The sequence below is a fragment of the Mycolicibacter nonchromogenicus genome, assembly GCF_002101775.1.
Classification (GTDB): Bacteria; Actinomycetota; Actinomycetes; order Mycobacteriales; family Mycobacteriaceae; genus Mycobacterium; species Mycobacterium nonchromogenicum.
This window is the reverse complement of the sequence record NZ_LQPI01000060.1, coordinates 1-56,760: the sequence shown is the minus strand read 5'-3', so window position 1 is coordinate 56,760 and position 56,760 is coordinate 1. Positions and strand designations below refer to the sequence as shown.

Sequence of the window (56,760 nt, the reverse complement as noted above, 5' to 3'; positions counted from 1 at the left end):
CGTGGCGGACCAGCCAGCCGACCCCGGCCGGTGGAAGGTCGAAGATCATCCGGCCGCCCGGAAAGCGGCGGGCGCATTCGGCGATCAGGCCGAGCGACTGCTCGGGCTCCAGATACATCAGCAGGCCCTCTGCGCTGATGAACACGCCGTTGCCCGGATCGACCTGGTCCATCCAGCTGTAGTCCAACGCGGATTGGGCGCATACCGACACCCGCGCCTCAGCGGGGAGCAGCCGCTCGCGGATCTCGATGATCGGAGGCAGATCCACGGTGAGCCAACGGAATTGCGGGTCCTCGACGGCCTCGCTCAGGCGCCAGAAACTGGTCTGCAAACCCTCGGCCAAGGCGACCACGGTGCCCGTCGGGTGCCGCCGCAGAAAGCGCAGGGCCTCGGTGTCGAAGGCCAGGGCGCGTACGGCAATGTCCTGGCGGGTGGTGCCGAACTTCGCGAAGTCGAAGTCGATCGAGTCCGCCAGCGCCACCGCAGTCGGGTCGTCGATGATCCGGTCGGGCCGGCGGGCCTCGTTCGCCCGTGCGTTCAGCGTCAGTAGCGCGGTCTCGGAAACCCCGGTCAGGGCAACTTTTTCTGCCTTGCTCACGCCCGCGACCTTACCGGTGCGCGTCGGCTTGCAGCACCTTGCTCAGCGTGCGCAGGTTGCGGGTGGTGGTGGCGGACTTGTACCGCTTGTTGCCCATCGTCTTTCCCACCGCGCTCGTCAGGGTGTCGCCCTTGGGGAGCTGCCAGTAGATCACCCCTTCACCGACGGCGATCTTCTCGTCGGCATCGGCTGCGAGCTCGGCCAGTTCGGTCAGCGCCGCGTCGTCGGCCACGAACGTGACGTAGGACTGCAGACCTGGGACCTCGGGTTCGAAGGGATACGCCGCCACGATGTCGCGCAGCGTATCGATGTCGTAGACCAGCACCCAGGCCGGATATCCGAAGCGCTCCCGCAAGGCCGCCTCGGCGCTGGCACGCACCGCCGCGGCGTCGGCGGGTGAGTCCACCAGCACGTTGCCGGTGGCCAGCAGCGTACGGACCTCGCTGAATCCAGCGGCGGTCAACGTGGCGGCGACCTCGGCCATCTTGAGATTGACTCCGCCGACGTTCACGCCGCGCAGGAACAGTGCATAACGGGTCATGGAGAAGGCCCCTCCAATCGGTGAAAGAACGCTGGCAACAGCCGCTCACGTCGGTAGGCTTCGATCATGGGACGCCAGGTGTTCGACGACAAGTTGCTGGCTTTGATCAGCGGGAATTCGCTGGGCGTGTTGGCCACCATCAAGAAGGACGGGCGCCCCCAGCTGTCGAATGTGCAGTACTACTTCGACCCTCGATCTCTGGTGGTGCAGATATCGGTCACCGAACCGCGTGCCAAGACCCGCAACCTGCGCCGTGACCCCAGGGCGTCGCTGCTGGTGGATTCCGACGACGGCTGGGCCTACGCCGTCGCCGAGGGGGATGCCCAGCTGACGCCGCCGGCCGCCGCGCCCGACGACGACACTGTCGAGGCGCTGATTACCTTGTATCGCAACATTGCCGGGGAGCATCCGGACTGGGACGACTACCGCCAGGCCATGGTGACGGACCGCCGTGTGCTGCTGACGCTGCCGATTCATCACCTGTACGGCCTGCCGCCGGGCGTGCGCTGAGCATCTGCCCCCGGTACGTCCTGCGCTGAGCTAGGCTCCGGGTATGCCCGAACCAGAGTCCGCCGCAGACGAGAACAAGCGCAAGTTCCGGGAGGCGCTGGAGCGTAAGAACGCGAAGGCGGCGGGCGGGGCCGATCACAAAGACGGCGGAGCCAAGCAGTCACGGTCGCACGGGCCGGCGGAGAGCCGACGGGAATTCCGCCGCAAGAGCGGATAGCTACTGCACCGGGCAGGCGTACTTCCGGGCCACATCCATCAGCCGCTGGTCCGCGCCCGGGCCGACGACCCCCTGCGCCATCAGTTCCCAACCGATGAAGCCGGGAAGACCGCCTTCACACGCCTGATGGGCGACGCGCCAGGCGGTATCCGGATTCAAATTGAACCCATTGCGTTCCAGGCCCTGCATGTAGGTGTCGAACTCGGGGGTGCCCTGATCCGGTATCGCACCGGCCGGTGCGGCCAAGGCAACGGCGGAAGCCGCCGCCGCAATCAGCACTGCCGCTGCACGTCTCATGGTCCTTCTCCTGAATGCGTCCATTGGTGATGTGGCTACACGGTTGCACACTCCACCGACACAGACCACCGGAACGCTTTGGTCGGCGGAGGTGGACTCCTGGTGGTTCTGACGGATCGGGATCGCCGGCTCGGTTGGTGGTGTTTACTCTGCCGCGGCCTCGTACTTGCCGACTTGGGCCTTGAACAGGCCTATGACTTCGTCGGCATTGGCGTTCATCAACCCGCCACCTCCGGTATTGACCAGAACAGGTCCAACGAGTGCGAAGAACTGAAGCAGGTCCGGGCCGTCGTCGGACGAGATTTTGACCCCGACCGAGCCGGCGCCGAGCTTGGGCGCAGACATCAGCGCGTAACTGACATGTCTTCCGTCGTAGGTTTCGCCAGTGCAGGATGCGAGCGCATTGCTCAGAGCTTCGAACGTTGCCTTGGCCTGGCCCGCATCGGCGTATTGGCGAAATCCGACACCGAGGAATTCGGCGGAAAGCCCACCGCCCTTGGTGAACTCGCGCTTCACCCGGATCTTCTCTTGGAATGGCGGCGCATAGTCGCAAAACGTCTTCGAGGGGTCCGGCTCCGACGGCGGATCTTGGCTATAGCCCGGGGGAACGTCCTGCAGGCTCAGGAGCGCCGCACTGAGTTCCTTCTCGGACAAGAGGCGCTGACTAGGGGCGGCGATCGCTGATGTGGCGGTCGAAGGAGTCGTGGTTCCGCCTGACTCCGAGGCGCTGTTGTCGCTGCAACCCGCAACAGACAGCACTAGGCCCAGAGCCGCGAGAGTCCTTCGCACCAGTGCCCTCCTCGAGCGATCTAATCCACCTGGCGCAACCTACCGGAACCTGGACCTGGCCGATTGCGACATTGCGCAACACCCGGCCTGCCCCGCCACGCTGCAGTGACCGCCGGGAGTTGGACGGCTGTGGACGGCCAGCGTTCCATTGTGGTTACGCTCTCCTGAGTCGGTGTAACGCGGACGTTGGACCGTCCGCTTCAGTCGAGAGGTGGCCAGTGACTCCGAGACTCTGCCTCACTCAAGACGCTGAGGCTGACGACCTCCTCTCCAAAGACCCGTTTGCGCTGCTGGTCGGGATGCTGCTTGATCAGCAAATCCCGATGGAGGTCGCATTCGTCGGCCCGAAGAAGCTCACCGAGCGCATGGGCGGGTTGGATCCGCACGACATCGCGGCGCGCGATCCGGAAGAATTCGCCGCGTTGTTCGCGGAAAAGCCTGCGGTCCACCGGTTTCCGGGATCTATGGCGGGCCGGGTCCAGGCCCTGGCCAAAGCGGTGGTCGACCAGTACGGCGGTGACGTGACCGCGTTGTGGACGGTGGGTGATCCCGATGGCGCCGAGGTGTTGAAGCGCCTCAAGGCCCTGCCCGGCTACGGCGAGCAGAAGGCCCGGATCTTTCTGGCCCTGCTCGGAAAGCAGTACGGCGTAACCCCGTCGGGATGGCGGGAGGCTGCGGGGGCATACGGTGAACCCGGAACACATCTGTCGATCGCCGACGTGGTGGATGCGTCGTCGTTGCAGCAGGTGCGTTCCACGAAGAAGGCCCAGAAATTGGCTGCGAAGACCGGCCGGGAGAACAAGGGAAAGGCGGCGACGTGAAAACTCACCTGAACTGTCCGTGTGGCGAGGCCATTGTCGGCAAGGACGAAGACGATCTGGTCGAGCTGACCCAGAAGCACCTCGCAGATGCACATCCCGGCATGAACTACGACCGGGACGCCATCTTGTTCATGGCCTACTGACGCCGGCGTCGGGCCCTGCGCCGCAGGGCCACCCCGGCGCCCGCAATCACCAGGATCACCGGCAGCCAGGGCAACAGGAAGCCCACGACTGAGATCAGGCTCTGGGTGAACGACAGCAGGGTATGCCAGCCGTGGCGAACCGACGCGACGAATCCGGGGCTGGGCGACTCGAACTCGGCGGCCAGCGAAACGGCGAGCGTCGCGTAACTGATCTGATCGCCGAGCTGGGCGCGCTGCGCCCGCAGGCTGTCGAGGTCGGCCTGGCGTGACGTCAGCTCCCCCTCGGCTTCCAGCAGGTCGGAGGTGCTGGAGGCGGCCTTCATCAGCGTGGTCAAGCGATCCACCGATGCCTGCAACGCAACCACTCGCGCATCAAGGTCGACGCGCTGACCGGTGACGTCGTCGTGCCGCAACGCGATCGATGAGACGTCTCCCAGTTGCTTTGCGTCGTCAACGAATTCATCGACCTCTGCCGACGGGATGCGCACGGTCAGTTGGGCGATGCGGGAGCGATCCGGCGCCGTGCGCTCTGTACGGTCGTCGATGCGGCCGCCGAGCTCGGTGGTCAGGTCGATGAGTCGGTCGACCGCTGCGCCGACGTCGCTCACGGCGACAGTGAGGCTGCCGGTGGTCACAATGTCGCGTTGCTCGTCCCGCTGCACCGGCTGATTCGGCGGACCCATCGGCGCCGGCACGGAGTCAGCGACGGCACCGGACGGCGCCCGTTCCGCCGGCATTCGTTCCCCGGCGCAGCCGCTGATGGTCAGCAGCATCGCAACCACACCGATCAACCAAGCCGTCGACATGCGCGGGAGGGTCATAGCCACATCCTGACAGCCGCTCGGCCTGGTGGCCGCGAAATCGACTGGTCAGGGCACCACCGTCGAGCCGATGGTGGGCAAGAAGTTGCACTGGTGGTCCTTGGTGCTGACCTGACCGAAGATCGTCGACATGATGCTGCCCGAGCCGGTGTCGACGATCGCGGTGAGCGTCGTCGGCCCCTCGGGGTTGATGTCGGTGCGCGGCTGAAGGGTGGCGCTGCCGGACTTGCCGGTGGTCAGGTTCACCCACGTGACGTTCAGCGGCAGCTTCTGCGTCTCGGCCGGGCCGGGGGTCCCCATCGCGGTGAACACATAGGCGGTCTGACCGGCCTTGGGGCCCGGAGTCGGGATCGTGGCCGGGCCGGCCACCGACAGGGCCGTGGCGATCACGTTGCCGCCGTCGTCCTGGCAGTTCTGGCCGATAGAGGGGTACATGAAGTCCTGGGTGGGCGGGGCGTCCGGGCCGAAGCCGGGAGTGGCCGCCGACGCCGCGTCGGCCTCCGGGGCGATGAAGGCGGCTTCGGGCACTGCCTGGACCGCGTCGGGGAGGGCTTCGGCGGGTGCGGGCAGCGCTTCGGGCGCACTCGGCGCAGCCTGTGACACCGGACCCACCGACTTGGCGGGGTCGACGCCGCTGGGCAGGTGGGCCACCAGTCCGGGTTCCGAACCGGCGGTCGGCACATGGTTGCTCGGCAGTCCCTCGGGCGGAGACTGGATGAACTGTGCCACCGAATCGGCCACCTGCCGGGCATCAGCGGGCGCGTTGGAGTTTCCGGTGAATGCGGCGGCCGCGGCCATCAGCAGCGAGGTCGCCCCGGCGGGGTCGGCAGCCGCCTGCTGGATCACCGGGCTCAACTGCTCGATTGCGGGCAGGCCGGGAAATCCGGCGGTGGGCAGGGGCAGCGACGGCACGGCCGGGTCCGCCATGGCGACCCCGCCGACGGCGCCGAAGACCAGCACGGCCGACGATCCGGCTGCGATGGCCACCTTGGCGGCGGTGGCACGCTGCGCCGTGAAATGCGGCGTGGCGAACAGCGTCTTCAGGCGCGACATGACTTCCCCAATCGTCGGCGGTGTTCTACGAAATCCGAAGCTAGCCTGTTACTGGTGAGGCTCAAGTGACACGTGTGTGATTTATGGAACCGTTACGGACCCGAACCGCGACAGTGACCTGGCGGCCGTTCGCTAAAGTCGTGGCGGTAGACACCACCCTCCCCACCCCGCCCGCGCGTTCGCTGACGAATCGCCTGACTGCGTGGGCTCCATGGCTGCTGGCGATCAGCATCGCGGCGCGACTCGCCTGGACTTATCTCACTCCGCACGGCGCCAACTTCGTCGACCTGCACGTCTACATCAGCGGCGCCGCCGCGCTGGCTCAGCCCGGCGCGCTGTATGACTACGTCTACGCAGACCAGACCCCCGATTTCCCGCTGCCGTTCACCTATCCGCCATTTGCGGCGGTGGTGTTCTACCCGCTGCATTTCCTGCCGTTCGGGCTAGTCGCACTCGTGTGGCAGATCGGCACGATGGCCGCGGTGTATGGCGCGGTGCGGCTGTGCCAGCGACTCCTCGGCGCGGCACCTCTCCTTCGTCGAGCCTCGCTGAACCGCCGGTCCGCGATGTTGTGGACGGCGGCCGGGATCTGGACCGAGCCGTTGCGCAGCACCTTCGACTACGGCCAGATCAATGTGATCCTGGTGCTGGCGGTGCTCTATGCGGTCTACAGCCAAAGGTGGTGGGTGTCAGGGCTGTTGGTCGGCCTGGCCACCGGTCTGAAGCTGACCCCGGCGATCGCCGGCGTCTATCTGGCGGGGGCCCGGCGCTGGGCCGCCGCAGTGTTCTCGGCCGTCGTCTTCGCCGGGACCATCGCGGTGTCGGTGTGGGTCACCGGCGATCAGGCCCGCCGCTATTTCACCGAGCTGCTCGGCGACGCCCATCGGGTAGGTCCGATCGGAACGTCGTTCAACCAGTCTTGGCGGGGCGGAATCTCCCGCATCCTCGGACACGACGCCGGATACAGCCCGCCGGTGCTGATCGCGATCGGTGTCACCGCGGTGCTGGCCGTGCTCGCGTGGCGGGCGCTCAACGGTACGTCCGCAGGATTCGATCCGCTGGGGTCGCTGCTGGTGGTCGAGCTGTTCGGGCTGCTGGCGTCGCCGATCTCGTGGACCCATCACTGGGTGTGGCTGCTGCCGCTGATGATCTGGCTGTTCTACGGGCCCTGGTCGGATCGCCCGGGGGCCCGCATCCTGGGCTGGGGGTGGCTGGCACTCACCCTGATCGGGGTGCCGTGGCTGTTGAGCTTCTTCCAGCCGACGATCTGGCAGGACGGCCGGCCCTGGTATCTGGCATGGGCCGGCCTGGTCTACATCGTCGGCGCGCTGATCACCTTGGGCTGGATGGCGACCACACCGGTCACGTCGCGAGAATCCGGTTGATCTCGCCCGCCATCGCCACATCCTTGTCGGTGATGCCGCCTTCGGAGTGCGTCACCAGCACGAAGGTCACGGTTCTCCAGCGGATATCGATATCGGGGTGGTGATCGGCCGCTTCGGCGCTGTCGGCGACCCGGCGCACCGCGTCGATCCCGGCCAGAAATGAATCGAACTTGACCGAGCGCCGCAGCGCCCCGTCGGCGTGCTCCCAGCCGTCGAGGCCGGCCAGCGCCGTGTTCACCTCATCGTCAGTCAACAAAGCCATACCCGACGGTAGGACGGTATAGCGTCACACGCCATGTCACCCCAGATCGTCGTCGCCGGAGCCGTCCTCGCGCCATCTGCGGCCGGGCGCGCGGTGTTGATCGCGCAGCGGCGCCGCCCGCCGGAGCTGGCCGGCCTTTGGGAACTGCCCGGCGGCAAGGTCATGCCCGGTGAGAGCGAATCCGCCGCGTTGGTCCGAGAACTCGTCGAAGAGTTAGGTCTGGATGCCGGCGCCATCGCGGTGGGGGAGCGCCTGGGCGTCGATGTGGTGCTGAATCCGGCGATGACCCTGCGTGCGTACCTGGTCAGCCTGACGAGTGGCGAGCCCCGCGCCCATGACCATCAGGCCCTTCGCTGGGTGACTGCTGTGCAACTGGACGACGTTGACTGGGTGCCTGCGGATCGTGCCTGGTTGCCGGACCTGGCTCGGGCACTCGGCTGAAAAGGGTGTGTTAAATCTCGCTGTCCGATTGGCTCGTTTAACGATATATCCCGCTACGCTGGTATTTCGGGCCTGAAATGGTGTGCGGCGGCGGCTCCGGTCTGCACGAAAATCCGTCGGAGCGCGGCTACGCGAAGGAGACTCGGGAGATGACACGGGCAGCACGGCCCACCGCCGGCATCGGTGGACCTCTCGAGGAACTGCTGGAACGCAGCGGCCGGTTCTTCACCGCCGGTCAGGTGTCGGCAGACCTGCGCACCGTCACCCGCAGGGGCGGGCGTGATGCCGACGTCTTCTACCGCGACCGCTGGAGTCACGACAAGGTGGTGCGATCCACCCACGGGGTCAACTGCACCGGGTCGTGCTCCTGGAAGATCTTCGTCAAGGACGGCATCATCACCTGGGAGAACCAAGCCACCGACTATCCCTCGGTGGGGCCAGACCGGCCCGAATACGAGCCCCGCGGCTGCCCGCGCGGCGCCTCGTTCTCCTGGTACTCCTACTCGCCGACCCGCGTGCGATACCCCTACGCGCGCGGCGTGCTGGTCGAGATGTTCCGGGAGGCCAAGGCGCGCCTGGGCGACCCGGTGCTGGCCTGGGCGGACATCCAAGCCGATCCCGAGCGGCGCCGGCGGTATCAACAGGCCCGCGGCATGGGCGGGTTGGTCCGGGTGACCTGGGCCGAAGCCACCGAGATGATCGCCGCCGCCCACGTGCACACCATCAAGACCTACGGCCCCGACCGCGTCGCGGGGTTCTCCCCGATCCCGGCGATGTCGATGGTCTCGTTCGCCGCCGGTTCCCGCTTCATCCAGATGCTCGGCGGGGTGATGACCTCCTTCTACGACTGGTACGCCGACCTGCCGGTGGCCTCACCCCAGGTGTTCGGCGATCAGACCGACGTCCCGGAATCCGGCGACTGGTGGGATGCCGCCTACCTGATGATGTGGGGATCCAATGTGCCGATCACCCGCACGCCCGACGCGCACTGGATGGCCGAGGTCCGCTACCGCGGCACCAAGGTGGTCACCGTCAGCCCCGACTACGCCGACAACACCAAGTTCGCCGACGAGTGGATGCCGTGCGCGGCCGGCACCGACGGCGCCCTGGCGATGGCGATGGGCCACGTCATCCTCACCGAGTGCTACGTCAAGCAGGAGGTGCCGTTCTTCACCGACTACGTGCGCCGCTACACCGACCTGCCGTTCCTGATCAAGCTGGAGGAACGTGACGGCAGGCTGGTCCCCGGAAAGAACCTGACCGCCGCCGACCTGGGTCAGCAGGTCGAGAACGCCGCGTTCAAGCCGGCCCTGCTCGACGAGGCCACCGACAGTGTTGTGGTGCCACACGGCTCGCTGGGCTTCCGCTGGGGCGACGACGGCATGGGCAAGTGGAACCTGGACCTGGGCGACCTGCGCCCGGCGCTGACCGTCCGGGATCCGAAATTCCTCAACGGCGATCAGCCCGCCGCGCTGGTATCGCTGCCCGGCTTCGACACCGTGACCGGCCACGGCACCGTCGTGCAGCGCGGGGTGCCGGTGCGCCGAGTCGGCGAGCATCTGGTCTGCACGGTGTTCGACCTGATGCTGGCCAACTACTCGGTTCGCCGGCCCTGGCTGCCCGGCGATTGGCCGACCGGCTACGACGACGACACCGTCGTCAACACCCCGGCGTGGCAGGAGCCGATCACCGGGGTCTCGGCCTCGCAGGCCATCCGGATTGCGCGCGAATTCGCTCGCAACGCAGAAGAATCCGGCGGCCGGTCGATGATCATCATGGGCAGTGGTATCTGTCAGTGGTTCCACGGCGACGCCACCTATCGGGCGGTGCTGGCGCTGCTGATGCTCACCGGCTCGATGGGACGCAACGGCGGCGGCTGGGCGCACTACGTCGGCCAGGAGAAGGTGCGCCCGCTGACCGGATGGCAGACGATGGCCGCGGGCAGCGACTGGTCGCGCCCGCCACGCCAGGTGCCGGGCACCTCCTACTGGTACGCCCATACCGACCAGTGGCGCTATGACGCCTACGGCGCGGAGAAGCTGACCACTCCGCTGGGGCGCGGCCGATTCGACGGCCGGCACACCATGGACATTCTGGCCTCGGCCACCGCGATGGGCTGGAGCCCGTTTTACCCGCAGTTCGATCGGTCCAGCCTGGATGTGGCCGATGACGCCGACACCGCCGGCCGGGAAGCGGGGGAGTACGTCGCCGAGCAACTCGCCGCCGGCGACCTGAAGCTCTCGGTCACCGACCCGGACAACCCGGTGAACTGGCCGCGCGTGCTGACGGTGTGGCGGGCCAACCTCATCGGCGCCTCGGGCAAGGGCGGGGAGTACTTCCTCAAGCACCTGCTGGGCACCGACGCCAGCGTGATGGGCGCCCCACCCGCCGGCGGGGTGAAGCCGGCCGATGTGCGCTGGGACCGTGACATCCCCGAAGGCAAGCTCGATCTGCTCATGTCGATCGACTTCCGGATGACCTCGACCACGCTGATGTCCGACGTCGTGCTCCCGGCGGCCACCTGGTACGAGAAGGCCGATCTGTCCTCGACCGACATGCACCCCTACGTGCACTCCTTCAGCGCGGCGATCGACCCGCCCTGGGAGACGCGCAGCGACTTTGACGCCTTCGGCACGATCGCCCGGACGTTCAGTGCGCTGGCGGTGAAGCACCTCGGCGTGCGCAACGACGTCGTGCTGACCGCGATGCAGCACGACACCGCGGACGCGATGGCCTACCCCGACGGCATCGAGCGGGACTGGCTGCGGAACGGCGAGACTCCGATTCCCGGCCAGACCATGCCCAAAGTGACTGTGGTGCAACGTGACTACACCGCCATCGCCGACCAGTGGCAGTCACTGGGCCCGCTGGTGGACACCTTGGGGATGACGACCAAGGGCTACACCGTGTTTCCGCATGAAGAGGTCGAGGAGTTGGCCGCCAAGTTCGGGGTGATGAAATCCGGCGCCGGCGCCGGGCGTCCCGCGCTGACCACCGCGACCCGGATGGCCGACACCGTGCTGGCGCTGTCGGGTACCACCAACGGCCGGATCGCGACGGAGGGTTTCCGGGAACTGGAGAAACGCACCGGCCGGCGACTGGCGCACCTGTCGGAGGGCAGCGAGGAGAAGCGGATCACCTACGCCGACACCCAGGCTCGTCCGGTGCCGGTGGTGACCAGCCCGGAGTGGTCCGGCAGCGAAACCGGCGGACGGCGCTACGCCCCGTTCACGATCAACATCGAATGCCTCAAGCCGTTCCACACCTTGACCGGCCGGATGCACTTCTACGCCGCCCACGACTGGATCGAAGAGCTCGGCGAACATCTGCCCGTCTACCGCCCGCCGCTGGACATGGCTCGGCTGTTCGATGCCCCCGAACTCGGCGAGACCGGCGACGGGATCGGGATCACCGTGCGGTATCTGACCCCGCACTCGAAGTGGTCGTTTCACTCCACCTACCAGGACAACCTCTACATGCTGTCGCTGTCGCGGGGCGGTCCCACCATGTGGATGAGTCCAGGCGACGCCGCGAAAATCGGTGTCAAGGACAACGATTGGATCGAAGCGGTCAACGTCAACGGCGTGTTCGTCGGACGCGCCATCGTCAGCCAGCGGATGCCGGACGGCGTCGTCTTCGTCTACCACGTCCAGGAACGCACCGTTGACACCCCGCGCGCCGAGACCAACAACAAGCGCGGCGGCACCCACAACTCGTTGACCCGCATCCGGGTCAAGCCAAGCCACTTGGCCGGCGGCTACGGCCAGCATGCGTTCGCGTTCAACTACCTGGGACCGACCGGCAATCAGCGCGATGAGGTCACGGTGGTGCGGCGCCGCAGCAGCCAGGACGTGAGGTATTAGGGCGATGAAAGTAATGGCGCAGATGGCCATGGTGATGAACCTGGACAAATGTATTGGCTGCCATACCTGTTCGGTGACCTGCAAACAGGCCTGGACCAACCGCGAGGGAACCGAATACGTCTGGTTCAACAATGTCGAAACCCGCCCCGGCGGTGGCTATCCGCGGACCTACGAAGACCAGAGCCACTGGAAGGGCGGTTGGACGCTCGACAAGAAGGGCCGGCTGCGTCTGCTGGCCGGCGGCCGCTACCACAAGCTGCTGAACATCTTCGCCAACCCCAACCTGCCGGGGTTGAAGGACTACTACGAGCCGTGGACCTACGACTACGAGAACCTGACAGCCGCTCCGCTGGGCGACACCATTCCGGTTGCGGCGCCCAAGAGTTCGATCACCGGCGAACCGATGAAGATCCAGTGGGGACCCAACTGGGACGACAATCTCGCTGGGGCGCCCGAGACGCTGGCCAATGACCCGATCCTGGCGAAGGTCAGTGACCAGGTCAAAAGCGAGTTCGAAGAGACCTTCATGTTCTACCTACCGCGGATCTGTGAGCACTGCCTGAATCCGTCATGCGTGGCGTCGTGCCCGACCGGGGCCATCTACAAGCGCGAGGAAGACGGCATCGTGCTGGTCGACCAGGACCGCTGTCGTGGCTGGCGGCTGTGCGTTTCGGGATGTCCTTACAAGAAGGTGTACTTCAACCACAAGACCGGCAAGGCCGAGAAGTGCCATTTCTGTTATCCGCGTATCGAAGTCGGCCTGCCGACGGTGTGCTCGGAGACCTGCGTGGGCCGGCTGCGCTACATCGGACTGGTGCTGTACGACGCAGACAAGGTGCTCGAAGCGGCCTCGGTCGCCGACGACACCGACCTGTATGAGGCACAACGCGCAGTGTTCCTAGACCCGACCGACCCGCAGGTGATCGCGGGCGCGCGGGCCGGGGGCATCTCCGACGCCTGGATCCAGGCCGCGCAACGATCGCCGATCTACGCGCTGATCAACACCTTTCAGGTGGCGTTGCCTCTGCACCCGGAATACCGGACCATGCCGATGGTCTGGTACATCCCGCCGCTGTCTCCCGTCGTCGATGCCGTCAGCCGCGACGGGCACGACGGCGAAGACCTGGGCAACCTCTTCGGGGCGCTTTCAGCACTGCGAATCCCGATGGCCTACCTCGCAGAACTGTTCACCGCGGGTGACACAGGCGTAGTCGAGGGCGTGCTGCGACGGCTTGCCGCGATGCGCTCCTACATGCGTGACATCAGCCTGGGCCGCGAGACCCAACCGCACATACCAGCCTCGGTCGGCATGACCGAGGAAGAGATGTACAACATGTACCGCCTCCTCGCGATCGCGAAATACGAAGAGCGTTACGTGATTCCCACCGCCTACAGCCAACAGGCCCATGACCTCGAACACCTGGGTTGCTCGATCACCGGCGGTCCTCAGGGGTACGGCGAGGATCCCTTCGTCAGCGCCGATGACGTCGCGAAGTCCTCGTTCCATCTGGTCGAGAACGGGCCTGCGCAGCGGCCACGGGGCCGGACCAACCTGCTCAACTGGGGCGGGGGAGAGCGGGCCGTGCCGGAGATGTTCCCGGAGCACCAGTGAAGCGATTCATTCACTCCCTGCGACGCCCACCCGGCGGTCCTGCCGACCGGGCGGTGTGGCAGGCGGCCTCGCTGCTGCTGTCCTACCCGGACGAGCAGCTGCCCCAGCGGCTCGACACCGTCGAGGCGTTGCTCGCTCACGCCGAGGAGTCGGCGGCGAACCTGTTGCGGCGCACGGTGGCTGCGCTGCGCGCAGCAGACCCGATGACCGCCGCAGTCGACTACGTCGAGACCTTCGACATGCGGCGCCGCTCCACGATGTTTCTGACCTACTGGACCGGCGGTGACACCCGCAACCGCGGGATGCAGATGCTGGCTTTCGCCACCGCCTACCGCGAGGCCGGCGCCGAGCCGCCCGCGGGGGAGGCTCCAGATCACCTGCCGGTGGTGCTGGAGTTCGCCGCGACGGTGGATCCGCAGGCCGGCCGTCGGCTGCTGCTGGCGCACCGCGCGCCGATCGACGTGCTGCACCGTGCATTGAACCAAGCGGGGTCGCCGTACGCCTTCGCTGTGGGCGCAGTCTGCCGGACGCTGCCGGCGGCTACCGATCAGGAGGTGCAGGACGTGAGTCAGCTGATGGCGTCCGGGCCGCCGGCAGAAGCTGTTGGGCTGCAGCCCTTCACGGCGGCCGTATCGCTCGGGATGCCGAAGGTGCCGACCCGATGAGCGACGCGGTCAGCGCCGGGGAGCTGTGGTGGGACATCGTGCCGTACTTCGTGATGGCCGTGGCGGGTGTCGCCACCTGGTGGCGATACAAGTACGACAAGTTCGGGTGGACCACCCGCTCGTCGCAGCTGTACGAGTCCAAGCTGCTGCGGATCGGCAGCCCGATGTTCCACTTCGGCAGCTTCGTGGTGATCGCCGGGCACATCATCGGGCTCTTCGTCCCGGAGTCCTGGACCGAAGCGCTGGGCTTGAGCGATCGGCTCTATCACCTGCAGGCGCTGATCCTGGGCCTGCCCGCCGGCATCGCCACGCTGGTCGGGGTCGGGCTGCTGATCTACCGGCGCCGCACCGAGCGCTCGGTGTTCAAGGCCACCAGTGTCAACGACAAGCTGATGTACGCGGTGCTGGTGTGTGCGCTGGTAGCCGGAATGAGCTGCACCCTGATGGGCACCACCGCGTACGGCGAGGCGCACGACTACCGGCAGACGGTCTCGGTGTGGTTCCGGTCGATCTTCACGCTCGATCCACGCGGAGATCTGATGCTGCAGGCGCCGCTCTATTACCAAATTCACGTCGTGATTGCGTTGACATTGTTTGCGCTGTGGCCTTTCACTCGTCTGGTACACGCATTCAGTGCGCCGATCGGATATCTGTTTCGGCCGTACATCGTCTACCGCAGCCGCGACGTCGCAAGGAGGAATCAACCGATGGGCTCACGACCGCAAAGGAGGGGCTGGTGAAGATCCGCGCAGCGCTGTTCGGCGCGCTTGGCTGTGTCTGCCTCGCGGTGCCGGCTCATGCCGAACCCCCTGCACCCGCCGAGCTCACCGACACCGACAACACTTTCCTGGTGTCGCTGCAGGCGGCCGGTATCACCTACAAAAGCCCCGATCAGGCCATCAACGCGGCAAAAGTGGTGTGCGGGCTCATCGCCGACGGCAAGCCCAGCCCGAAAGTGCTTGAGGGTCTCAAGGCCAACAACCCCGGCCTGACGACCGAGCACGGTTCCCAGTTCGTGGGAATCGCCGCTCAGGTGTACTGCCCCGATCAGCTGGTGCAATCCGCCACTAAGGGGCTGGAGGAATCGGCCATCGAAGGGGCCGGCGGCTGAGATCTCGATCACGGCACAGCTGAGCTGGGCTGCGCGCGACGTCGGGCGGCAGCATAAAGTTACCTATGTGTCACTGCCTGACGAGGTCTATGCCCGGCTGCTCGCGTTCCGCACGCGGCTGCGGCGCTTTGAACGGTGGAGCGCCGATCAGGCGCAAGCAGCCGGACTCACCCCTGCGCAACACCAGTTGCTGCTGGCGATCCGCGGCCACAGCGACTCGCGCGGCCCGACAGTCGGCGACATCGCGGATTATCTGCTGCTGCGCCACCACAGCGCCGGAGAGCTGATCCAGCGGGCCGAAGCCGCAGGCTTGGTCACCCGGGTCCGCGACGCCGGCGACCAGCGGGTGATCAGGCTGCAGCTCACCGAAACGGCGGCGCAGTGCCTGCAATCGCTGACCGAACTGCACCTCAAGGAGCTCGAAAGGTTCTCCGCGGATTCCCCCCTGGGGCTGTGACGTGGCTTTCACGTTTTCGCGATTGACAGGGTGCGCTGGCAGAATCGCCCGGTGAACTTTCGTAACGTCGCCATCGTCGCGCACGTAGACCACGGCAAGACGACTCTGGTCGACGCCATGCTCCGCCAGTCCGGGGCCCTCCAACAGCGCGGCGATGACGCCAAAGAGCGCATCATGGACTCCGGTGACCTGGAGCGGGAAAAAGGCATCACGATCCTGGCCAAGAACACGGCCGTGCATCGCCACAATCCTGACGGGACCGTCACCATCATCAACGTGATCGACACCCCGGGCCACGCCGACTTCGGCGGCGAGGTGGAGCGCGGGCTGTCCATGGTCGACGGCGTAGTCCTGCTGGTCGACGCGTCCGAGGGGCCGCTGCCGCAGACCCGATTCGTGCTGCGCAAGGCGCTGGCCGCTCATCTGCCGGTGATCCTGGTGGTCAACAAGACCGACCGGCCCGACGCCCGCATCGCCGCGGTGGTCGACGCCAGCCATGACCTGCTGCTCGACGTGGCCAGCGACCTCGACGACGACGCGCAGGCCGCCGCCGAGCACGCCCTGGGCCTGCCGACGCTCTACGCCTCCGGCCGTGCCGGGGTGGCCAGCACCACCGCCCCCGCCGACGGCTCCATTCCGGACGGCGACAACCTCGACCCGCTGTTCGACGTGCTGCTCGAGCACGTCCCGCCGCCGTCGGGCGACCCGGAGGCGCCGCTGCAGGCGCTGGTCACCAACCTGGATGCCTCGCCATTCCTGGGCCGACTGGCGTTGATCCGGGTCTACAACGGCCGCATCCGCAAGGGCCAGCAGGTCGCCTGGATGCGTGAGGTCGACGGCGAACCGGTGACCACCACCGCGAAGATCACCGAGCTGCTGGTCACCGTGGGTGTCGAACGCACCCCGACCGAGGAGGCCGGCGCCGGGGACATCGTCGCCGTCGCCGGTATCAGCGACATCATGATCGGTGACACCCTGGCCGATCTGGCCGCACCGGTCGCATTGCCGCGCATCACCGTCGACGAGCCGGCGATCTCGGTGACCATCGGCACCAACTCCTCACCGCTGGCCGGCAAGGTCTCCGGGCACAAGCTGACCGCGCGGATGGTCAAGTCACGGCTGGACACCGAGCTGATCGGCAACGTGTCGATCCGGGTGGTCGACATCGGCCGTCCCGACGCCTGGGAGGTGCAGGGCCGTGGCGAGCTGGCGCTGGCCATCCTCGTCGAGCAGATGCGCCGCGAGGGTTTCGAGCTGACCGTCGGCAAGCCGCAGGTGGTGACCAAGAAGATCGACGGCAAGGTGCACGAGCCGTTCGAGCACCTGACCGTCGACTGTCCCGAGGAGTACGTCGGCGCCATCACTCAGCTGGCGGCAGCCCGCAAAGGCCGGATGACCGAGATGGCCAACCACACCACCGGGTGGGTGCGCATGGAGTTCATCATCCCCAGCCGTGGTCTGATCGGTTGGCGCACCGACTTTCTCACCGAGACTCGCGGCACCGGCATCGCCAATGCGGTGTTCGAGGGCTACCAGCCGTGGGCCGGCGAGATTCGCGCTCGGCACACCGGGTCGCTGGTCAGTGACCGGGCCGGGACCATCACCCCGTTCGCACTGATCCAGTTGGCCGACCGTGGGCAGTTCTTCGTCGAACCGGGCCAGGACACCTATCAGGGCATGGTGGTCGGGATCAACCCGCGCGCCGAGGACCTCGACATCAACGTCACCAAGGAGAAGAAGCTCACCAACATGCGGTCGTCGACGGCCGATGTGATGGAGACGCTGGCCCGTCCGATCGAGCTCGATCTGGAGCAGGCGATGGAGTTCTGCGCGGCCGACGAATGCGTCGAGGTCACCCCAGAGGTGGTCCGGGTCCGCAAGGTCGAATTGGATGCCACGCTGCGGGCGCGCAGCCGCTCGCGGGCCAAGAACCAGTAGTCGGGCGCGGTTTTGCGCGCTGCTCGACGGTCTTCGCGCCACGACCGCCGCCCAGATACCCTGGTGGCCGTGCCGAAATCTGTCCGCCGCGCCCGTATCACGGCCGGCGCACTGGTTTCGGTGACGATGCTGGTGCTGACGCAGGCGTGCACGGTCAATCCGCCGCCGGCGCCGCAGAGCACCGAAACTCCCAAGAGCGCGGTGCCGCCTCCGCAGCGGATCAGCCAGATCATCATGGGCATCGATTCGATCGGCGCCGGTTTCAATCCGCATCTGCGTTCAGACCTGTCGGCGGTCACCGCCGCGATCAGCGCGTTGGTGCTGCCCAGCGCGTTTCGGCCCATCCCGGACGCCAGCACCCCCACCGGCTCGCGGTGGGAGATGGACCCGACCCTGCTGGTGTCGGCCGCGGTGACGTCCGAGGAGCCGTTCACGGTGACCTACCGGATCCGGCCCGAGGCGTCCTGGACCGACAACGCGCCGATAGCCGCCGACGACTTCTGGTACCTGTGGCAGCAGATGGTCACCCAGCCCGGTGTCGTCGATCCGGCGGGCTATGACCTGATCACCGGTGTGCACTCCGTCGAAGGCGGCAAGCAGGTGGTGGTCACTTTCGCCAAGCCGTACCCGGCATGGCGGGAGCTGTTCAGCAACATCCTGCCCGCACACATCGTCAAGGACGTGCCCGGCGGTTTCCCGGCCGGTCTGGCCCGGGCACTGCCGGTCACCGGCGGCCAGTTCCGGGTGGAGAACATCGACCCGCAGCGCGACGCGATCCTGCTGGCCCGCAACGACCGCTACTGGGGCCCGCCGGCCAAACCGGACCTGGTCCTGTTCCGCCGTGCTGGGTCCGCCGCTGCACTGGCCGATTCCATGCGCAACGGTGACACCCAGGTCGCCCAGGTGCACGGCGGCTCGGCGGCGTTCGCTCAGCTCTCGGTGATCCCGGGAGTACAGACCGCCCGGGTGGTCACGCCGCGAGTCATGCAGCTCGCGCTGCGCGCATCGGAGCCCAAGCTGGCCGATGTGCGGGTGCGCCGGGCCATTCTGGGACTGCTCGACGTCGGCCTGTTGGCGACGGTGGGTGCCGGCAGTGACAACACGGTCACCTTGGACCAGGCGCAGATCCGCACCCCCAGCGACCCCGGCTACGTGCCCACGGCGCCACCGGCGATGTCCGAAGCGGCCGCCCTGGCGCTGCTGCAGGCGGCCGGCTACCGCGTCGAAAAGGATGCGCCCCCGTCCGCGCTGGTTCCCCCGGTGGGCTCTACCACCGGCATGCCCCACCCGCCGGAGATCACCCGGGGACGGATCAGCAAGGGCGGAGAACAACTGTCGCTGGTCATCGGGGTGGCGGCCAACGATCCCACCTCACAGGCCGTGGCCAACACCGCTGCCGACCAATTGCGCAACGTCGGCCTTGCCGCCACGGTTCTCGCGCTGGACCCGGTGAAGCTTTACCGGGAAGCGCTGGCCACCCACCAGGTCGATGCGATCGTCGGCTGGCAGCAGGCCGGCGGTGACTTGGCGACGCTGCTGGCGTCGCGGTACGGCTGCGGTGCGCTGGCTCCCACGACGGTGCCGGCGGCGGGCAGCCCCACGCCGACTCCCTCGGCGACTCCGGCCTCGCAGTCTCCGGCGCCGACCTCGACCACCGCGAAGGTTCCGCCGCCCCCGCCGCCGCCGGCGCCTAAGGCGCTGGTACAGGCGCCGTCGAACGTCACCGGTGTCTGTGACCACGCCATTCAGGCCGAGATCGATGCGGCCCTCGACGGCAGCAAATCCATCAACGATGTGATCGCCTCCGTGGAGCCCCGACTGTGGAACATGGCGACCGTGTTGCCGATTCTGCAGGACACCACGATCGTGGCTGTCGGGCCGACCGTGGCCAACGTCGGCCTGACCGGGGCGGTACCGGTCGGGATCGTCGGCGACGCCGGAAACTGGGTCAAACTCCGTTAGCGGTACCACCCCTGAACCACCGTTAACGAATCCTTGCGCACAGGCAATTCTTGGGTAAGATTAAGCAACCTGCGCGGGACTCGTCGGAGGGGGCATTGTCAATGGAATACCTCACTCACCGCTGGGCCACAGTGACGGTCGCAGCTCTGGGTGTCGGCAGCCTGGTCGCAGTGCTGACGTCGATGACCCCCGCCCTGCCCGATGTTCAGATTCGTGAAATCGACCTGACCGCGGTGAACATCGACGTAACTCCTTCTCTCGACATCATCGAGAATCACGTCCGCCCGGACATCGTCGGCAGCGTCGGTGCGGAAGCCGAGTACATCAACGTGGGCTCTTTGATCTTCGGCAATGGGGATGACGCCTATGGAACCGGCGCCACATTCGATGCGGGTGTGGTGGACGAATCTGTGGTGAATGAGCTGCTCGGGGGGAGCTTCGACCCGCAGAACCTGCCGATCGGGGTGCCATTCACCCCCGACCTGGCTGGGTTGGAACTCCCGTCTGCCGGAGTGTTCGGTGGCGGCAGCGGGCAGGCGGTCAATGCTGCAGCGGCCGACGTGGCAGCTAACTTCAGCTTCATCCTGCAGGCCCTCCCGGACACGCAGCAGGCGTTGAACTCCTCCATCATCGCGATGGAGGCGGAGTTCAACAGGGCCCTGGTGGAGGCGCAGATGGCCGCTGCCGAGCGGCTGTTCGGCGACAACCCTGAGTTCGACGACCTGGTGAACTGGATCTTCAGCCTCAACAACTCGGTGCTGGCGCAGAACGAGGCCGCGTTCAACACCATGTTGGGCATCAGCTACAACCCGCAGGACACCCTGCTCGGCCACTTCGACCCGGAGATCCTCAACGCCGACTGGACGACCATGCTCGGGTTCAGTCCGGACCAGGTCAACCAGGTCGTCGACGCGATCCAAGATGACAACCTGTCGTTGCTGTTGGGCAGCATCGACTGGGATTGGCTGCTCGACGGGCTGTTCTGATCGGATCTGGCCAGCCGGCCCGTTCGGCCGTGCGGCGGTAGGGTTTCGGCGTGTCGGATCCGATTCCACGATTGCTGTTCGTGCATGCCCACCCCGATGACGAAACTCTGACGACCGGGGCGACGATCGCCCATTATGCCGCGCGTGGCGCCGACGTGCATGTGGTGACCTGCACGCTCGGGGAGGAAGGCGAGGTCATCGGGGACCGTTGGGCGCACCTGGCGGTGGACGGCGCCGACCAGCTGGGCGGTTACCGGATAAGTGAGCTGACCGCAGCGCTGCGCGCGCTGGGAATCGGCGGGCCGGAGTTCCTCGGCGGCGCGGGCCGCTGGCGTGACTCGGGTATGACCGGCACTCCCGCGCGCCGACAGCAGCGGTTCATCGACGCCGACGATGCCGAGACCGTTTCAGCGCTGGCGGCCATCATCCGGACGCTTCGCCCACACGTGGTGGTCGGTTACGACCCGAACGGCGGGTACGGCCATCCCGATCACATCCACGCCCATCACGTCACCACGGCGGCGCTGGCCGCCGCAGCAGGGGAAGGGTGGTCCACGCCGAAGTTCTACTGGACGGTGACCGCCGGCAGCGCCCGGCGATCCGCCTTGGCAGCACTGCGCGACACCGATCGGCTGCCGCATTGGACGTTGCCGGCCGACGGGCCCGAGCAGGCGGTCGGGGACTTCCCGGATGAGCGGATCGACGCGGTGATCGAGGCACCGCAGGCTCGCGCGGCCAAGGTGGCAGCCATGAAGGCCCACGCCACCCAGATCACGGTCGGGCCGACCGGCCGGGCATTCGCGCTGTCGAACAACGTGGTTCAGCCGATCGTGGACACCGAGCATTACGTCTTGGTCGCCGGGGAGGCCGGTCCGCGCGACGCCCGGGGATGGGAAACCGATCTGCTGGCCGGACTTGAGCTCGAGGACGCGGCCCACAGGGTAGGCTCCTGCTGAGCACGTCCCGCAACGCAGAGGCAAGGCAGAGGTATGGATCCCGATCTGGACCCGAACTTGGAGCATTGGCAGTGGTGGCTCGACAGCTACCAGTGGATGGTCGGTTCGTTGGTCAGCCAGCTGGAGAGCATCCCCACTTGAGTTCAATCGCGTCGCTCACCGAGCCCGCGATGCCCACCGATCCGCCGGCATTCAACTTTGTCGTGCTGGCACTGCTCGCCGTTGATGGCGCGCTCTGCGCCGTGGCCACCGCGCTGCTGTTGCCCGCCCACCTCGGCACCGTTCCCTTTCCGCTCAGTGCTCTGATCGGGGGCCTGGTCAACGCCGGCCTGGTGTGGTTGGCGCAGCGCTGCACGACCTCGCTGCGGTTGGCGGTGCTGCCGCTGTGGACCTGGTTGCTGACCATCGCGCTGATGACCCTCGGCGGGCCGGGCGACGACCTGATTTTCGCCGACCGCGGCGTGATGGCCTATGGCGTGCTGCTGATGATCGTGCTCGGCAGCGCGCCGCCCGGCTGGCTGCTGTGGCGGCTCCGCCGGCCGGTGGCCACCCCGTCCAAGGGGTAGGCACCAGCCGGGGCTACCCGAGCAGGCTCAGCAGCGTCTCACTGACTTCCTCGACGAGTTCGCCGAGGTCGGACACACCGTCTCCCGGCGCACTGCCCTCAACTCCGAGCGGATCCGGGTCCACCCCGAACGTATCGAGATCGAATCCGAGCACGCTGACATCCGCCTCGAGCACATCGATGACGAGCCCCAGCGCATCGACGTTCAGGGCCGGTTCGGGTCCGCCGAAGTCCGCCGCAGCTACCTCTGCCAGCTCGGCGGCGAAGCCGGGGTCAGTGGCCTCGGCGTAATAGGGGTAATAGGGGTAGTACACGCCGCCTACGAGCAGTTGCCAAAGGATCGACTCAACGAAACTGATCGGAGTCCAGATCAATGACGCTGCCCACGGGCCGACGAAGGGAATCCAACTGACCGGTGTCAGCACCAGGCTGACGATCGAGTTGAACGCGTACAGCACGTCGGCAAAGAACCATTCGAGTCCGTAAAAGATCCCGGCCGCGTCCCCGACGGTGTCGTCGAGGGCGACTTCGGGAAATGCGAGGGAGTCCCAGGCCGCGAGCAGATCGGCTTTCGCGGTCAAGGCCGCCGGCGGAGCCTGAACATCGGCATGCGCTGCCGCCGGGACGACCGCGGGGGAAGCAGCGGCCACGCACGCTGCCGCAACCACGGACGTGAACCACGAGGACGCTGAGAATCTCATGACAACTCCTTACGTTCCGTCTAGTAAAAAACAGTTCGGAAAAGTTGTCAATGGACCGAGTTGCAAGATTCAAATACACCTAAGTGGGTGCGGGTCCCGAGATGGTAGGGATGAGCACTTCGCCAGCAGCGCCGCACCGTGGCTTGTGCAACCTCGGGGGAGTTCCGTGCTGCGGACCCCGGTGGCCGCAGCGGCGTTGCAGTGTCGCTGCCACGGCCGGTCCCACGTACCCTTGCTGCTGAATCGAGGAAGCGTGCCGGGGTCTGGAAAAGTATGGGATGTGCGGAATGAACAGCGAGCGGCGCAGGGTTATGGGGATGTGACGCTGACCCCGGATCTGCCCGATGCGTCGCCGCAGGCGGCAGGCCGGTCGGCACTGCGCCGTGTGCTGCGGCGGGCTCGCGACGGCGTGCCGTTGAATGTCGAGGAAACCGCGATCGCACTGACCGCGCGTGGCAGCGACCTGGCTGACCTGTGCGCGAGCGCCGCCCGCGTCAGAGACGCCGGTTTGGTGTCCGGTGGCCGGCGAGGGCCGGGTGGCCGGCTGCCGGTGAGTTACTCGCGCAAGGTCTTCACCCCGGTCACCCACCTGTGCCGCGACACCTGCCACTACTGCACCTTCGTCACCGTGCCCGGCGTACTGCGAGCGCAGGGCAAACAGATGTACCTGGGACCCGACGAGATCCTCGACATCGCCCGTCGCGGTGCCGACTTGGGTTGCAAGGAGGCGCTGTTCACCCTGGGCGACCGGCCGGAGGATCGCTGGCCCGAGGCGCGACAGTGGCTGGACGAGCGCGGCTATGACAGCACCCTGGCCTACGTACGGGCGATGGCCATCCTGGTGCTGGAGGAGACGGGTCTGCTGCCGCACCTGAATCCCGGGGTGATGAGCTGGTCGGAGATGTCACGACTCAAGCCGGTGGCGCCGTCGATGGGCATGATGCTCGAGACCACCTCCCGGCGACTGTTCGAGACCAAGGGCCTGGCCCACTACGGCAGCCCGGACAAAGATCCGGTGGTCCGCCTGCGCGTGCTGGCCGACGCGGGCCGACTCTCGATCCCGTTCACCACCGGCCTGTTGGTCGGCATCGGTGAGACGCTCGCCGAGCGTGCCGACACCTTGCACGCGATCCGAAAGGTGCACAAGGAGTTCGGGCACATTCAGGAAGTCATCGTGCAGAACTTCCGGGCCAAGGAGCACACCGCGATGGCGGCGGTGCCCGACACGGGATTCGAGGACTTCCTGGCCACCGTGGCGGTGGCCCGGCTGGTGCTGGGCCCCAAGATGCGGGTGCAGGCACCGCCCAACCTGGTGTCGGCCGACGAATGCCTGGCGCTGATCGGCGCCGGGGTCGATGACTGGGGCGGGGTGTCACCGCTGACCCCCGACCACGTCAATCCGGAGCGGCCCTGGCCGGCGCTGGACGACCTGGCCGCCATCACTGAACAGGCCGGCTACGACCTGGTGCAGCGGCTTACCGCTCAGCCCGACTACGTGCTGGCCGGTGCGGCGTGGATCGATCCGCGCGTGCGCCCGCACGTGGCGGCGCTGGCCGACCCGGACACCGGCTGGGCCCGCGACATCAATCCGGTCGGGCTGGCCTGGCAGGAGCCCGACGAGGTGCAGTCCGCCGGCCGGGTGGACCTGCACACCGCGATCGACGTCGACGGCCGCGCCACCGAGACGCGCAGTGATCTGGGCAGCGCCTTCGGGGACTGGGAGTCCATTCGCGAACAGATTCACCAACTGGCCGCTCGCGCGCCCGAACGCGTCGACACCGATGTTCTGGCCGCACTGCGATCCGCCGAGCGCGACCCGGGCGGTTGCACCGACGCCGAGTATCTGGCATTGGCCACCGCGGACGGCCCGGCGTTGGATGCCGTTGCCGCACTGGCAGACTCGTTGCGCCGCGACACGGTCGGTGACGACGTGACCTACGTGGTCAATCGCAACATCAACTTCACCAACATCTGCTACGTCGGCTGCCGGTTCTGCGCGTTCGCCCAGCGCAAGGGGGACGCCGACGCGTTCTCGCTGTCGAACGCCGAGGTCGGCGAACGCGCCTACGAGGCACATGTGGCGGGTGCCACCGAGGTCTGCATGCAGGGCGGCATCGATCCCGAGCTGCCCGTCACCGGATACGCCGATCTGGTGCGTGCGGTCAAGGCGCGGGTGCCGTCGATGCACGTGCACGCGTTCTCGCCGATGGAGATCACCAACGGGGTGTCCAAGAGCGGCTTGAGCGTTCGGGAATGGCTGATCAGCCTGCGCGAAGCGGGCCTCGGCAGTATTCCGGGCACCGCCGCTGAGATCCTCGACGACGAGATCCGCTGGGTGCTCACCAAAGGCAAGCTGCCGACCTCGATGTGGGTGGAGGTGGTCACCACCGCGCACGAGGTGGGGCTGCGGTCCAGTTCGACCATGATGTACGGCCACATCGACTCGCCGAAGCACTGGGTCGGACACCTGCGGGTGCTGCGCGGAATACAGGACCGCACCGGTGGTTTCACCGAGTTTGTGCCGCTGCCGTTCGTGCACCAGAGCTCGCCGCTGTACCTGGCCGGCGGGGCCCGGCCCGGACCGAGTCATCGCGACAACCGGGCGGTCCATGCGTTGGCGCGGATCATGCTGCACGGCCGGATCCCCAATATCCAGACCAGCTGGGTCAAGTTGGGGGTGGAGCGCACCCAGGTGATGCTCAACGGCGGCGCCAACGACCTGGGGGGCACCCTGATGGAGGAGACCATCTCGCGGATGGCCGGCTCCGAGCACGGGTCGGCCAAGACCATCGCGGAGCTGACGTCCATCGCCGAGGGCATCGGCCGCCCGGCGCGGCAGCGCACCACCGATTACGCTCCGGTGTCGTCGGTTGCGGCTGCCTCGTCCTTGAGATTGCAGCCAGGGTCGTAGGTTCGGCCGAATCGCAGCCCTGAGTGCAATCTCGGGGGGGTTGGCCCGGGCTGGCGAGGGTTGGCCGGCGCTACCTAGAGTTGGCCGGCGCTACCTAGAGACGGGCGGCCAGCTCGGTGCCCTGCTTGATGGCCCGCTTGGCGTCCAGCTCGGTCGCCAGCGCTGCACCGCCGATCACGTGCGGGCTCACGCCGCGGCTCCGCAGCTCGTCCTCGAGGTCGCGCACTGACTCCTGTCCGGCGCAGATCACCACGTTGTCCACCGCCAGCAGCTGCGGCCGTGACCTCTTCGGTCCGTAGCTGATGTGCAGGCCGTCGTCATCGATCCGCTCGTAGTTGACCCCGGAGAGCTGTTGGACCCCTTTGGCTTTCAACGACGCCCGGTGTACCCAGCCGGTGGTCTTGCCCAGCTTGCGGCCGTGGGCTCCCGCCGTGCGGGCCAACAGATAGACCTGGCGTGCCGGCGGCGCCGGATCCGGTGGCACCAGCGCGCCTCGGGCATCCCAGGGGTCGGCGGCGCCCCACTCGGCCTTCCACTCCTTGAGGTGCAGCGTCGGGGAGGACTCCGCATTCTCCACGACCAGAAACTCGCTGACGTCGAATCCGATTCCGCCGGCACCCACCACCGCCACCGAGGAGCCCACGGGTCTGCCCATGATCGCCTCGGCGTACGACATCACCATCGGATGTTCGATGCCGGGGATCGCAGGGATGCGCGGCGTGACGCCGGTGGCCAGCACCACCTCGTCGAAGCCGGTCAACTCCTCGACCCGGGCGCGGCTGCCCAGACATAGCGTGACCGCATACCTGTCCAGCATGGCGGTGTAGTAGCGGATCGTGCCGGCGAACTCTTCCTTGCCGGGAATCCTTCTGGCCAAGTCGAATTGGCCGCCGATATGTTCGTTCGCCTCGAACAGGGTCACCTGGTGACCGCGTTCGGCGGCCGAGACCGCCGCGGACAGCCCGGCCGGTCCGGCGCCCACCACCGCGACGCGACGGCGCCGTCGCACCGGACCGAGCACCAGCGTGGTTTCGTGACCTGCCCGGGGGTTGACCAGGCAGGAGACCTTCTTGTGTACGAAGGCGTGGTCGAGGCAGGCCTGGTTACACGCGATGCAGGTGTTGATCTCATCGGCGCGGCCGTCGGCGGCCTTGCGGACCCAGTCCGGGTCGGCCAGCATCGGGCGGGCCATCGAGACCAGGCGTACCGAGGTCTCGGCGAGGACCTGCTCGGCGGCCTGCGGCATGTTGATCCGGTTGGACGCCACCACCGGGATGGTGACGTGATCGGCCACCGCGCTGCTGATGTCGACGAACGCGTTGTTGGGGACCGATGTCACGATGGTCGGCACCCGCGCCTCGTGCCAGCCGAAGCCGGAGTTGATCATGGTGGCGCCGGCTTCCTCGACTTCGGTTGCCAGCGCCAGGATCTCCTCCCAACTCTGGCCGTCTGCGACGTAGTCGGCCATCGACATCCGGTAACAGATGATGAAGTCGTCGCCGACGGCCGCGCGCGTGCGGGCCACGATCTGCACCGGGAAGCGGCGCCGATTGGCGGGGCTGCCGCCGTAGGCATCCGAGCGTCGGTTGGTGCGCGGCGCCAGGAACTGGTTGAGCAGGTAACCCTCGCTGCCCATGATCTCGACGCCGTCATACCCGGCCTCGCGGGCCAGTTCGGCGGATCGGGCGAAGTCGGCGATCGTCGACTCGACTGCGCGCGTGGACAACGCCCTGGGCCGGAACGGATTGATGGGCGCCTTGATGCTCGACGCACTCACCGAAAACGGATGGTAGGCATAGCGTCCCGCGTGCAGAAGCTGCAGGGCGATCTTGCCGCCGGCATCGTGTACCGCACCGGTGATACGCCGGTGGCGTCGCGCGTCGGCGCGGGTGGTCATAGCTGAGGCGAACGGCAGCAGCCAACCCGACCGGTTCGGGGCGTAGCCGCCGGTGATGATCAGACCCACGCCGCCGCGAGCACGCGCCGCGAAGTATTCGGCCAGCCTGCCGGTGTCGCCGGCGCGGTCCTCCAGGCCGGTGTGCATCGAACCCATGACCACCCGGTTGGACAGCGTCGTGAAACCCAGGTCCAGCGGGGACATCAGGAGCGGGTAGGGATTCATGCGTTGCGCTGTCACATTGCCGCCTTCACCTCAGTGCCCGTTCGACCTCGTCGAGCCAGTCGATGGCGCTCTCTTCCGCGCGAATGCCGCCGCGCAACACCAGGTACTGATGCAACGCGGCACCCGTCAGGGATCCGGGATTCGGGAACTGCTTCTTCTCCAGTGCGCGGTAGACATCCAGTCGTTCGCCCCGTTCGGCGCGCAGGTCCACCGCCTGCGCGCGGACCGCGGCGCGATCGTGGTGGCCGGCGCCGCGGATCTTGACCGCCAGTTCGCGTAGCCGGTTGTCCACCACCGAACTTCCACGCCCGGCCAGCGGGGCGGCAATCCAGCGCGCCAGCTCCGCGCGGCCCGCCTCGGAGACGGTGTAGACCTTCTTGTCCGGTCGGCCCTGCTGGGCCACCTCGGTGACCTGCACCCAGCCGTCGGCCTCCATGGCTCGCAGCGTCCGGTAGATCTGCTGGTGGGTGGCGCTCCAGAAATAGCCGATCGAGCGGTCGAAGCGGTGCGCGAGCTCATAGCCCGAACCCGACTGTTCGCTCAGCGACACCAGGATCGCGTGCGGAAGGCCCACGCGGGAAGCATAGGCAGCCGCGAACGGACTATGCAACTAGTTGCACAGCAACTGAGTGCATAGCGGGCGATGAGCCGTGCTGGTCGCGACGTCACAGCGGCCTCTACTATCAGGACCGATGAAACCGCCCCGCGTCGCCGCCGCCTCATGAGTCCCGTCCGCGGCAGATCGGCCGCACTGCCGACATTTCCGTGGGACACCCTGGCCGAGGCGACGGCGCTGGCCAAGGCGCACCCGGACGGCATCGTGGACCTGTCCGTCGGCACCCCGGTCGACCCGGTCGCCCCGGTCATCCGTGAAGCACTGGCTGCGGCATCCTCGTCGCCCGGGTATCCCACCACCGCCGGCACCGCGGCGCTGCGCGCCTCGGCGGTCGCCGCCCTGGAACGGCGCTACGAGATCACCGGCCTGGCGGAGTCGGCGGTGCTGCCCGTCATCGGCACCAAGGAACTCATCGCCTGGCTGCCGAGCCTGCTCGGCCTCGGAGACCAGGACGAGGTGGTGGTCCCCGAGCTGGCCTACCCGACCTACGAAGTGGGCGCCCGACTGGCCGGCGCCCGATGGGTGCGCAGCGATACGCCGCACCTGCGCGACGGTCCGCCGCCGGCCCTGGTGTACCTCAACTCGCCGAGCAACCCGACCGGGGCGATCGCGACCGCCGACGAGCTGCGCACCGTCGTGGGCTGGGCCCGCGAGCATGACGTCCTGGTGGTCTCCGATGAGTGCTACCTGGGCCTGGGCTGGGACGCCCCACCACTGTCGGTGCTGCACCCGGCGGTGTGCGACGGTGACCACCGCGGCCTGCTGGCAGTGCATTCGCTGTCGAAGACCTCCTCGCTGGCGGGCTACCGAGCCGGCTTCGTGGCCGGGGACGCCGCGGTGGTGGCCGAGCTGCTCGCAGTACGCAAACACGCCGGGATGATGGTGCCCACCCCGATCCAGGCGGCCATGGTCGCCGCGCTCGACGACGACGCGCACGAGCACGAACAGCGCGAGCGCTACGCCCGCCGCCGCGCGACGCTGCTGCCGGCGATGCAGGCGGCAGGCTTCACCATCGAGCTGTCTGCGGGCGGGCTCTATCTGTGGGCCACGCGCGGTGAGCCGTGCCGGGACACCGTCGACTGGCTGGCGCAACGCGGCATCCTGGTGGCGCCCGGCGAGTTCTACGGGCCGGCCGGCGCGCAGTACGTGCGGGCGGCGCTCACCGCCACCGACGAACGGATCGCTGCGGCGGCGGCCCGGCTGGGTTAGCTTGGCGGCGAGCCGCATTCGCCGGTGAGAATCCGCTCGATCGCATCGTGCTCGGCCTGCGTCACCCAGAGGCCGTAAGCGGCCTTCACCCTCACGATCCGGGAGACGTAGGTGCAGCGGTAGGACTTGTCGGGCGGCAGCCAGGTGGCTGCGTCGCCGTCACCCTTCTGCTCGTTGACGGGCCCGCTGGTGGCCTGCAGGTTCTCCGGATCGTTGGCGAAGTTGCGGCGGGTGAGCTCATCCCACTGCTGGGCGCCCTTCTGCCAGGCGTCCGACAACGCCACGACATGGTCGATCTGCACCATCTGGGAGGTGCCCCGGCCGCGCTGGAATGGGATCGCGGTGCCGGTGTAGGAATCGTGCAGGACACCGGACATCACCACGCAGTCAGCGGTGCCCGGCTTGAACTCGATGTCGACCAGGTCGCGGCGCAGGATGTCGTTGCGGGTGTCGCAGCCGTTGTGCCCGCCGGGCACCGTGACGTCATCGCTCCACGCCTGGCCGAACAGGGCGCGTGAGTAGCCGGTTCTGGGTGCGCGGCCCTTGATCGGCAGCCCGTTGAGCATGGCCAGTTCGGGCGACCGGTCGGCGGCGCCGACCGGACCCGGGTCGGCCGCGGCCGGGGCCGCGATCAGCAGGGCAGCGGTGAGCGCGGCGAACCACCCCGGCCACCTGCGTTGCTGGTCGACCACGACACTCCACTCCGCCGCATGAACCTGAACAGTCGCGGACGCTACCAGCGTGGCCCGACACGAGCGATGCACGCCAGACGTCGTCCGCCATAGGCTGAGCGGATGCGCATCCATCCCGAGGTCGCCGAGGCGTTGGACGCCGGTCGGGCCGTGGTGGCGTTGGAGAGCACCATCATCAGCCACGGTCTGCCACGCCCCGACAATCTGCGCATCGCCCGAGAGATCGAGCAGTCCGTGCGTTCGGCGGGCGCGGTACCGGCCACCATCGCGATCCTCGACGGTCAGCCGCACATCGGCCTGGACGATGACGCGCTGCACCGCATCGCCACCGGCGGTACGGCGATCAAGGTCAGCGTCCGCGAGATCGCGATGCTGGCCGCGGTGGCCGGGGATGGTGCCACCACGGTCGCCGCGACCGCGCACCTGGCGGCGAGGGCGGGCATCACGGTGTTCGCCACCGGTGGGCTGGGCGGGGTACACCGCGGTGCGCGGGACAGTTACGACGAATCCGCGGACCTGACCACCCTGTCGCGCACTCCGGTGCTGGTGGTGTGCTCGGGTGTGAAGTCGATCCTGGACATCGGCGCCACGTTGGAGCGGTTGGAGACGCTGTCGGTGGGGGTGATCGGCTACCGCACCGACCGCTTTCCGGCCTTCTACCTCGCCGACTCCGGATTCTCGCTGGACTGGTGGGTCCAGACGCCGAAGCAGGCCGCCGCGGTGCTGCGCGCTCGTGACCGGCTGGGCACCGACCGCTTCGGGCTGGTGCTGGCCAACCCGATCCCCGCTGAGGCCGAGCTCGACCGTGAGTTGCATGACCGGGTGCTGGCCGACGGACTGGCCGCCGCCCAAGCAGCGGACGTGCACGGCAAGGACGTCACGCCGTTCCTGCTAGATTACTTTCACCGCGAGACGCACGGCGCATCGGTGTCCGCCAACGTCGCTCTGGTGCTGGCCAACGCGCGGCTGGCCGGCGAGATCGCGGTGGCCTATGCGGGCAGCTAGACCTCGCTGTCAGGTCAGCGGCCGGCCACCCGGGCGATGCACATCTCCGGCTCGACGAACGGTTCCAGCTCTGCGGTGCCGCCGGGACCATTCTCGGCGTTGAGCAACCCCCGCAACAGGCCCCGGTGCATGGCGCAGCTGACCTCTGGGTGCGCCCGCGCCATCTCGCGAACCGGGCAGGAATGCAGCAGGATCGTGCGCTGACCCTCGGCGCCGTCGGCCGGCGTGGTGAGTTCCGCGCCGAACCCCATCCGCGCGAAGATCCCCGCGATCCGGTCGGCGCACTCGTCGATGCCGGCGTCGGGGGTCGATCCGTTTCGTGTGGCGGGTCCCTCGGCGACGCCGTTGTCGGAGGCCAAGATTCGTTCGGCCCAGCGTTCGCCAGCCCGTTCGGCGCACTCCTGGCGCTCGGCGGCGGTCTCGCCGAGCTCCATCGCCAAGATCTCGGCCAGGCTGCGGTAATCCAGCCGGTCGCGCACCGCCACGTAACCGGTGCGTGGCCGCCCGACGCCGTCGCGCTTGATACGGGTCCGGGCGACCGCCCCGTCCTCACACAGGGCGTCGAGGTGGAACCGGACTGTGGTGACGTGCAGGTTCATCCGCTCGGCGAGTTCAGCCGCGTCGACTGCGCCATTGGCGGCGCCCACCAACCGCAGCACCCGCTCGCGCTGCTGATTGCGCGGCAACCGCTGACTGCGAGCGGTGCCGTGCCGGCGGATGGACTGGTCGTGCATGGAATGCCTCTCCTTGAAGAGCGCCCACCAATTTAAGGGAGCTGATTCGTTGATACCACTTGTGGCGGTCCGCCGCTGATCGGCAGGGCGGCCGGGCGTGCGCTCCCGACCGGGTAACGTCGCTCAGATGCTGCTGTCCTCGCTGGCTGCCGACGGCTCGAACGCCTCGGACCTCGCCGATGCGGTGCGCATCGACAACACCACACTGAGCCGTGCCGAGTTGAGTGCCGCGCCGGGAGCGGTGCTCGAAGATGTCGCCGGGGCGCCCGCGGTCGCGGTCTTGGCCACCCCGACCGCGCAGACGGTGCTGGCGGTCACCGGCTGTCTGCTCGCCGGGGTTCCGGTGGTGCCGGTTCCCGCCGACGTCGGGGTCGCAGAACGCCAGCACATCCTGCGTGACTCGGGTGCTCAGGCCTGGTTGGGGGAGCGGCCCGACGACCTCGCCGGCCTGCCGCACTTTGCGGCGCGCGCCGGATCGTCGTCCCGGGTTTCCGATGTGGATGACGAAGACACCGCCCTGATCATCTACACCTCCGGCACCACCGGCCCGCCCAAAGGTGTGCAGTTGAGCCGGCGGGCGCTGGCCGCCGACCTCGACGCGTTGGCCCAGGCCTGGCAGTGGAGTCCCGATGACGTGCTGGTGCACGGCTTGCCGATGTACCACGTGCACGGCCTGGTGTTGGGCCTGTTGGGCTCGTTGCGGGTGGGAAATCGTTTCGTGCACACCGGAAAGCCGACGCCGGAGGCGTATGCAGCCGCCGGCGGCACCATGTATTTCGGGGTCCCGACCGTGTGGTCACGGGTGGTGGCCGACTCCGCTGCCGCCGAGGCGCTGCGACCGGCGCGGCTGTTGGTCTCGGGCAGTGCGGCGCTGCCCGTTCCGGTGTTCGACGCCCTGGTCGCCCAGACCGGTCACGCTCCGATCGAGCGGTACGGCAGCACCGAATCGCTGATCACCGTGAGTACCCGAGTCGACGGCGAGCGCCGCCCGGGATGGGTGGGTCTGCCGTTGCAGGGGGTGCAGACCAAACTCGTCGGTGATGACGGGGGTCCGGTCCCGCACGACGGTGCGACGATCGGGCGGCTCGCGGTGCGCGGGCCCACGCTGTTCAACGGCTATCTCAATCGGCCCGACGCCACTGCCGAGGCGTTCGACGCCGATGGCTGGTACCGCACCGGGGATGTGGCGGTGATCGACGGCGACGGCATGCATCGGATCGTCGGCCGCGAATCGGTCGATCTGATCAAGTCCGGCGGCTTCCGAGTCGGGGCCGGGGAGATCGAGACGGCTCTGCTGGGCCATCCGACGGTCGCCGAAGTGGCCGTCGTCGGATTGCCCGATGAAGACCTGGGCCAGCGGATCGTCGCCTTCGTCGTCTCCTCAGCGGACGGACCTGCGCAGCCCCGTGAACTCATCGACTATGTCGCTCAACAGCTTTCCGCGCACAAGCGGCCTCGCGAGGTGCGGATTGTGGACGCCCTGCCGCGCAACGCGATGGGAAAGGTGCTCAAGAAGGCGCTGCTGACGTAGGCTCCGCTTGCGCGAATCGAAACCAGAAGGGTGGCCCTGTGAAGCCTCGGAAGCGATTCAGTCTCGCCGCCGTCACCGTCCTTGCCTGTGCCACGGCCCTTCTCGGTGGATGCTCGGCGGTGGACAAGGTCATCAACAAAGGTGGCGACACCACCTGCGGAGAGTTCAACGGCCACAGCGACGAGAAGCAGCGCTCCGAAGTGTCCAAGATGCTCAAGGACGCCAAGGGTGGCGAGCCGTCGAACCTGGAACTGTCGGGAACGCAGATCGCGGTCAGTGCGTACTGCAAGACGATCGGGAAAGACAGCGACAAGATCAGTAGGGCGATGCTGTAGCCCTCAGGGGCGACTGCGCTCCCCGCAGGGGCCGGCGGGTTCCCAGCTTCGCATCGCACACTGGACTTCGTCGTCATCGAGTGCGGCCACCGGCAACGGCAATTGATCAGGGCGGCAGCGCATTCCGTCGATGAGGATGGCCACGAAGCGGCGCCACAGGTCGGCATCGACATCGCCGGCGAACTCGCTCACCGTACCGGCCAGCAGCCCGAAGATCGGCAGGTCGGTGTCGGACAGTTCGGGGCGCAGGCGGCCGTCCTGGCGTGCTCGTTCGACGAGCCGCTTCTGAACGGGAATGAGCCGTTCCTGGGCGGCTGTCACGCGGTCGCCGCCGTATGACTTGCTGAAGGCGATCTCCCGCAGTCCGCGATCGGTGGCGGTGATCTCACACATCTGCTCGACGTACCACACGAAACCCTGCCAGGGGTCCGGTTGCTGCAGCGCGGTCTCCGCCAAGTCCGCCAGCTGGTTCAGGCCGTCTTCGAAGATCGCCTCGAGCAGCTCCTCCTTGGTGGCGAACCTGCGGTAGACGGTCCCGACTCCTACACCCGCGTGGTGTGCGACGTCGTTGAGGTTGGGCTCCAGCCCCTTGCTGGCGAACAGCTCGCGGGCCGCCTCCAGCACGCGTGCCCGGTTGCGCTCCGCATCCTTGCGCAGCCGGCGGCTGGTTGTCTCACTGGCGCTCACACCAGCCGAGTGTAATGCGCGCAACAGCCGAACCGGATTGACTTAATCCGTTTACAAAGTTAGCTTGGCTATCTGGAGTGGAGACGCCGGCCGGCCGGGCGTTGGGGAGGGCGGACGATGAAAAAGCTGATCAGCCGGATCTGGTTACCCGCTTTGATCGTGACGGCAGTCGGGGCGGGAGCCCTCACCGTCGCGCAGCTGCGCACCGTGTTCGGCGCGCATCCGGTCATGGTCACCGACTTGTCCTCGGACAACGCCGAGGACTTCAACCCGAAGTTCGTGACCTACGAGATCTTCGGTTCGGGCACCACGGCCGTCATCAATTACATGGACCTCGAAGGCAAGCCGCAGCGCGTCGCCGATGTGGCGCTGCCGTGGACGCTGACGCTGCAGACCACCCTGCCCTCGGTGATGCCCAACATCCTTGCCCAGGGCGACGGCGACAGCATCAGCTGCCGGGTGACCGTCGACGACGAGGTCAAACAGGAGAGGACGGCCACCGGAGTGAACGCCGAGACCTTCTGCTTTGTGAAGGCAGCATGACCACGCCCACGGATGCCGTGCGCACCGAGGCCCTTCCCGCTGCGCGGCACGGCGCCCGGCCGGGGATACCCCGATTCATCCGGACCTTCGCGGTGCCCATCATTCTGGGCTGGATCGCCCTGATCGCTGCGCTGAACGTCGTCGTCCCGCAGCTGGAGGAAGTCGGCAAGCTGCGCGCGGTGTCGATGAGTCCCAATGACGCGCCATCGATGATCGCGACCAAGCGAGTCGGAAAGGTGTTCGAAGAGTACGACACTTCGAGCTCGGTGATGATCGTGCTCGAAGGCGACGAGCCGCTGGGCGCGGCGGCGCACGAGTTCTATGACCGTATGGTGCGCGATCTGCGTGCCGACACCGCTCACGTGCAACACGTCCAAGACTTCTGGGGCGACACGCTGACCGCCAAGGGCGCCCAGAGCGCCGACGGCAAGGCCGCCTACGTTCAGGTCTACATCGCCGGCGACCAGGGGGAGACGCTGGCCAACGAATCGGTGGACGCGGTGCGCCAGATCGCATCCGAACTGCCGGCTCCCGCCGGTGTGAAGGCATATGTCACCGGTCCAGCGGCCACGAGTTCCGACCAGAATCACGTCGGCGACAAGAGCATGGAGACCATCGAACTGCTCACCTTTGCCGTCATCACGGTGATGTTGTTGGGCGTGTATCGATCGGTCATCACCACACTGATCGTGTTGCTGATGGTCGTGCTGGAGCTGTCGGCCGCCCGGGGAGTGGTGGCATTTCTGGGCTTTCACAACCTCTTCGGGCTGACCACCTTCGCGACCAACATGCTGGTGACCCTGGCCATCGCCGCCTCCACCGATTACGCGATCTTCCTGATCGGCCGATATCAGGAGGCGCGCAAGGCCGGCGAGGACCGAGAATCCGCCTACTACACCATGTTCCACGGCACCGCGCACGTGGTGTTGGCGTCCGGTCTGACCATCGCGGGGGCCACGTTCTGCCTGCACTTCACGCGACTGCCCTACTTCCAGACGATGGGCTTCCCGCTGTCGATCGGCATGGTGATCGTGGTCGCCGCGGCGTTGACCCTTGGGCCTGCCGTCATTTCGGTGTGCAGTCGCTTCGGTCGGGTGCTGGAGCCTAAGCGTGTCACCCGGTCAACCGGATGGCACCGGGTCGGTACCACCACTGTTCGCTGGCCCGGGGCGATCCTGGTGGCCGCGGTCGCGGCAGCCCTGATCGGGTTGCTCGCGCTGCCCGGGTACCACACGAGCTACAACGACCGGCTCTACCTGCCCGATGACGTCGCGGCGAATGTGGGCTACTCGGCGGCGTTTCGGCACTTCTCCCAGGCGAAGATGAACCCGGACCTGATGATGGTCGAAACCGATCGGGACCTGCGGAACCCGGCGGACTTCCTGGTGATCGACAAGATCGCCAAAGCTCTCAAGAATGTGCACGGGATCGCCCAGGTGCAGACCATCACTCGCCCGGACGGGGATCCGGTCAAACATTCGACGATTCCGTACACGCTCGGCCAGAGTGGTACGGCTGCGCTGATGAACAACGACTACATGCAGACCAACCTGGACAACCTGCTCAAGCAGGCCGACGACCTGCAGACCAGCATCGACTCGATGACCGAGATGATGAACATCCAGCAGGACCTGGCCGAGGTGTCGCAGCGGATGGCCGACAAGATGTCCACCACGGCATTCGACATCGGCGAAATGCGCAATCACATGGCTGATTTCGATGATTTCTTCCGGGTGTTCCGCAACTACTTCTACTGGGAGCCGCACTGCTTCGACATCCCCATCTGCTGGTCTTTGCGGTCGATCTTCGACGCCCTGGACGGCGTGGACACCATGTCTGGCGACTTCGATGAGATCGTGCCCGACATGCAACGCATGGCCGAGCTGATGCCGCGGATGGTCGCGGTGATGCCGGCGCAGATCCAGTCGATGAAGAACCAGAAGCAGACGTTGCTCAACCAGTACCAGGTGCAGAAGGCCCAGCAGGACCAGAACATGGCGATGCAGGCGAATTCCACGGCCATGGGAGAGGCGTTCGACGCCGCGAAGAACGACGACTCGTTCTACCTCCCCCCGGAGGCCTTCGACACCGCCGACTTCAAGCGCGGCATCAAGCTGTTCCTGTCGCCGGACGGCCATGCGGTGCGGTTCACCATCATTCACCAGGGCGACCCGTTGACGCCCGAGGGAATATCGCGCATCGAATCGCTCAAGGTCGCGGCGGCCGACGCGATCAAGGGCACACCGTTCGAGGGAGCCAGGATCTATCTCGGCGGCAGCGCAGCGATGTTCTACGACATGCAGCAGGGCGCCAACTACGACTTGCTGATCGTGGCGACGGCCGCACTGATCCTGATCTTCATCATCATGATGGTGCTGACCCGCGCCGTGGTCGCCGCGGCGGTGATCGTCGGCACGGTGGTGCTCAGTCTCGGCTCGGCGTTCGGCCTGTCAGTTCTGCTCTGGCAGCACATCGTGGGCATTCCGCTGCACTGGATGGTGCTGCCGATGTCGGTCATCGTGCTGCTCGCCGTCGGGGCGGATTACAACCTGCTGCTGGTCTCGCGGATCAAGGAGGAGATCCACGCGGGACTGCACACCGGGCTGATTCGCGCCATGGTCGGAACCGGTGCCGTGGTCACCGCCGCGGGTCTGGTGTTCGCCTTCACCATGGCCTCCATGGCAGTCAGCGCACTGATCGTGATCGGCCAGGTCGGCACCACCATCGGGCTGGGCCTGCTCTTCGACACCCTGATCGTCCGGTCCCTGATGACACCGTCGGTGGCGACCCTGCTGGGGCGCTGGTTCTGGTGGCCTCAGATCGTGCGCCCCCGGCCGGTTCCGCAGCCCTGGCCGCAACCGATCCGGCGGGACGCCGCCAAGGAGCAGGTGCTGGTCTAGTTGGCGTGCAGGTCCTCGTTCAGCGCGATGCCCTGGCCGTCACGGGCCACCACCTCCACCGCACCGGTCTGCGAGTTGCGGCGGAACAGCAGGTTGTTCCCGCCGGCCAGATCACGGGCCTTGGCCGTGGTGCCGTCGGGCAGGGTGACCTTGGTGCCGGCGGTGACGTACAGCCCGGCCTCGACCACGCAGTCGTCGCCCAGCGGGATGCCCAGTCCGGCGTTCGCGCCCAGCAGGCAGCGCTTGCCGATCGAAATCACCTGGGTGCCACCGCCGGACAGCGTTCCCATGATCGAGGCGCCGCCACCGACGTCGGAGCCGTCACCGACCACCACGCCGGCCGAGATGCGGCCTTCGACCATCGAGGCGCCCAGCGTGCCCGCGTTGAAGTTGACGAATCCTTCGTGCATGACCGTGGTGCCCGGCGCCAGGTGCGCGCCGAGGCGAACCCGGTCGGCGTCGGCGATGCGCACGCCGGAGGGCAGCACGTAGTCGACCATGCGGGGGAACTTGTCCACGCCGTAGACGGTCACCGGGCCGCGCCGGCGCAACCGGGCACGCGTCGACTCGAAGCCCTCGACGGCGCACGGACCGTAGTTGGTCCACACCACATTGGTCAGCACACCGAACAGTCCGCCGGCGTTGAGCCCGTGCGGCACCACCAGCCGATGCGACAGCAGGTGCAGGCGCAGGTAAGCGTCGTAGGCGTCGGCGGCGGTTTCGTCCAGCGACCCGATCACGGTGCGCACCGCGACGGTCTCGGTGCCACGGTCCTCGTCACGTCCGAGCAGCCCGGCCAGGTCGGCGGAGACGTCGTCCGCGCCAAGGCGGGTGGTTCCGGGCTCGCCCGAGCCGCCCAACTCCGGTGCGGGAAACCACGTGTCGAGAACGGATCCGTCTGCGGCCAGCGTCGCTACCCCGACGCCCCAAGCTCCAGTCACGCGGTCAGGCTACTTTCTTTCGCCGAACAGTCCCCCAGCGGGGGTGCCCCCAGCAAAAGCCCCCTGCGCGCCACAAAATTGGGCGCTTTCACGTCTGCTCGCCGGGGGACGCGACCCATTAGGCTGAGTCCGTGCTGGACCTGCGCTCTGACCCGATCGCCCTGACCGCGGCGCTGGTGGACATTCCCAGCGAGTCGCGTCACGAGGCCCGCATCGCCGACGAGGTCGAAGCCGCGCTGCGGGCCCAGACCTCCGGTTTCGAGATCATTCGCGACGGTGACGCGGTGCTGGCCCGCACCAATCTGGGCCGCCCGACCCGGGTTCTTTTGGCCGGGCATCTGGACACCGTCCCGGTGGCCGGCAACCTGCCCAGTCGGCGCACCACCACCAGCGACGAGGGCGACGTGCTGCACGGCTGCGGCACCGTCGACATGAAGTCCGGCGTCGCCGCATTCCTGCACCTGGCCGCCACCCTCACTGAACCCGCGCACGACCTGACGTGCGTGTTCTATGACTGCGAGGAGATCGAGGCGGCCGCCAACGGGCTGGGCCGCATCGAGCGCAACCTGCCGGACTGGCTGGCCGCCGACCTCGCCATCCTCGGCGAACCCACCGGCGGCTACATCGAGGCCGGGTGCCAGGGCACGCTGCGGGTGGTGATCAGCGCGGCGGGCACCCGGGCGCATTCGGCGCGGTCCTGGCTGGGCGACAACGCGATCCACAAACTGGGGGCGGTGCTGAACCGGCTGGCCGCCTACCAGCCGCGCAGCATCGACATCGACGGCTGTGTCTACCGCGAGGGTCTGTCGGCGGTGCGCATCGACGGCGGGGTGGCCGGCAACGTGATCCCCGACGCCGCGAGCGTGACCGTGAACTTCCGCTTCGCCCCGGACCGCACGCCGCATGAGGCGCTGATTCACGTGCAGGAGGTGTTTGACGGCCTGCACGTCGCGATCGAGCAGACCGACTCCGCCGCCGGCGCCCTGCCGGGGCTCACCGCGCCCGCCGCCGCCGCACTGGTGGCCGCCGCCGACGGACAGGTGCGGGCCAAGTACGGCTGGACCGACGTGTCCCGGTTCGCCGCCCGCGGCATCCCCGCCGTCAATTACGGGCCGGGCGATCCGAACCTGGCTCACAAAGTCGACGAGCGGGTGCCGGTCGAGCAGATCACCAGGGTGACCGAGCTGCTGCGCGGCTTCCTCAGCTCCTGAGCCGGTCCAGCGCGGTCCGGCCGAACGCGCAGTCGACCTGCTCGCACAGCCGGCTCAACGAGTCGACGGCCGGGGCATCGCCGAGTTGGGCGGCCACATCCCACGCCTGCAGCGCCACCGCCGACTGCCCCGAACGCTCGGCCATCCGGGCGGCCTCTCGGGCTGCGGCGATCGCTCCGTGCTGATCGCGCATGCCGGCCCGCTGCCAGGCCCGCGCCATGCCCAGCTCCGGTGCGAACAGCGCCGATTTGGTGCCATGCCGGGATTCGGCCCGGCTCAACGCCTTTGCCGCACCGGCGATGTCGGACTGACGGGCCAGCGCAGTGGCCAGCAGGGTCAGCGACAGCGGCCCCCAGGAATAGCCGGTGCGTTCCAGGGTGGCTGCGGCCGGCACCAGCAGCTTAGTCGCGGCGTCGTACTCCTGCGCGGCGATTCGTACCAGCGCCACCAGCACCTCGCCGATCGCCCGGCCGGGCTGGGACAGCTCGGCGAAATCGGTGAACTGCCAAGCCAGTTCACGCGCCTCGGCAAGACGGTCGGCCATCAGCAGTGTGGTGATCTCGGCGAGCCCGATGGTAAAGCGCAGCACGCCGGGATGCTCGGCGTCCAGTGCTCGGCGCGCCAGCGGGCCGACCTCGTCGAATCGGCCGGACCGCGCCGCACACAGGGCAGCGGCGCTGCCCGCCCAGGCCACCGCCATGTCGTCGGCGGCAGGATCGGCGAGCACCTGCGTGGCGGTTTGGACGGCGCGGCCGATGTTGCCGGCGTTCATCGCGAAGGTGGCGCCGAGCGCGTCCAGCGTGACGCGTGGGGTCGCGCCGGTCACCCGGCTGCGGGTGGCGGCCAGGAAGGCGGTGGCGCGTTCCGGCTCGCCCAGTGTGAAGAACTGGTTGGCGGCCCGCGGCAGTGCCCAAGCCATCAACTGGGGCTCACTGAGACTGGCCGGGTCGACCGCCGCCAGCACAGCGTCGGCGTCGCGCCCACGGCCCTGCCAGGCCAGCGCGTGCGCCAAGGCCAGGCGGGCCGCCAGTCCGTCCGACCGCTCCAGGGCGTGGCGAGCCAGTCGCTCTCCCAGTTGCAGATCGCCGAGCCGCAATGCCTGCTGAGCGGCGTCCACCACGTCTTCGGGGGGCTGCGGCGCGTCGCTGTCGGCGGCCAACGCCGCCAGCCGCAGCTGCTCGCCGACGTGCGCGCAGGGACGGGCCGCCAGCGCGCGGACGACTTCGGTGCGCCGGGCGCGCGCACCCTCGACCCCCAGCTGGCCGCGGGCTCGCTCGGCGAACAGCGGGTGAGCGGTGTAGACCACCGGATCCGGTTCGCGGCCACCGCGTGCGCGGGTTTCCACAGCGCCCAGCTCCTCGGCCCGGCGGACGGCATCGGCGCCGGTGAGGCCGATCAGGTCGACCAGCGCCAACGGCTCGAAGACGGCCAGGTAGTCCAGCACCGCGCGCGCGTCGGCCGGTAGCCCCGCCAAGAAGGCGTCCACGTCGCGGCCGGCCTCACCCGCCTGGTCCGGGGCGGTGATGTCGACGCGGGTCAGCAGATCGTCGCCCCAAAGCGCGGCGATCGGCGGTGGCGGAGCGGGGGAGCCGTCGGCGCGGCCGGTGACGATCACCCGGGCCGTCCCGGTCAGCGCCAGCTGGTAGACCAGCGTCGCCGACAAGATGTCGAGGAGATGGGCGTCGTCGACCACCAGCAGCAGATCGCCCCCCGCAGCGACCAACGAGGCGCGCGCCGCCCGCAGCAGCGCGGCCGGCTTTCCGATGTCGGCCACCGCAACCAGATGGCTGAAGGCGCCGAACGGCACCTCGCGCTCGGCGGGGGTGCCGATCACCCAGCACACTCGGGTGCTGCGATGGCGCTCGGCGTGCTCCTCAGCCGCGCGCCGGGCAAGCGTGGACTTGCCGCACCCGTCGGGGCCCAGCACCACCGCCCCGGCTCGGGGTCCGTCTGGCTCCAGCGCTGCGGTGAGCTGATGCAACGCCGCCGAATGCTCGGGAACATTCCACCGGATCGGCACCGCCGAGAGTTTACGGTCTGCGCCAACGGCCCGATAGCCTTTCGGTGTGCGGTCGAGCGAATGGGCGGTCTGTGTCTACTGCGCGTCGGGCCCCAGCGATCCGGCGCTGCTGGCGCTGGCCGCCAAGGTCGGTGCGGCGATCGCTGACCGGGGTTGGACCTTGGTGTGGGGCGGCGGCAACATCTCGGCGATGGGCGCGCTGGCGGTGGCCGCGCGCGAGCGCGGCGGCCACACCGTCGGGGTGATCCCCAAGGCGCTGCTGCACCGCGAGGTGGCCGATGTCGACGCCGACGAGCTGATCGTCACCGACACCATGCGCGCGCGCAAGCAGGTGATGGATGAGCGCGCCGACGCATTCCTGACCCTGCCCGGCGGGATCGGCACGCTGGAAGAGTTGTTCGAAACCTGGACCGGTGGGTATCTGGGCATGCATGACAAAGAGGTGGTGTTGCTCGACCCCGACGGCCACTACGAAGGGCTGTGGACGTGGTTGTCGGGGCTTATCGACACCGGATACGTGTCGCGGCGCGCGATGGACCGCCTGCTGGTGTTCGACGACATGGAAGCGGCGCTGGACGCCTGTTCACCCGGTACCGCCGGTACCGATTAAGCTCTCGATTTTCGGCGAAATGAGGCGATAACGTGTCCGACCACGAATCCGGCGCCGTCACCCAGGTGGGCCTGGTCGACGTTCTAGCCCGTGCCCCCCGCCTGTTGGCCGACGGGCCGACCATCTTGCGCGGACTGTGGACCGGACTACGGGCCCGCCCCACCTCCAAGGCCTCGATCGGCAAGGTCTTCCAAGACCGCGCGGCCCAAGTCGGCGACCGCGTCTTCATCCGATTCGGCGACCAGCGACTGACCTACCGCGAATCCAACGAGACCGTCAACCGCTACGCCGCCGTGCTCGCCGCCCGCGGCGTCGGCCACGGCGATGTGGTCGGGATCATGCTGCGCAACTCCCCGGACGCGGTGCTGATGATGCTGGCCGTCGCCAAATGCGGTGCGGTGGCCGGCATGCTCAACTACCACCAGCGCGGCGACGTACTGGCCCACAGCCTGGGCGTGCTGGGCGCGAAGCTGCTGGTTGCCGAATCCGATCTGGTCGATGCGGTCAAGGAGTGCGGCAGTGCCGACTCGCCGATGACCATCGAGGAGTTCCGTCGGCTGGCCGCCACCGCACCGGACGGCAACCCCGCCTCGGTCAACGCGGTGCTGGCCAAGGACACCGCGTTCTACATCTTCACCTCCGGCACCACCGGCTACCCCAAAGCCAGTGTGATGACGCACTATCGGTGGCTGCGCGCCCTGGCGACATTCGGTGGCATCGGGCTGCGGCTGCGCGGCAGCGACACGCTCTACTGCTGCCTGCCGCTCTACCACAACAACGCGCTGACGGTCGCGGTGTCATCGGTGCTCAACGCCGGTGCCACGCTGGCCCTGGGCAAGTCGTTCTCGGCCACGCGGTTCTGGGACGAGGTGATCGCCGCGGACGCCACGGCGTTCGTCTACATCGGCGAGCTGTGCCGCTATCTGCTCAACCAGCCGCCCAAGCCCACCGATCGCGCGCACAAGGTGCGGGTGATCGCCGGCAACGGGCTGCGGCCGGAGATCTGGGACGAGTTCACGCAGCGGTTCGGCATCAAGCGGGTCTGCGAGTTCTATGCCGCCAGCGAGAGCAACAGCGCCTTCCTCAATGTGTTCAACGTGCCGCGCAGCACCGGCGTCTATCCACTGCCGCTGGCCTACGTGCAGTACGACCCCGACACCGGCCTGCCGCTGCGCGGCGAGGACGGCTGGGTGCAGCGGGTGCCGGCCGGCCAGCCCGGACTGTTGCTGAGCCCGGTCAACCGGTTCTCCCCGTTCGACGGCTACACCGACCCGGAGGCCAACGAGAAGAAGCTGGTGCGCAACGCCTTCCGCGACGGCGACTGCTGGTTCAACACCGGCGACCTGATGCGCCCGCAGGGCATGGGGCACGCCGCATTCGTCGACCGGCTCGGCGACACCTTCCGGTGGAAGGGCGAGAACGTCGCCACCACGCAGGTCGAGGCCGCGTTGAGCGTCGATGACGCGGTCGAGGAGTGCGCCGTCTACGGGGTTGAGGTGCCCGGGACCGGCGGCCGCGCCGGGATGGCCGCGATCAAACTGCGCGACGGTGCGACGTTCGACGGGCAGGGGCTGGCCGCAGCGGCGTTCGACCAGCTGCCCTCTTATGCCGTGCCGTTGTTCGTGCGGGTGGTGCCGTCGATGGCCCACACCACCACGTTCAAGAGCCGCAAGGTGGAGCTGCGCGAGCAGGGCTACGGCGGTGGTGGCGCGGTCATCGAGGACCCGCTGTATGTGCTGGCCGGCCGCGGCGAGGGCTACGTGCCCTACTACGCCGAATACCCCGGCGAGGTGGCCGCCGGCAAGCGTCCGCAGGGCTAGTAGGGCCAGCTCGGCTACGAGGCTGCGCCGGCGTCGGCCAGGCTCGCCCGTTCGACGCTGAGCAGGCTCGCGGTCTCGTGTGCCGCTCGGTGTGCCGCGGCGCCGCCGTTCAGCCCGAACAGCCGTTTGCTCCACAGCAGCCAGGCCACGGCGGCCACATTGATCGTCAGCGCGACCACGCGAAGAACCGTGACCTTCTCGGACAGCTCGTAGATTTCCAGTGGGAGAAAGGCGCTGGTGGCCACGACCGCGAAGTATTCGCCCCACCGCTGCATCAGCCACAACCCGACCGCCTCGACAAGCTCGATCGTCGCATAGGCCGCCAGCGCCACCGCTATCCACAGCAGCGTCGACGATGACAGGGCGAACACCTCGGCGAGGTGCCGAATCACCTTCGAGTTTTCCGGATCCCAACCGATCTGATCCGCCAGGGGCTGCAGCAACGGCAAATCTTGCTCGAAGGCGACTTGCAGGCGTTCACGTGATCCACTGACCTTGACGACCCCCGCGGCCACCACGAAGAAGATCAGGCAGCGAACCGCGCGATCTAGCGCAAGTGCTCGCATCAGGATCCGGTCGCGCAGCATCGGACCACGGGGAATCTCCGGTGCAGTGTCAGCCGGGCCGCTGCCGCGGGGAGCCCCCACCACGAAGGTCTCGCAGCGCAGACACCGCCATGCCTCGCCCACGGGCGTATCGGCCCGCAATCGCGCGCGAAGTTCCGGCTCGTCGGGAGCGAACGTCGCGTGCCCACGCAGACCGCACGAGATGAGCGCAAAATCCACCATGTGAGCACGGTAGTGTCCTGGGTCCGGTAGGCCACCAGGCACCATAGACAGGTGCAGTCCCAATTCTGTGGCCGTCCGGTGGCCGGTGATCGAGCGCTGATCATGGCGATCATCAACCGCACCCCGGACTCGTTCTACGACGCGGGCGCCACGTTCTCAGACGAGGCGGCCAAGTCCGCCGTGCACCGGGCCGTGGCCGACGGTGCCGATGTCATCGACGTCGGCGGTGTCAAGGCGGGACCTGGAGAGACCGTCGACGCCGACACCGAGACCGCTCGGGTGGTGCCGTTCATCGAGTGGCTGCGCAGCGCCTATCCCGATCAGTTGATCAGCGTGGACACCTGGCGTGCCGAGGTCGCCAAACGCGCCTGCGCCGCCGGCGCCGACCTGATCAACGACACCTGGGCCGGGATCGACCCGGAACTGCCGGCGGTGGCCGCCGAGTTCGGGGCGGGGTTGGTGTGCTCACACACCGGGGGCGCCAAACCGCGCACCCGCCCGTTCCGGGTGAGCTATGGCACCAGCGTCGACGGGGTGGTGAAAGCGGTGATCAGCGAGGTCACCGCCGCCGCCGAGCGAGCAGTGGCGGCCGGGGTGGCCCGGGACCGGGTGCTGATCGATCCCACCCATGATTTCGGCAAGAACACCTTCCACGGGCTAGCGTTGTTGCGACACACCGAGGATTTGGTCGGTACCGGATGGCCGGTGCTGATGGCGCTCTCCAACAAAGACTTCATCGGGGAGACTCTTGGTGTGGGTCTTACCGAACGGCTGGATGGAACATTGGCGGCCACCGCGTTGGCGGCGGCCGCCGGAGCCCGGATGTTTCGGGTCCACGAGGTCGGGCCGACCCGGCGAGTGCTGGAGATGGTGGCATCGATCCAGGGCGTGCGGGCCCCGACCCGCACAGTAAGGGGATTGGCATGACCGACCTGGTCGCGGCGCCGGGCGACACCCGGCTGTCCGGGCGTACCTGGACCCGGCCGCCGTGGACGGTGGAGGAGCTGCTGGCGGCCAAGGCCAGGACCGGTCGCAGCATCTCTGTGGTGCTGCCTGCGCTGAACGAGCAGGCGACCATCGAATCGGTCATCGACAGCATCACGCCGCTCGTCGACAACCTGGTGGACGAGCTGATTGTGCTGGACTCCGGCTCCACCGACGACACCGAGATCCGCTCGATCGCGGCCGGGGCGCGCGTCGTCAGCCGCGAACAGGCCGTCCCGGAGGTGCCCCCGCAGCCCGGTAAGGGCGAAGCCCTGTGGCGCTCGCTGGCGGCCACCAGCGGCGACATCGTGGTGTTCATCGACTCCGATCTGATCGACCCCGACCCGATGTTCGTGCCCAACCTGGTCGGGCCCCTGCTGACCGGGGACGGCGTCCACCTCGTCAAGGGCTTCTACCGGCGGCCGTTGAAGGTCAACGGCACCGAGGAACCCACCGGCGGTGGGCGGGTCACCGAGCTGGTGGCACGGCCGCTGTTGACGGCGCTGCGCCCCGACCTGGGTGCGGTGATCCAGCCGTTGGGCGGTGAGTACGCGGGCAGTCGGGAACTGTTGGAATCGGTGCCGTTCGCGCCCGGCTACGGGGTGGAGATCGGGCTGTTGATCGACACCTATGACCGGCTGGGGCTGGAGGCGATCGCCCAGGTCAATCTGGGCGTGCGGGCCCACCGCAATCGTCCGTTGGCCGAGTTGGCCCTGATGAGCCGCCAAGTCGTCGCCACCTTGCTGTCGCGGTGCGGTGTCCCGGATTCCGGGGTGGGCCTGACCCAGTTCGTGGCCGACGGCCCCGACGGCATGGACTACCTGCCGCGCACCACGCCCTTGTCGCTGATCGACCGGCCACCCATGAACACCCTGCGCCAACGCTGACCCACCGATCCGGTATTGATGGGCCGGGGGCTGACAGCTCGCGCGCAAAATGAGGCACTATCGAAGCCGTGACACTGGTCTTGCTGTATCTCGTTGTGCTTGTGCTCACCGCATTGCTGCTGTTCGGGGTGGCCAGCACGCTGTTCGGGCGGGGCGAGCAGCTGCCGCCGTTGCCGCGGGCGACGACGGCGACCATGCTGCCGGCGTCCGGGGTCACCGGCGCGGATGTCGAGGCGGTCAAGTTCTCCCAGGTGCTGCGCGGCTACCACACCGGTGAGGTCGACTGGGTCCTCGAGCGCCTCGGTGCCGAGCTCGACTCACTGCGCGGCCAGCTTGCCGCGGCGCAGGCGGCCGCGGCGAGCGCCGCGGCGGAGACACGGTGAGCAGCGCGCCCGACGATGGTCAGATCCGCTGCGGTTGGGTCGACAGCGCGTCGGAGCTGTACCGCGACTACCACGATCAGGAGTGGGGCCGTCCGCTGCGCGATTCGACCGCACTGTTCGAGCGGATCAGCTTGGAAGCCTTCCAGAGCGGGCTGTCGTGGCTGGTGATACTGCGTAAGCGGGAGAACTTCCGGCGTGCGTTCGCCGACTTCGACGTGGAAACCGTCGCCCGGTTCACCGAAGCCGACGTGGCCCGGCTGATGGCCGACGCCGGCATCGTGCGTAACCGCGCCAAGATCGAGGCGACGATCTGCAACGCCCGAGCGACTATCGACCTGGGTTCCACCGACTTGGCGGAGCTGTTGTGGTCGTTCGCCCCGCCGCCGCGTCCGCGCCCGGTGGACCTGTCGGCAATTCCGGCCGTCACGCCGGAGTCGACGGCAATGGCGCGTGAATTGAAGCGTCGCGGATTTCGCTTCGTGGGGCCCACGACCGCGTATGCGTTGATGCAGGCCACGGGCATGGTTGACGATCACATCCAGGCATGTTGGGTGCCGCCGTCAACCGCCTAGATCGACTAAGATGCAGTACGGAATCGGGTCTTGTGCACGCGCCGTCTCCAATAGGGGAGAATGGTGGAGTGAATTTGCAGTTCGATGCCGGACGCTGCGCCTGCCGTGCACACCCGGCGCAGATCATGGGCACGGCCTGCGGGCTGGTACCTGGAGGGAGCACTCGATGGCGGCGATGAAGCCCCGGACCGGCGACGGTCCGTTGGAAGCGACCAAAGAGGGGCGAGGCATCGTTATGCGAGTACCGCTTGAGGGCGGTGGACGACTGGTCGTCGAGTTGACTCCCGATGAGGCCGCCGCGCTCGGCGACGAACTCAAGGCCGTCACCAGCGGCTAAGGCGATCCCCGGCGCGGCTGAGCCGGGCGAGGCGGGTCGCTAGGGCCTCATCGTGCTAGTGGCTTGCCTGTCGGTAGACCGCCAAGGTCTGCTCGGCCACTCGTGCCCAGGAGAAGACCTCTTCGCAGCGACGCCGACCGGCGTCGCCGTAACGCTGCGCACGGGCCGGGTCGGCGATCAGCACATTGACGGCTTCGGCGAGTTCGGCGTGATAGCGGTCCGGGTCGGCGGCGTCGTAATGGACCAGGGTGCCGGTCTCGCCGTCGGTGACCACCTCCGGGATACCGCCGACGTCGGAGGCCACTACAGCGGTGCCGCAGGCCATCGCCTCCAGATTGACGATGCCCAACGGCTCGTAGACCGACGGGCAGACAAAAACCGTTGCCGCCGACAGTAGTTCGCGGATCTTGCGAGCCGGAAGCGTCTCCTGGATCCAGAACACCCCGCTGCGGGCGGCGGCCAGATCGGCCACTGCAGCACTGACCTCATCGGCGATCTCTGGTGTGTCAGGAGCGCCGGCGCACAGCACCAATTGCGCATCCGGGTGAAACCGGTGCGCCGCGGCCACCAGATGAGCCACCCCCTTCTGCCGGGTGATCCGCCCGACGAAGACCACCGTCGGCCGGTCTGGATCGACGCCGAGTTCGGCGGGCATCGAATCCGGCCCCGCCGGCTGCGGACACCAGACCGCGGTGTCGATGCCGCTGTAGATCACGTGTACGCGGTCCGGCCGCAGCTCCGGGTAGACCCGCAGCAGATCGTCGCGCATCGCCGAGCTGACCGCGATGACCGCGTCCGCGGCGATCGTCGCCTCCCTTTCGGCCCACGACGACACCCGGTAGCCGCCGCCCAGCTGTTCGGCCTTCCAGGGGCGCAGGGGCTCGAGCGAATGGGCGGTCAGCACATGCGGGATGTCGTACAGCAACGCCGCCAGCCGGCCCGCCAGGGCGGTGTACCAGGTGTGGGAGTGTGCGACATCGGCTGCGCTGACGGCGTCGACCATCGTCAGGTCGGCCGACAAGGTGCCGAGCGCCGGATTGGCGTCGCGCAGCGCAGGATCGGGCTGATGGGCGTGCGCACCCGGCCGGGGTGCGCCCATGCAGTGCACGTCGACGTGGCACAACCGTCGCAGCGCCTCAACCAGGTTGGTGACGTGGACGCCTGCGCCACCGTAGATCTCGGGAGGGTATTCCCGCGTCAGCATTGCCACCCGCATAACCGGCACGGTAGCGGGCGCCCATCAGCGGCCGTGCAGCGGCTCGGTCGGTGATTTTTTTGTAAAGAACATTCGGCAAACGTGTGGTCAACGTGGCAGGCGTTCGACCTGGCCGTTAGGTTTGTGACCATGAGGGAAGCGCCGCATGTGCTGGGTATCGTCCTGGCCGGTGGGGAGGGCAAGCGGCTGCATCCGCTGACCCTGGACCGAGCCAAGCCGGCGGTGCCTTTCGGGGGCGCCTACCGGCTGATCGACTTCGTGCTGTCGAATCTGGTCAATGCGCGCTACCTGCGGATTTGTGTTCTGACACAGTACAAGTCGCATTCGCTGGACCGGCACATCTCGCAGAACTGGCGGTTGAGCGGCCTGGCGGGGGAGTACATCACCCCGGTCCCCGCCCAGCAGCGCCTCGGCCCGCGTTGGTACACCGGATCCGCCGATGCCATTTATCAGTCGCTCAACCTGATCTATGACGAGGATCCGGACTACATCGTGGTCTTCGGAGCTGACCACGTGTACCGGATGGACCCGGAACAGATGGTGCGCTTCCACATCGAAAGCGGGGCCGGGGCGACGGTGGCCGGCGTGCGGGTGCCACGCGCCGAGGCGTCCTCGTTCGGTTGCATCGATGCCGACGACTCCGGACGGGTCCGCAGTTTCGTGGAGAAGCCGGCGAACCCGCCGGGCACCCCAAACGATCCGAACAGCACCTATGTGTCGATGGGCAATTACGTCTTCACCACCAAGGTGCTCATCGATGCGATCCGCGCCGACGCCGACGATGATCACTCCGACCACGACATGGGTGGTGACATCATGCCGCGCCTGGTGGCCGACGGCATGGCCGCTGTCTACGACTTCTCCGATAACGAGGTGCCCGGCGCCACCGAGCGCGACCGCGGCTACTGGCGTGACGTCGGAACCCTGGACGCGTTCTACGACGCTCACATGGATCTGGTGTCATCTCACCCGGTGTTCAACCTGTACAACAACCGCTGGCCGATTCACAGTGCGACCGAGAATCTGGCCCCGGCGAAGTTCGTCAACGGGGGCTCGGCGCAGGAGTCGGTGGTGGGTGCCGGCAGCGTGATCTCGGCGGGCTCGGTGCGCAACTCGGTGCTGTCGTCGAATGTGGTGATCGACGACGGCGCGATCGTGGAGGACAGCGTGATCATGCCCGGGGCTCGGGTGGGACGCGGCGCGGTGGTGCGGCACGCAATCCTTGACAAGAACGTCGTGGTCAGCCCCGGCGAGATGATCGGTGTCGACTTGGAGAAGGACCGGGAGCGGTTCTCCATCAGCGCCGGTGGTGTGGTGGCCGTCGGCAAGAACGTGTGGATCTAGCGGCGATCGCAAGCGCGGCGGAGCCGGGCGCTGCGGGTCGCCGCCATGAGGTCAGCGGCGATCGCAAGCGCGGCGGAGCCGGGCGCTGCGGGTCGCCGCCATGAGACCAGCGGCCTAGAACGGTTCTTCGGCGCCGCCGGGGTTGCAGCCATAGGCGAGCAGGTCCAGCGAGCTCACGTCCGGCCGCCACGGCTCCAAATTCCAACTGGTCTTGCCGGGTTGGATGAATTCGACGAACTGCCAGTGGCACAGGAACTGTGCGCGCATGCCGGCGTTGTTGGCCTCCGGGTTGCGTTTGACGACCTCCGCCCAGGCCTGCTCGCCCTGGCGCAGGGTGCCGGTCTGGCCCGCCTCGGTTCGGGCCGTCTCCGTCGGGTAGACACGCAGGCTGGTGCCGCCGTCGTAGGTCACCCACTGCGTGTTGGCGACGTAGGGGGCCGCGCTGATGCCCGCGGCGCCCAGGAAGCCCCCGGCACCGCCCAGGCCACCCGCACCGCCGGTGCCGCCGAGACCGCCGTCGCCGCCGCGGCCGAACAAGAGGCCGCCTGCGCCGCCTGCGCCGCCGTCGCCGCCGTTGTCGGCGTCGCCCTCACCTCCGCCGCCGCCGTCGCCGCCGCGGCCCATCCACCAGGCGCCGGTGCCGCCCACTCCGCCGGTGCCGCCGAAGTCGCCCTCAATGCCGATGCCCCCGTCGCCGCCGGTACCGCCGGTGCCCAGCAGCATGCCGAGGCCCACGCCACCGGTACCGCCGGCCGCGCCTGCGCCGCCGTCGCCGCCCGCACCGCCCACACCCATGAACCAGCCGCCGGCCCCGCCGTCGCCGCCTGCGAATCCATCAGCGCCCAACCCACCGGCGCCACCGTTGCCGAAGAAGCCCGCGTCGCCGCCGGCGCCACCGATGCCGTCGATGCCGTCGATACCGGCTCCGCCGTCGCCGAAGAGGAACCCGCCGTCACCGGCGTCACCGAACCAGCCCAACTGACCGAACAGGCTGGCGTTGATGCCGTCGAACCCGTCGATGCCGTTGCCGATCAGATCGCGACCGAACAGCGTGGCAAACGGTGCATTGAGCAGCTCGAGGCTGAGCTCACCCAACGGGCTGGAGATCCACTGCTGCAATCCGGCGTGCAGGGGTGCGTAGATGAACTCGTTGATCCACTCGGCGGTGTCGACGGACTGGTTCGGGCCCGGCAAGGCCAGCACCGCGTCGATGATATCGGAGAACAGTTTGTTGGTGGCCGGATCCAGCCCGTCTGTGAAGGATTGGACCAGCGCCATCAGGCTGCCGAGGTCGAGCCCGGCCGCGGCAGGGCCGACGTCCTCCACCGGCACCGCGGCATCCATCAGCCAGTCCCAGTCCCAGTCCGCCTGTGCCGGGGCGGCGGCCAGCATCGGGGTGATGCCGACCACCAGCGCGCCTGCTGCGGCTGCGGCTGCCCGGGTGGGCAAGAGGGTGCCGCTCCAGCTGCCGCCTCCGACGCGTCCGCGCATGGCCACCGACCTCCCTGATCCCGCTAACAGCTTGAACTCAGGGAACTATAAGTCAATTACGTGGCCCGCGCTCTCGGAGCGAACCGGCGACGGTCTCACCACACGTAGGGCAGCAGGCGATAGCGCACCCGCTCGGTGTAGTCGCGGTATCCGCTGAGCTCTCGGGTCAGCAGCTTTTCCTCGTCGACGATTCGCGCCACCAGCAGCATCAGACCGGGGACCAGGAAGAGCAGTCCCCACAACGAGCCGAGCGCGAGCGGGACGCCGACCATCAAAAAGACGTTGCCGGCGTACATCGGGTGACGCACCAGCCCGTACAGGCCGGTCGAGACCAGCGTCTGGCCGGCTTCGACTGTGACGGTGGCGGCCGCATAGCCGTTCTGGATGACCACCACCATGGCGATCACCAGTCCGATCGCCACCAGCACATCGCCGACCAGACAGACCGGCGTCGGCACCGTCGACCATCCCAGCCGGTGGTCCAGGGCGCTGACGACGAACATGGCCGGAAAGCAGATGAACATGGCCGTGATGACGATCCGCTGCAGCGGACGCGTTTCGGCCAGCGGTCCGACGCGCATCCGGCGCTCCAGTGCGGCCGGATTGGTCCGGATCAGGTACATGGTCGGAATCCAGGTGGACAGGGCGAATACCGCGATGAAGACCCAGGCCTGCCAGTAGTGCAGCGTGCCGGCGGGCACAAACAGCAACAGAGCGAAGGCAATCAGGCCCAAGGACGCTGAAAGCAAGCTCTTGCCCATCGCTGTCACGTCGTCCTCCTCACGTCGTGAGATCTCTGCGGCGAAAAGCCTGCACGCCCAGGGTGATCAGAGCGGCGTCGATGATCAACAGCACGATCAACGGGCCGACACGGAAGGTGCCGTCTGTGACCACCGGAACGTGAGCGAATGGTTCGAGATCGAGCACCCACTGGGGCAGGCCGGCGACGGAGCCGAGCAGAAACAGCGCGACGAACCCGGTCAGCACCGCCCACGCTGCGGGTGCGAGTCTCGGTGCGAGCCCGAACAGGGCGACCGCTCCGGCCGCGGGTAACCAGGCCGCCGGCAGTTGCACGGCTGCACTCCCCACCACCGCGGGCAACCGCCCGATGTCGCCGGCCGCGGCGCCGTAGACGATGCCGGCGGCCAGCCCGGCGACGAGCATCGCCAGCGCCGACCCCGCCAAAGCGGCCGCCAGATGACTGGCCAGCCAACGGTTCCGCGACAACGCCCCGGCGAGCAGCGTCTCGGCACGAGCCGAGGTCTCCTCCTGATGCAGCCGCAGCACCAGCGACACCGCGAAAGCGGCGGCGACCATGCCCAGCATGCTGAAGGCCACCGCAATGAATGCATGCTCCAGTACCGCCGTGCCGCCGAGCCGGATCACGATGTCGCGGGCGCGCTCGCTGCCCACCTCATCGCCGATACCGTGCGCCACGCTGCCGACCAGCAGCCCGTAGAACACCAGGCCCGTCGTCCACAACAGCAGCGCCCCGCGGTCGAGTCGCCACGCCAGCCCGAACGCACCGCCCAGCGTCGGGGCCGCCCGGCGCGGACCCGGACGGTCGGCCAGCAGCCCAGCGCCGACATCACGCCGGGCCGCAAGGCGATAGGCCAGCCAGATGAGCGCTGCCGTCGTCGCCAGGTGCAGCAACAGCACCCACCAGCGGTCACCGGCGTAGGGCCGGACCTGCAGCGACCAGCCCAGCGGTGACAGCCACGACAGCGCGCCCGATCCCGCATCGCCGATGGCACGCAACGTGAAAGCGCCGGCCAGCACGCCGAACGCGGCGCCGCGGGCGAACCGGGCGCTGGGGGACAGCTGGGCGGCAACCGCGGCCACGGCGGTGAACACCAGCCCGGAGTAGGCCAGCGCCGCTCCGAACGCCCACGATCCGGCGGCCGGCACCCCGGTGGTCAACAGCCCCGCCGTTCCGATCGCACCGGTGGCCACCGATGCGCCCGCCGCCAACAGCAGCGCGGCGGTCAGCCCGGCGTGACGGCCGACCGCGGTGGAGTCGATCAACTCGGCGCGGCCGGTTTCCTCGTCGGCGCGGGTGTGCCGGATGACGGTCAGAATCACCGCCACCGCGATGAGCAGGTGGAACATCCCCGCCTTCCACAGGCCTACCGCGCCGAGCGAGTCGTTGTAGACCTGGCCGTACATCGCCCGTTGCGCTGGGCTGGCCATGATGGTTGCGGCCAGACCGGCGCGGTCGGCGGCGGTGGGATAGATCGCCTGGATGCTTGCGATGTAGACGCTGGCCAGCGGCAGCGACAACAGCAGCACCCACAGCGGCGCCACGATGCGGTCGCGGCGCATATACAGGCGCAGCAAACCCAGTGTGCCAACGAGATTCGATCCGCCCCAGCGGTGGCGCGGTGGTGCGGGCCGGAAGGCGGTGGTGGCGGTCATGCCCGGACCGTGTCGTAGTGGCGCAAGAACAGTTCTTCCAGCGTCGGCGGTTGGCTGGTGAGGCTGCGCACGCCGGCTGCCCCGAGCACCGCGATGAGCTCAGCCAGGCTGGCGCTATCGACCTGCGCATGCAACACGGTGCCGGTGTAGCGCACATCCGCGACGCCCGGAATACGGGTCAGATCACCGGGATCGCGCATCAGGTCGGCCTGAATCGAGGTACGGCGCAGGTGTCGCAGCGAGTCCAGCGAACCGCTCTCGACTACGCGCCCGGACCGGATGATCGTCACCCGCTGGCACAGCTTCTCGGTCTCGGCCAAGATGTGGCTGGAGAGCAGAACGGTGGCGCCGCGCCGGCTCGCCTCGCCGACGCACTGCTGGAACACGTTTTCCATCAAGGGATCCAGCCCGCTGCTGGGCTCGTCGAGTACGAGTAGCCGGGCGTGCGAGGAGAACGCGGAGATCAGCGAGACCTTCTGGCGGTTGCCCTTGGAATAGGTGCGGGCCTTCTTGCTGGGGTCCAGGTCGAAGCGTTCGATCAACTCGTCGCGGCGCCGCTCGTCGATGCCGCCGCGCATTCGCGCCAACAGGTCGATGATCTCGCCGCCGGTCAGTGACGGCCACAGGGTGACATCGCCGGGCACGTAGGCGATTTCGCGGTGCAGCTCCACAGCGTCGGTCCAGGGATCACCGCCGAGCAGCCGCACGGTCCCGCTGTCGGCCTTCACCAGGCCCAGCAGGATCCGGATCGTGGTGGATTTGCCGGCGCCGTTGGGACCGAGAAAGCCGTGCACCTCGCCGCCGTAGACGGTCAGATCCAGTCCGTCGAGCGCCTTGACCTGACCGAAGCTCTTCTGAAGTCCCCGGATTTCTATTGCCGGCCAACGGTTGTCAGGTCGCATCAGTTCCCCCCCTGTTCGCGCGCCAGAAATGCGTCGTACATGGTGCGGTCGGTCATCAGCCCCTCGCTGTACAGTTCGAGCGCGGGGAGGACCATGTCGCGGGCGTAGTCGCGCAACACGGCGCGCAGATCGGTCGGGTTCTCGTGCATCTGCAGATAGAGCAGGAATCCGCCACCGTTGTTGATGGCCAGGAAGCGGGCCCGGGCCTTCGGGTCGCGGCTGGGTTTGAGGGTGCCGGCGCGTACGCCCTCGTCCAGGTAGCCTTCGGCGTCGTCGATCATCTTGCGCCACAACGTGGTCGCCAGGCCGCTGCCGGCCTGCATGCTGCGGACCACGTAGGCCATGATCGGCGCATAGGACTCGATTTCGGCCATCGCGGCGAACCAGGTGCTCGGGTCGGCCGAGCGCATCGCCTCCGACTTGCCGCTGCGGATCTCTTCGGCGACGAAATCGTCGCAGGCCCTGCGCAGCCCTTCCTTGGAGCCGAAGTGGTGGATGACCAGGGCCGCGCTGACTCCGGCGGCCTCGGCGATGGCCCGGACGCTCACGCTGAACCCGTGCCGCCCGAACTGGTCGAGGGCCGCATCGCGGATTTTCGCTGTAGCCGTCAAGTCGGCTGAACGCATGTTCAATATGCTAAACGCGTGTTCAGTCGGGTGTCAAGGCTTCACCATCCGCGCGAGACCATCCGCGCGAGGGTGCATTGCTCCTATGTCAAGCGGCGGTGTGGAGGTCGTTGGTTGGTGGGGTGGTTCGGGCTGCTTCGTCGGTGTGGAGGCGGTGTGGGCTTGACCCCATTGGGTGGACACTCGGTCAGGCGGCTTGTGCCGTCTGAGTGATCCGGTTCTCGTACTCGACCG

The 56,760-nt window shown here is 67.9% G+C and carries 54 protein-coding genes and 1 pseudogene (1 of these 55 only partly in view); 33 read left to right on the top strand and 22 right to left on the bottom strand.

The features are described 5' to 3' along the window. A protein-coding gene (locus tag AWC18_RS16280) for a class I SAM-dependent methyltransferase (RefSeq protein WP_085139390.1) crosses the window boundary here: on the bottom strand, positions 1–598 show its 5' portion. Its footprint begins 224 nt before the window's first position; the window shows 598 of its 822 coding nt (coding positions 1–598); the start codon lies at positions 596–598; the stop codon falls past the left edge of the window. Between the two features lie 10 nt (positions 599–608). Next, entirely contained in the window at positions 609–1,139 is a 531-nt protein-coding gene (locus AWC18_RS16275) for a DUF1697 domain-containing protein (RefSeq protein WP_064998930.1), read from the bottom strand. 66 nt (positions 1,140–1,205) lie between these two features. Between AWC18_RS16275 and AWC18_RS16270 the strand changes: the two genes are divergently transcribed. Both AWC18_RS16270 and AWC18_RS21215 read left to right on the top strand, forming a co-directional pair. Continuing rightward, positions 1,206–1,649 (top strand): PPOX class F420-dependent oxidoreductase, encoded by a 444-nt coding sequence (locus AWC18_RS16270; RefSeq protein ID WP_064998931.1) that lies wholly within the window; start codon positions 1,206–1,208, stop codon positions 1,647–1,649. Positions 1,650–1,692: 43 nt separating this feature from the next. Then, a complete protein-coding gene (locus tag AWC18_RS21215; protein WP_109470433.1) occupies positions 1,693–1,866 on the top strand; it encodes a DUF5302 domain-containing protein in 174 nt (57 codons plus the stop codon). Here AWC18_RS21215 and AWC18_RS16265 read toward each other — a convergent pair whose 3' ends face one another. Continuing rightward, positions 1,867–2,163, bottom strand: coding sequence for a DUF732 domain-containing protein (locus AWC18_RS16265; protein ID WP_064998932.1), 297 nt, complete (start codon positions 2,161–2,163; stop codon positions 1,867–1,869). It abuts the gene before it with no gap. A 144-nt stretch (positions 2,164–2,307) separates the two neighbouring features. Next, positions 2,308–2,817, bottom strand: a complete 510-nt coding sequence (locus AWC18_RS16260) for a hypothetical protein (RefSeq protein ID WP_234784529.1) — start codon at positions 2,815–2,817, stop codon at positions 2,308–2,310. A gap of 353 nt (positions 2,818–3,170) precedes the next feature. Between AWC18_RS16260 and AWC18_RS16255 the strand changes: the two genes are divergently transcribed. Continuing rightward, positions 3,171–3,773, top strand: a complete 603-nt coding sequence (locus AWC18_RS16255) for an HhH-GPD-type base excision DNA repair protein (RefSeq protein WP_064998934.1) — start codon at positions 3,171–3,173, stop codon at positions 3,771–3,773. Further along, positions 3,770–3,916 (top strand): DUF1059 domain-containing protein, encoded by a 147-nt coding sequence (locus tag AWC18_RS16250; RefSeq protein WP_064998935.1) that lies wholly within the window; start codon positions 3,770–3,772, stop codon positions 3,914–3,916. The genes AWC18_RS16255 and AWC18_RS16250 overlap by 4 nt, the downstream gene beginning before the upstream one ends. Here the strand turns inward: AWC18_RS16250 and AWC18_RS16245 are convergent. After that, positions 3,910–4,722: a DUF4349 domain-containing protein gene (locus tag AWC18_RS16245; RefSeq protein WP_165758018.1), complete on the bottom strand. Its 813-nt coding sequence runs from the start codon at positions 4,720–4,722 to the stop codon at positions 3,910–3,912. The genes AWC18_RS16250 and AWC18_RS16245 overlap by 7 nt on opposite strands. 63 nt (positions 4,723–4,785) lie before the next feature. Further along, positions 4,786–5,790 (bottom strand): Rv1157c family protein, encoded by a 1,005-nt coding sequence (locus AWC18_RS16240; protein WP_109470434.1) that lies wholly within the window; start codon positions 5,788–5,790, stop codon positions 4,786–4,788. 83 nt (positions 5,791–5,873) lie between these two features. On the opposite strand from AWC18_RS16240, the gene AWC18_RS16235 reads away from it, so the two are divergent. Beyond that, entirely contained in the window at positions 5,874–7,175 is a 1,302-nt protein-coding gene (locus AWC18_RS16235) for a mannosyltransferase (protein WP_064998936.1), read from the top strand. On the opposite strand, the gene AWC18_RS16230 is transcribed toward AWC18_RS16235, so the two are convergent. Further along, positions 7,153–7,437, bottom strand: coding sequence for a 4a-hydroxytetrahydrobiopterin dehydratase (locus AWC18_RS16230; RefSeq protein ID WP_085139388.1), 285 nt, complete (start codon positions 7,435–7,437; stop codon positions 7,153–7,155). The genes AWC18_RS16235 and AWC18_RS16230 overlap by 23 nt on opposite strands. Before the next feature lie 33 nt (positions 7,438–7,470). Between AWC18_RS16230 and AWC18_RS16225 the strand changes: the two genes are divergently transcribed. From AWC18_RS16225 to AWC18_RS16170, 12 genes are all read left to right on the top strand, one after another. Then, a complete protein-coding gene (locus tag AWC18_RS16225; protein WP_064998938.1) occupies positions 7,471–7,878 on the top strand; it encodes a (deoxy)nucleoside triphosphate pyrophosphohydrolase in 408 nt (135 codons plus the stop codon). A 149-nt stretch (positions 7,879–8,027) separates the two neighbouring features. Further along, positions 8,028–11,741 (top strand): nitrate reductase subunit alpha, encoded by a 3,714-nt coding sequence (locus tag AWC18_RS16220; RefSeq protein ID WP_085139457.1) that lies wholly within the window; start codon positions 8,028–8,030, stop codon positions 11,739–11,741. Positions 11,742–11,745: 4 nt separating this feature from the next. Next, the gene (gene narH, locus AWC18_RS16215; protein ID WP_085139387.1) at positions 11,746–13,353 is read left to right on the top strand and encodes a nitrate reductase subunit beta; all 1,608 of its coding nucleotides are present in this window, start codon (positions 11,746–11,748) and stop codon (positions 13,351–13,353) included. Then, complete coding sequence (gene narJ / locus AWC18_RS16210; RefSeq protein ID WP_064998940.1) at positions 13,350–14,018, top strand: nitrate reductase molybdenum cofactor assembly chaperone; 669 nt, start codon at positions 13,350–13,352, stop codon at positions 14,016–14,018. The genes narH and narJ overlap by 4 nt, the downstream gene beginning before the upstream one ends. Continuing rightward, positions 14,015–14,758, top strand: a complete 744-nt coding sequence (gene narI, locus AWC18_RS16205; protein WP_064998941.1) for a respiratory nitrate reductase subunit gamma — start codon at positions 14,015–14,017, stop codon at positions 14,756–14,758. Before narJ ends, narI begins: the two co-directional genes overlap by 4 nt. Beyond that, positions 14,755–15,129, top strand: coding sequence for a DUF732 domain-containing protein (locus AWC18_RS16200; protein ID WP_082961196.1), 375 nt, complete (start codon positions 14,755–14,757; stop codon positions 15,127–15,129). Before narI ends, AWC18_RS16200 begins: the two co-directional genes overlap by 4 nt. A gap of 67 nt (positions 15,130–15,196) precedes the next feature. Continuing rightward, the gene (locus AWC18_RS16195) at positions 15,197–15,586 is read left to right on the top strand and encodes a MarR family winged helix-turn-helix transcriptional regulator (RefSeq protein WP_064998942.1); all 390 of its coding nucleotides are present in this window, start codon (positions 15,197–15,199) and stop codon (positions 15,584–15,586) included. A gap of 51 nt (positions 15,587–15,637) precedes the next feature. After that, positions 15,638–17,524 (top strand): translational GTPase TypA, encoded by a 1,887-nt coding sequence (gene typA, locus AWC18_RS16190; RefSeq protein ID WP_064998943.1) that lies wholly within the window; start codon positions 15,638–15,640, stop codon positions 17,522–17,524. Between the two features lie 63 nt (positions 17,525–17,587). Next, positions 17,588–19,486, top strand: coding sequence for an ABC transporter family substrate-binding protein (locus AWC18_RS16185; protein ID WP_109560111.1), 1,899 nt, complete (start codon positions 17,588–17,590; stop codon positions 19,484–19,486). A gap of 101 nt (positions 19,487–19,587) precedes the next feature. Further along, positions 19,588–20,472 (top strand): hypothetical protein, encoded by an 885-nt coding sequence (locus AWC18_RS16180; RefSeq protein WP_082961197.1) that lies wholly within the window; start codon positions 19,588–19,590, stop codon positions 20,470–20,472. A gap of 50 nt (positions 20,473–20,522) precedes the next feature. Continuing rightward, positions 20,523–21,428 carry an N-acetyl-1-D-myo-inositol-2-amino-2-deoxy-alpha-D-glucopyranoside deacetylase gene (gene mshB, locus AWC18_RS16175; RefSeq protein WP_085139386.1) on the top strand — a complete coding sequence of 302 codons (906 nt, stop codon included), beginning with the start codon at positions 20,523–20,525 and terminating at the stop codon, positions 21,426–21,428. Positions 21,429–21,598: 170 nt separating this feature from the next. Then, positions 21,599–21,994: a hypothetical protein gene (locus AWC18_RS16170; RefSeq protein WP_234806561.1), complete on the top strand. Its 396-nt coding sequence runs from the start codon at positions 21,599–21,601 to the stop codon at positions 21,992–21,994. A 13-nt stretch (positions 21,995–22,007) separates the two neighbouring features. Here AWC18_RS16170 and AWC18_RS16165 read toward each other — a convergent pair whose 3' ends face one another. Next, the gene (locus AWC18_RS16165) at positions 22,008–22,694 is read right to left on the bottom strand and encodes a hypothetical protein (protein ID WP_133055002.1); all 687 of its coding nucleotides are present in this window, start codon (positions 22,692–22,694) and stop codon (positions 22,008–22,010) included. A 319-nt stretch (positions 22,695–23,013) separates the two neighbouring features. On the opposite strand from AWC18_RS16165, the gene AWC18_RS16160 reads away from it, so the two are divergent. After that, positions 23,014–25,605, top strand: a complete 2,592-nt coding sequence (locus tag AWC18_RS16160; RefSeq protein ID WP_234806560.1) for a bifunctional FO biosynthesis protein CofGH — start codon at positions 23,014–23,016, stop codon at positions 25,603–25,605. 94 nt (positions 25,606–25,699) lie between these two features. Here AWC18_RS16160 and AWC18_RS16155 read toward each other — a convergent pair whose 3' ends face one another. After that, on the bottom strand, positions 25,700–27,727 hold the full coding sequence (locus tag AWC18_RS16155) for an NADPH-dependent 2,4-dienoyl-CoA reductase (RefSeq protein ID WP_085139383.1): 2,028 nt from the start codon (positions 27,725–27,727) through the stop codon (positions 25,700–25,702). Between the two features lie 25 nt (positions 27,728–27,752). Beyond that, complete coding sequence (locus AWC18_RS16150; RefSeq protein ID WP_064998946.1) at positions 27,753–28,301, bottom strand: PadR family transcriptional regulator; 549 nt, start codon at positions 28,299–28,301, stop codon at positions 27,753–27,755. A 147-nt stretch (positions 28,302–28,448) separates the two neighbouring features. On the opposite strand from AWC18_RS16150, the gene dapC reads away from it, so the two are divergent. Beyond that, the gene (dapC, locus tag AWC18_RS16145; protein ID WP_085139382.1) at positions 28,449–29,552 is read left to right on the top strand and encodes a succinyldiaminopimelate transaminase; all 1,104 of its coding nucleotides are present in this window, start codon (positions 28,449–28,451) and stop codon (positions 29,550–29,552) included. A gap of 8 nt (positions 29,553–29,560) precedes the next feature. On the opposite strand, the pseudogene AWC18_RS16140 reads toward dapC, so the two are convergent. Continuing rightward, a pseudogene (locus tag AWC18_RS16140) lies at positions 29,561–30,184 on the bottom strand (GmrSD restriction endonuclease domain-containing protein); the annotation flags it as partial. A 162-nt stretch (positions 30,185–30,346) separates the two neighbouring features. Between AWC18_RS16140 and AWC18_RS16135 the strand changes: the two are divergent. Next, complete coding sequence (locus AWC18_RS16135; RefSeq protein WP_064998948.1) at positions 30,347–31,249, top strand: pseudouridine-5'-phosphate glycosidase; 903 nt, start codon at positions 30,347–30,349, stop codon at positions 31,247–31,249. 14 nt (positions 31,250–31,263) lie between these two features. On the opposite strand, the gene AWC18_RS16130 is transcribed toward AWC18_RS16135, so the two are convergent. Beyond that, positions 31,264–31,983 carry a helix-turn-helix transcriptional regulator gene (locus AWC18_RS16130; RefSeq protein WP_085139381.1) on the bottom strand — a complete coding sequence of 240 codons (720 nt, stop codon included), beginning with the start codon at positions 31,981–31,983 and terminating at the stop codon, positions 31,264–31,266. Positions 31,984–32,110: 127 nt separating this feature from the next. On the opposite strand from AWC18_RS16130, the gene AWC18_RS16125 reads away from it, so the two are divergent. Both AWC18_RS16125 and AWC18_RS16120 read left to right on the top strand, forming a co-directional pair. Continuing rightward, positions 32,111–33,514 carry an acyl-CoA synthetase gene (locus AWC18_RS16125; protein ID WP_085139380.1) on the top strand — a complete coding sequence of 468 codons (1,404 nt, stop codon included), beginning with the start codon at positions 32,111–32,113 and terminating at the stop codon, positions 33,512–33,514. A gap of 38 nt (positions 33,515–33,552) precedes the next feature. Further along, on the top strand, positions 33,553–33,849 hold the full coding sequence (locus AWC18_RS16120) for a hypothetical protein (protein WP_085139379.1): 297 nt from the start codon (positions 33,553–33,555) through the stop codon (positions 33,847–33,849). Between the two features lie 3 nt (positions 33,850–33,852). Here AWC18_RS16120 and AWC18_RS16115 read toward each other — a convergent pair whose 3' ends face one another. Next, positions 33,853–34,536 carry a TetR/AcrR family transcriptional regulator gene (locus AWC18_RS16115; RefSeq protein WP_064998952.1) on the bottom strand — a complete coding sequence of 228 codons (684 nt, stop codon included), beginning with the start codon at positions 34,534–34,536 and terminating at the stop codon, positions 33,853–33,855. 117 nt (positions 34,537–34,653) lie between these two features. Between AWC18_RS16115 and AWC18_RS16110 the strand changes: the two genes are divergently transcribed. Both AWC18_RS16110 and AWC18_RS16105 read left to right on the top strand, forming a co-directional pair. Beyond that, positions 34,654–35,079: an MmpS family transport accessory protein gene (locus tag AWC18_RS16110; RefSeq protein ID WP_064998953.1), complete on the top strand. Its 426-nt coding sequence runs from the start codon at positions 34,654–34,656 to the stop codon at positions 35,077–35,079. Then, complete coding sequence (locus tag AWC18_RS16105) at positions 35,076–37,979, top strand: MMPL/RND family transporter (protein ID WP_085139378.1); 2,904 nt, start codon at positions 35,076–35,078, stop codon at positions 37,977–37,979. Before AWC18_RS16110 ends, AWC18_RS16105 begins: the two co-directional genes overlap by 4 nt. Here AWC18_RS16105 and dapD read toward each other — a convergent pair. Continuing rightward, positions 37,976–38,920, bottom strand: a complete 945-nt coding sequence (gene dapD / locus AWC18_RS16100) for a 2,3,4,5-tetrahydropyridine-2,6-dicarboxylate N-succinyltransferase (RefSeq protein ID WP_085139377.1) — start codon at positions 38,918–38,920, stop codon at positions 37,976–37,978. The two genes, AWC18_RS16105 and dapD, sit on opposite strands and share 4 nt — an antisense overlap. Before the next feature lie 131 nt (positions 38,921–39,051). On the opposite strand from dapD, the gene dapE reads away from it, so the two are divergent. Continuing rightward, positions 39,052–40,131 (top strand): succinyl-diaminopimelate desuccinylase, encoded by a 1,080-nt coding sequence (gene dapE, locus AWC18_RS16095; RefSeq protein ID WP_085139376.1) that lies wholly within the window; start codon positions 39,052–39,054, stop codon positions 40,129–40,131. On the opposite strand, the gene AWC18_RS16090 is transcribed toward dapE, so the two are convergent. Further along, the gene (locus AWC18_RS16090; RefSeq protein WP_085139375.1) at positions 40,121–42,151 is read right to left on the bottom strand and encodes an AAA family ATPase; all 2,031 of its coding nucleotides are present in this window, start codon (positions 42,149–42,151) and stop codon (positions 40,121–40,123) included. The two genes, dapE and AWC18_RS16090, sit on opposite strands and share 11 nt — an antisense overlap. 46 nt (positions 42,152–42,197) lie before the next feature. On the opposite strand from AWC18_RS16090, the gene log reads away from it, so the two are divergent. Next, positions 42,198–42,761: a cytokinin riboside 5'-monophosphate phosphoribohydrolase gene (gene log / locus AWC18_RS16085; protein ID WP_064998958.1), complete on the top strand. Its 564-nt coding sequence runs from the start codon at positions 42,198–42,200 to the stop codon at positions 42,759–42,761. Positions 42,762–42,793: 32 nt separating this feature from the next. Further along, positions 42,794–44,581 carry a long-chain-acyl-CoA synthetase FadD6 gene (fadD6, locus tag AWC18_RS16080; protein ID WP_064998959.1) on the top strand — a complete coding sequence of 596 codons (1,788 nt, stop codon included), beginning with the start codon at positions 42,794–42,796 and terminating at the stop codon, positions 44,579–44,581. A 14-nt stretch (positions 44,582–44,595) separates the two neighbouring features. Here fadD6 and AWC18_RS16075 read toward each other — a convergent pair whose 3' ends face one another. Then, on the bottom strand, positions 44,596–45,369 hold the full coding sequence (locus AWC18_RS16075) for a DUF2127 domain-containing protein (protein WP_085139374.1): 774 nt from the start codon (positions 45,367–45,369) through the stop codon (positions 44,596–44,598). A 102-nt stretch (positions 45,370–45,471) separates the two neighbouring features. Here AWC18_RS16075 and folP point away from each other — a divergent pair, with 102 nt between their 5' ends. The 5 genes from folP to AWC18_RS16050 all read left to right on the top strand — a co-directional run bounded on the left by folP (position 45,472) and on the right by AWC18_RS16050 (position 48,532). Continuing rightward, complete coding sequence (folP, locus tag AWC18_RS16070) at positions 45,472–46,296, top strand: dihydropteroate synthase (protein WP_234806559.1); 825 nt, start codon at positions 45,472–45,474, stop codon at positions 46,294–46,296. After that, complete coding sequence (locus AWC18_RS16065; protein WP_085139372.1) at positions 46,293–47,240, top strand: glucosyl-3-phosphoglycerate synthase; 948 nt, start codon at positions 46,293–46,295, stop codon at positions 47,238–47,240. Before folP ends, AWC18_RS16065 begins: the two co-directional genes overlap by 4 nt. 68 nt (positions 47,241–47,308) lie before the next feature. Beyond that, entirely contained in the window at positions 47,309–47,623 is a 315-nt protein-coding gene (locus AWC18_RS16060; RefSeq protein WP_085139371.1) for a DivIVA domain-containing protein, read from the top strand. After that, entirely contained in the window at positions 47,620–48,195 is a 576-nt protein-coding gene (locus AWC18_RS16055; RefSeq protein ID WP_085139370.1) for a DNA-3-methyladenine glycosylase I, read from the top strand. The genes AWC18_RS16060 and AWC18_RS16055 overlap by 4 nt, the downstream gene beginning before the upstream one ends. Positions 48,196–48,361: 166 nt before the next feature. Further along, positions 48,362–48,532: a DUF3117 domain-containing protein gene (locus tag AWC18_RS16050; RefSeq protein WP_064998965.1), complete on the top strand. Its 171-nt coding sequence runs from the start codon at positions 48,362–48,364 to the stop codon at positions 48,530–48,532. A gap of 55 nt (positions 48,533–48,587) precedes the next feature. Here the strand turns inward: AWC18_RS16050 and glgA are convergent, their stop codons facing one another. Beyond that, complete coding sequence (gene glgA, locus AWC18_RS16045; RefSeq protein WP_085139369.1) at positions 48,588–49,748, bottom strand: glycogen synthase; 1,161 nt, start codon at positions 49,746–49,748, stop codon at positions 48,588–48,590. 129 nt (positions 49,749–49,877) lie between these two features. Here glgA and glgC point away from each other — a divergent pair, with 129 nt between their 5' ends. Next, on the top strand, positions 49,878–51,092 hold the full coding sequence (gene glgC / locus AWC18_RS16040) for a glucose-1-phosphate adenylyltransferase (RefSeq protein WP_064998967.1): 1,215 nt from the start codon (positions 49,878–49,880) through the stop codon (positions 51,090–51,092). Between the two features lie 114 nt (positions 51,093–51,206). Here the strand turns inward: glgC and AWC18_RS22380 are convergent, their stop codons facing one another. The 5 genes from AWC18_RS22380 to AWC18_RS16015 all read right to left on the bottom strand — a co-directional run bounded on the left by AWC18_RS22380 (position 51,207) and on the right by AWC18_RS16015 (position 56,526). Then, complete coding sequence (locus AWC18_RS22380; protein WP_085139368.1) at positions 51,207–52,583, bottom strand: DUF2599 domain-containing protein; 1,377 nt, start codon at positions 52,581–52,583, stop codon at positions 51,207–51,209. A 95-nt stretch (positions 52,584–52,678) separates the two neighbouring features. Next, positions 52,679–53,344, bottom strand: a complete 666-nt coding sequence (locus AWC18_RS16030) for a methyltransferase family protein (RefSeq protein WP_064998986.1) — start codon at positions 53,342–53,344, stop codon at positions 52,679–52,681. A gap of 19 nt (positions 53,345–53,363) precedes the next feature. Continuing rightward, complete coding sequence (locus AWC18_RS16025; protein ID WP_208858384.1) at positions 53,364–54,998, bottom strand: ABC transporter permease; 1,635 nt, start codon at positions 54,996–54,998, stop codon at positions 53,364–53,366. Then, on the bottom strand, positions 54,995–55,900 hold the full coding sequence (locus AWC18_RS16020) for an ABC transporter ATP-binding protein (protein WP_085139367.1): 906 nt from the start codon (positions 55,898–55,900) through the stop codon (positions 54,995–54,997). Before AWC18_RS16020 ends, AWC18_RS16025 begins: the two co-directional genes overlap by 4 nt. Further along, complete coding sequence (locus AWC18_RS16015; protein ID WP_085139366.1) at positions 55,900–56,526, bottom strand: TetR/AcrR family transcriptional regulator; 627 nt, start codon at positions 56,524–56,526, stop codon at positions 55,900–55,902. The genes AWC18_RS16020 and AWC18_RS16015 overlap by 1 nt, the downstream gene beginning before the upstream one ends. Positions 56,527–56,760: the final 234 nt, after the last annotated feature.

Excerpts from the sequence above, each read along its gene's own strand:
- AWC18_RS16275 (WP_064998930.1), bottom strand. The coding sequence starts at position 1,139 with ATGACCCGTTATGCACTGTTCCTGCGCGGCGTGAACGTCGGCGGAGTC.
- AWC18_RS16270 (WP_064998931.1), top strand. The coding sequence starts at position 1,206 with ATGGGACGCCAGGTGTTCGACGACAAGTTGCTGGCTTTGATCAGCGGG.
- AWC18_RS21215 (WP_109470433.1), top strand. The coding sequence starts at position 1,693 with ATGCCCGAACCAGAGTCCGCCGCAGACGAGAACAAGCGCAAGTTCCGG.
- AWC18_RS16265 (WP_064998932.1), bottom strand. The coding sequence starts at position 2,163 with ATGAGACGTGCAGCGGCAGTGCTGATTGCGGCGGCGGCTTCCGCCGTT.
- AWC18_RS16245 (WP_165758018.1), bottom strand. The coding sequence starts at position 4,722 with ATGTCGACGGCTTGGTTGATCGGTGTGGTTGCGATGCTGCTGACCATC.
- AWC18_RS16240 (WP_109470434.1), bottom strand. The coding sequence starts at position 5,790 with ATGTCGCGCCTGAAGACGCTGTTCGCCACGCCGCATTTCACGGCGCAG.
- AWC18_RS16235 (WP_064998936.1), top strand. The coding sequence starts at position 5,874 with ATGGAACCGTTACGGACCCGAACCGCGACAGTGACCTGGCGGCCGTTC.
- AWC18_RS16230 (WP_085139388.1), bottom strand. The coding sequence starts at position 7,437 with ATGGCTTTGTTGACTGACGATGAGGTGAACACGGCGCTGGCCGGCCTC.
- AWC18_RS16225 (WP_064998938.1), top strand. The coding sequence starts at position 7,471 with ATGTCACCCCAGATCGTCGTCGCCGGAGCCGTCCTCGCGCCATCTGCG.
- AWC18_RS16220 (WP_085139457.1), top strand. The coding sequence starts at position 8,028 with ATGACACGGGCAGCACGGCCCACCGCCGGCATCGGTGGACCTCTCGAG.
- narH (WP_085139387.1), top strand. The coding sequence starts at position 11,746 with ATGAAAGTAATGGCGCAGATGGCCATGGTGATGAACCTGGACAAATGT.
- narI (WP_064998941.1), top strand. The coding sequence starts at position 14,015 with ATGAGCGACGCGGTCAGCGCCGGGGAGCTGTGGTGGGACATCGTGCCG.
- AWC18_RS16180 (WP_082961197.1), top strand. The coding sequence starts at position 19,588 with ATGGAATACCTCACTCACCGCTGGGCCACAGTGACGGTCGCAGCTCTG.
- AWC18_RS16170 (WP_234806561.1), top strand. The coding sequence starts at position 21,599 with ATGCCCACCGATCCGCCGGCATTCAACTTTGTCGTGCTGGCACTGCTC.
- AWC18_RS16165 (WP_133055002.1), bottom strand. The coding sequence starts at position 22,694 with ATGAGATTCTCAGCGTCCTCGTGGTTCACGTCCGTGGTTGCGGCAGCG.
- AWC18_RS16155 (WP_085139383.1), bottom strand. The coding sequence starts at position 27,727 with ATGAATCCCTACCCGCTCCTGATGTCCCCGCTGGACCTGGGTTTCACG.
- dapC (WP_085139382.1), top strand. The coding sequence starts at position 28,449 with ATGAGTCCCGTCCGCGGCAGATCGGCCGCACTGCCGACATTTCCGTGG.
- AWC18_RS16135 (WP_064998948.1), top strand. The coding sequence starts at position 30,347 with ATGCGCATCCATCCCGAGGTCGCCGAGGCGTTGGACGCCGGTCGGGCC.
- AWC18_RS16130 (WP_085139381.1), bottom strand. The coding sequence starts at position 31,983 with ATGCACGACCAGTCCATCCGCCGGCACGGCACCGCTCGCAGTCAGCGG.
- AWC18_RS16125 (WP_085139380.1), top strand. The coding sequence starts at position 32,111 with ATGCTGCTGTCCTCGCTGGCTGCCGACGGCTCGAACGCCTCGGACCTC.
- AWC18_RS16110 (WP_064998953.1), top strand. The coding sequence starts at position 34,654 with ATGAAAAAGCTGATCAGCCGGATCTGGTTACCCGCTTTGATCGTGACG.
- AWC18_RS16105 (WP_085139378.1), top strand. The coding sequence starts at position 35,076 with ATGACCACGCCCACGGATGCCGTGCGCACCGAGGCCCTTCCCGCTGCG.
- AWC18_RS16075 (WP_085139374.1), bottom strand. The coding sequence starts at position 45,369 with ATGGTGGATTTTGCGCTCATCTCGTGCGGTCTGCGTGGGCACGCGACG.
- folP (WP_234806559.1), top strand. The coding sequence starts at position 45,472 with ATGGCGATCATCAACCGCACCCCGGACTCGTTCTACGACGCGGGCGCC.
- AWC18_RS16065 (WP_085139372.1), top strand. The coding sequence starts at position 46,293 with ATGACCGACCTGGTCGCGGCGCCGGGCGACACCCGGCTGTCCGGGCGT.
- AWC18_RS16050 (WP_064998965.1), top strand. The coding sequence starts at position 48,362 with ATGGCGGCGATGAAGCCCCGGACCGGCGACGGTCCGTTGGAAGCGACC.
- glgA (WP_085139369.1), bottom strand. The coding sequence starts at position 49,748 with ATGCGGGTGGCAATGCTGACGCGGGAATACCCTCCCGAGATCTACGGT.
- glgC (WP_064998967.1), top strand. The coding sequence starts at position 49,878 with ATGAGGGAAGCGCCGCATGTGCTGGGTATCGTCCTGGCCGGTGGGGAG.
- AWC18_RS22380 (WP_085139368.1), bottom strand. The coding sequence starts at position 52,583 with ATGCGCGGACGCGTCGGAGGCGGCAGCTGGAGCGGCACCCTCTTGCCC.
- AWC18_RS16030 (WP_064998986.1), bottom strand. The coding sequence starts at position 53,344 with ATGGGCAAGAGCTTGCTTTCAGCGTCCTTGGGCCTGATTGCCTTCGCT.
- AWC18_RS16025 (WP_208858384.1), bottom strand. The coding sequence starts at position 54,998 with ATGACCGCCACCACCGCCTTCCGGCCCGCACCACCGCGCCACCGCTGG.
- AWC18_RS16020 (WP_085139367.1), bottom strand. The coding sequence starts at position 55,900 with ATGCGACCTGACAACCGTTGGCCGGCAATAGAAATCCGGGGACTTCAG.
- AWC18_RS16015 (WP_085139366.1), bottom strand. The coding sequence starts at position 56,526 with ATGCGTTCAGCCGACTTGACGGCTACAGCGAAAATCCGCGATGCGGCC.